General features: G+C 63.0%; 39 protein-coding genes and 3 rRNA genes (1 of these 42 cut by a window edge). 29 read left to right on the top strand and 13 right to left on the bottom strand.

The features are described from left to right. Positions 1–13: 13 nt before the first annotated feature. The 3 genes from E3T39_RS16035 to rrf all read left to right on the top strand — a co-directional run bounded on the left by E3T39_RS16035 (position 14) and on the right by rrf (position 6,064). Positions 14–1,547 (top strand): 16S ribosomal RNA (locus E3T39_RS16035). A 1,003-nt stretch (positions 1,548–2,550) separates the two neighbouring features. Next, positions 2,551–5,678 (top strand): 23S ribosomal RNA (locus tag E3T39_RS16030). A gap of 269 nt (positions 5,679–5,947) precedes the next feature. After that, positions 5,948–6,064, top strand: a 5S ribosomal RNA gene (rrf, locus tag E3T39_RS16025). Together the 16S, 23S and 5S rRNA genes form the textbook arrangement of a ribosomal RNA operon. Before the next feature lie 1,422 nt (positions 6,065–7,486). Here the strand turns inward: rrf and E3T39_RS16020 are convergent. From E3T39_RS16020 to E3T39_RS16010, 3 genes are read right to left on the bottom strand one after another with little or no spacing between them, the layout of a single operon-like run. Beyond that, entirely contained in the window at positions 7,487–8,086 is a 600-nt protein-coding gene (locus E3T39_RS16020; protein WP_134516953.1) for a TetR/AcrR family transcriptional regulator, read from the bottom strand. A gap of 41 nt (positions 8,087–8,127) precedes the next feature. Beyond that, positions 8,128–9,447, bottom strand: coding sequence for a phenylacetate--CoA ligase PaaK (gene paaK / locus E3T39_RS16015; protein ID WP_134516951.1), 1,320 nt, complete (start codon positions 9,445–9,447; stop codon positions 8,128–8,130). A gap of 17 nt (positions 9,448–9,464) precedes the next feature. After that, complete coding sequence (locus tag E3T39_RS16010; protein ID WP_134516949.1) at positions 9,465–9,908, bottom strand: hotdog fold thioesterase; 444 nt, start codon at positions 9,906–9,908, stop codon at positions 9,465–9,467. Between the two features lie 238 nt (positions 9,909–10,146). Between E3T39_RS16010 and paaA the strand changes: the two genes are divergently transcribed. The 14 genes from paaA (at position 10,147) to E3T39_RS15940 (ending at position 24,719) form a co-directional block, all read left to right on the top strand. Then, positions 10,147–11,151 (top strand): 1,2-phenylacetyl-CoA epoxidase subunit PaaA, encoded by a 1,005-nt coding sequence (gene paaA, locus E3T39_RS16005; protein ID WP_134516948.1) that lies wholly within the window; start codon positions 10,147–10,149, stop codon positions 11,149–11,151. Then, positions 11,148–11,453, top strand: coding sequence for a 1,2-phenylacetyl-CoA epoxidase subunit PaaB (gene paaB, locus E3T39_RS16000; protein ID WP_092106867.1), 306 nt, complete (start codon positions 11,148–11,150; stop codon positions 11,451–11,453). The genes paaA and paaB overlap by 4 nt, the downstream gene beginning before the upstream one ends. After that, on the top strand, positions 11,450–12,292 hold the full coding sequence (gene paaC / locus E3T39_RS15995) for a 1,2-phenylacetyl-CoA epoxidase subunit PaaC (RefSeq protein WP_134516946.1): 843 nt from the start codon (positions 11,450–11,452) through the stop codon (positions 12,290–12,292). Before paaB ends, paaC begins: the two co-directional genes overlap by 4 nt. Beyond that, positions 12,286–12,831 (top strand): 1,2-phenylacetyl-CoA epoxidase subunit PaaD, encoded by a 546-nt coding sequence (paaD, locus tag E3T39_RS15990; RefSeq protein WP_134516944.1) that lies wholly within the window; start codon positions 12,286–12,288, stop codon positions 12,829–12,831. The genes paaC and paaD overlap by 7 nt, the downstream gene beginning before the upstream one ends. Next, the gene (gene paaE, locus E3T39_RS15985; protein WP_134516942.1) at positions 12,831–13,991 is read left to right on the top strand and encodes a 1,2-phenylacetyl-CoA epoxidase subunit PaaE; all 1,161 of its coding nucleotides are present in this window, start codon (positions 12,831–12,833) and stop codon (positions 13,989–13,991) included. Before paaD ends, paaE begins: the two co-directional genes overlap by 1 nt. Before the next feature lie 21 nt (positions 13,992–14,012). After that, the gene (locus E3T39_RS15980) at positions 14,013–14,786 is read left to right on the top strand and encodes an enoyl-CoA hydratase/isomerase family protein (RefSeq protein WP_134516940.1); all 774 of its coding nucleotides are present in this window, start codon (positions 14,013–14,015) and stop codon (positions 14,784–14,786) included. A gap of 86 nt (positions 14,787–14,872) precedes the next feature. Further along, complete coding sequence (locus E3T39_RS15975; protein ID WP_134516938.1) at positions 14,873–15,481, top strand: hypothetical protein; 609 nt, start codon at positions 14,873–14,875, stop codon at positions 15,479–15,481. A gap of 291 nt (positions 15,482–15,772) precedes the next feature. Then, positions 15,773–16,354: a copper resistance CopC family protein gene (locus E3T39_RS15970; RefSeq protein ID WP_166784158.1), complete on the top strand. Its 582-nt coding sequence runs from the start codon at positions 15,773–15,775 to the stop codon at positions 16,352–16,354. A gap of 117 nt (positions 16,355–16,471) precedes the next feature. Further along, positions 16,472–18,559, top strand: a complete 2,088-nt coding sequence (recQ, locus tag E3T39_RS15965) for a DNA helicase RecQ (RefSeq protein WP_134516935.1) — start codon at positions 16,472–16,474, stop codon at positions 18,557–18,559. Between the two features lie 183 nt (positions 18,560–18,742). Continuing rightward, positions 18,743–20,839, top strand: a complete 2,097-nt coding sequence (locus E3T39_RS15960; protein WP_134516933.1) for an acyl-CoA dehydrogenase family protein — start codon at positions 18,743–18,745, stop codon at positions 20,837–20,839. Positions 20,840–20,988: 149 nt separating this feature from the next. Next, a complete protein-coding gene (locus E3T39_RS15955; RefSeq protein WP_134516931.1) occupies positions 20,989–21,927 on the top strand; it encodes an ABC transporter ATP-binding protein in 939 nt (312 codons plus the stop codon). Next, on the top strand, positions 21,924–22,772 hold the full coding sequence (locus tag E3T39_RS15950; protein WP_134516929.1) for an ABC-2 transporter permease: 849 nt from the start codon (positions 21,924–21,926) through the stop codon (positions 22,770–22,772). Before E3T39_RS15955 ends, E3T39_RS15950 begins: the two co-directional genes overlap by 4 nt. Positions 22,773–22,788: 16 nt before the next feature. Next, positions 22,789–24,030 carry a sensor histidine kinase gene (locus E3T39_RS15945; RefSeq protein WP_134516928.1) on the top strand — a complete coding sequence of 414 codons (1,242 nt, stop codon included), beginning with the start codon at positions 22,789–22,791 and terminating at the stop codon, positions 24,028–24,030. Next, a complete protein-coding gene (locus E3T39_RS15940; protein ID WP_241979766.1) occupies positions 24,027–24,719 on the top strand; it encodes a response regulator in 693 nt (230 codons plus the stop codon). The genes E3T39_RS15945 and E3T39_RS15940 overlap by 4 nt, the downstream gene beginning before the upstream one ends. A gap of 16 nt (positions 24,720–24,735) precedes the next feature. On the opposite strand, the gene E3T39_RS15935 is transcribed toward E3T39_RS15940, so the two are convergent. Beyond that, entirely contained in the window at positions 24,736–25,122 is a 387-nt protein-coding gene (locus E3T39_RS15935; RefSeq protein ID WP_134516926.1) for a TraR/DksA family transcriptional regulator, read from the bottom strand. Between the two features lie 87 nt (positions 25,123–25,209). Here E3T39_RS15935 and pip point away from each other — a divergent pair, with 87 nt between their 5' ends. Beyond that, positions 25,210–26,166, top strand: coding sequence for a prolyl aminopeptidase (gene pip / locus E3T39_RS15930; RefSeq protein ID WP_134516924.1), 957 nt, complete (start codon positions 25,210–25,212; stop codon positions 26,164–26,166). Between the two features lie 50 nt (positions 26,167–26,216). Beyond that, positions 26,217–27,170 carry a glycosyltransferase family 2 protein gene (locus E3T39_RS15925; RefSeq protein ID WP_134516922.1) on the top strand — a complete coding sequence of 318 codons (954 nt, stop codon included), beginning with the start codon at positions 26,217–26,219 and terminating at the stop codon, positions 27,168–27,170. Here E3T39_RS15925 and E3T39_RS15920 read toward each other — a convergent pair. Then, positions 27,167–28,495 carry an oligosaccharide flippase family protein gene (locus E3T39_RS15920; RefSeq protein WP_166784157.1) on the bottom strand — a complete coding sequence of 443 codons (1,329 nt, stop codon included), beginning with the start codon at positions 28,493–28,495 and terminating at the stop codon, positions 27,167–27,169. The two genes, E3T39_RS15925 and E3T39_RS15920, sit on opposite strands and share 4 nt — an antisense overlap. 40 nt (positions 28,496–28,535) lie before the next feature. Next, the gene (locus E3T39_RS15915) at positions 28,536–29,492 is read right to left on the bottom strand and encodes a hypothetical protein (protein WP_134516919.1); all 957 of its coding nucleotides are present in this window, start codon (positions 29,490–29,492) and stop codon (positions 28,536–28,538) included. Between the two features lie 234 nt (positions 29,493–29,726). On the opposite strand from E3T39_RS15915, the gene E3T39_RS15910 reads away from it, so the two are divergent. The 5 genes from E3T39_RS15910 (at position 29,727) to E3T39_RS15890 (ending at position 35,673) form a co-directional block, all read left to right on the top strand. Further along, a complete protein-coding gene (locus tag E3T39_RS15910; RefSeq protein ID WP_134516917.1) occupies positions 29,727–31,052 on the top strand; it encodes an O-antigen ligase family protein in 1,326 nt (441 codons plus the stop codon). After that, positions 31,049–32,119, top strand: coding sequence for an acyltransferase family protein (locus E3T39_RS15905; RefSeq protein ID WP_134516915.1), 1,071 nt, complete (start codon positions 31,049–31,051; stop codon positions 32,117–32,119). Before E3T39_RS15910 ends, E3T39_RS15905 begins: the two co-directional genes overlap by 4 nt. After that, on the top strand, positions 32,116–33,174 hold the full coding sequence (locus E3T39_RS15900; RefSeq protein WP_134516914.1) for an acyltransferase family protein: 1,059 nt from the start codon (positions 32,116–32,118) through the stop codon (positions 33,172–33,174). The genes E3T39_RS15905 and E3T39_RS15900 overlap by 4 nt, the downstream gene beginning before the upstream one ends. A gap of 302 nt (positions 33,175–33,476) precedes the next feature. Continuing rightward, positions 33,477–34,337, top strand: a complete 861-nt coding sequence (locus E3T39_RS15895) for a right-handed parallel beta-helix repeat-containing protein (RefSeq protein ID WP_134516912.1) — start codon at positions 33,477–33,479, stop codon at positions 34,335–34,337. Between the two features lie 154 nt (positions 34,338–34,491). Continuing rightward, positions 34,492–35,673, top strand: a complete 1,182-nt coding sequence (locus E3T39_RS15890; protein ID WP_134516910.1) for a right-handed parallel beta-helix repeat-containing protein — start codon at positions 34,492–34,494, stop codon at positions 35,671–35,673. A gap of 91 nt (positions 35,674–35,764) precedes the next feature. On the opposite strand, the gene E3T39_RS15885 is transcribed toward E3T39_RS15890, so the two are convergent. Then, positions 35,765–36,283, bottom strand: coding sequence for an FAD synthase family protein (locus tag E3T39_RS15885; protein ID WP_134516909.1), 519 nt, complete (start codon positions 36,281–36,283; stop codon positions 35,765–35,767). A gap of 241 nt (positions 36,284–36,524) precedes the next feature. Here E3T39_RS15885 and E3T39_RS15880 point away from each other — a divergent pair, with 241 nt between their 5' ends. Next, the gene (locus E3T39_RS15880; protein WP_134516907.1) at positions 36,525–38,408 is read left to right on the top strand and encodes a hypothetical protein; all 1,884 of its coding nucleotides are present in this window, start codon (positions 36,525–36,527) and stop codon (positions 38,406–38,408) included. Positions 38,409–38,503: 95 nt separating this feature from the next. On the opposite strand, the gene E3T39_RS15875 is transcribed toward E3T39_RS15880, so the two are convergent. After that, positions 38,504–39,577: a glycosyltransferase family 4 protein gene (locus E3T39_RS15875; RefSeq protein WP_134516905.1), complete on the bottom strand. Its 1,074-nt coding sequence runs from the start codon at positions 39,575–39,577 to the stop codon at positions 38,504–38,506. Positions 39,578–39,797: 220 nt separating this feature from the next. Here E3T39_RS15875 and E3T39_RS15870 point away from each other — a divergent pair, with 220 nt between their 5' ends. From E3T39_RS15870 to E3T39_RS15855, 4 genes are all read left to right on the top strand, one after another. Continuing rightward, positions 39,798–40,523 (top strand): hypothetical protein, encoded by a 726-nt coding sequence (locus tag E3T39_RS15870; protein ID WP_134516903.1) that lies wholly within the window; start codon positions 39,798–39,800, stop codon positions 40,521–40,523. Positions 40,524–40,642: 119 nt separating this feature from the next. Next, on the top strand, positions 40,643–44,221 hold the full coding sequence (locus tag E3T39_RS15865; protein WP_134516901.1) for a PKD domain-containing protein: 3,579 nt from the start codon (positions 40,643–40,645) through the stop codon (positions 44,219–44,221). A 78-nt stretch (positions 44,222–44,299) separates the two neighbouring features. Continuing rightward, entirely contained in the window at positions 44,300–45,271 is a 972-nt protein-coding gene (locus E3T39_RS15860; protein ID WP_134516899.1) for a glycosyltransferase family 2 protein, read from the top strand. Further along, the gene (locus E3T39_RS15855) at positions 45,264–46,343 is read left to right on the top strand and encodes a glycosyltransferase family 4 protein (protein WP_134516897.1); all 1,080 of its coding nucleotides are present in this window, start codon (positions 45,264–45,266) and stop codon (positions 46,341–46,343) included. The genes E3T39_RS15860 and E3T39_RS15855 overlap by 8 nt, the downstream gene beginning before the upstream one ends. Positions 46,344–46,383: 40 nt before the next feature. On the opposite strand, the gene E3T39_RS15850 is transcribed toward E3T39_RS15855, so the two are convergent. The 5 genes from E3T39_RS15850 to E3T39_RS15830 all read right to left on the bottom strand — a co-directional run. After that, a complete protein-coding gene (locus tag E3T39_RS15850) occupies positions 46,384–47,394 on the bottom strand; it encodes a glycosyltransferase (RefSeq protein WP_241979765.1) in 1,011 nt (336 codons plus the stop codon). Further along, complete coding sequence (locus tag E3T39_RS15845; RefSeq protein ID WP_134516893.1) at positions 47,394–48,860, bottom strand: tyrosine-protein kinase domain-containing protein; 1,467 nt, start codon at positions 48,858–48,860, stop codon at positions 47,394–47,396. Before E3T39_RS15845 ends, E3T39_RS15850 begins: the two co-directional genes overlap by 1 nt. A gap of 128 nt (positions 48,861–48,988) precedes the next feature. Further along, entirely contained in the window at positions 48,989–49,762 is a 774-nt protein-coding gene (locus E3T39_RS15840) for a CDP-alcohol phosphatidyltransferase family protein (protein ID WP_134516891.1), read from the bottom strand. After that, complete coding sequence (locus tag E3T39_RS15835; RefSeq protein WP_134516889.1) at positions 49,759–51,012, bottom strand: DUF1972 domain-containing protein; 1,254 nt, start codon at positions 51,010–51,012, stop codon at positions 49,759–49,761. The genes E3T39_RS15840 and E3T39_RS15835 overlap by 4 nt, the downstream gene beginning before the upstream one ends. A 1-nt stretch (position 51,013) precedes the next feature. Next, positions 51,014–52,157 carry the 3' portion of a sugar transferase gene (locus tag E3T39_RS15830; RefSeq protein ID WP_174845149.1) on the bottom strand. It continues 239 nt past the right edge of the window, so 1,144 of the gene's 1,383 nt are visible here — the last part of the coding sequence; its start codon lies off the right edge, out of view; it ends in the stop codon at positions 51,014–51,016.

Below are 52,157 nucleotides of genomic sequence, written 5' to 3'. Positions count from 1 at the left end.
AGCTATTCAAACATTTACGGAGAGTTTGATCCTGGCTCAGGACGAACGCTGGCGGCGTGCTTAACACATGCAAGTCGAACGGTGAAGAGGAGCTTGCTCCTTGGATCAGTGGCGAACGGGTGAGTAACACGTGAGCAATCTGCCCTTGACTCTGGGATAACTGCGGGAAACTGTAGCTAATACCGGATATTACCTTGGAAGGCATCTTCTGGGGTGGAAAGAATTTTGGTCAAGGATGAGCTCGCGGCCTATCAGCTAGTTGGTGAGGTAATGGCTCACCAAGGCGACGACGGGTAGCCGGCCTGAGAGGGTGACCGGCCACACTGGGACTGAGACACGGCCCAGACTCCTACGGGAGGCAGCAGTGGGGAATATTGCACAATGGGCGCAAGCCTGATGCAGCAACGCCGCGTGAGGGACGACGGCCTTCGGGTTGTAAACCTCTTTTAGTAGGGAAGAAGCGACTGGGTTTTCCTGGGAGTGACGGTACCTGCAGAAAAAGCACCGGCTAACTACGTGCCAGCAGCCGCGGTAATACGTAGGGTGCAAGCGTTGTCCGGAATTATTGGGCGTAAAGAGCTCGTAGGCGGTTTGTCGCGTCTGCTGTGAAAACCCGAGGCTCAACCTCGGGCCTGCAGTGGGTACGGGCAGACTAGAGTGCGGTAGGGGAGATTGGAATTCCTGGTGTAGCGGTGGAATGCGCAGATATCAGGAGGAACACCAATGGCGAAGGCAGATCTCTGGGCCGTAACTGACGCTGAGGAGCGAAAGCATGGGGAGCGAACAGGATTAGATACCCTGGTAGTCCATGCCGTAAACGTTGGGAACTAGATGTGGGGACCATTCCACGGTCTCCGTGTCGCAGCTAACGCATTAAGTTCCCCGCCTGGGGAGTACGGCCGCAAGGCTAAAACTCAAAGGAATTGACGGGGGCCCGCACAAGCGGCGGAGCATGCGGATTAATTCGATGCAACGCGAAGAACCTTACCAAGGCTTGACATATACCGGAAACGGCCAGAAATGGTCGCCCCGCAAGGTCGGTATACAGGTGGTGCATGGTTGTCGTCAGCTCGTGTCGTGAGATGTTGGGTTAAGTCCCGCAACGAGCGCAACCCTCGTCCTATGTTGCCAGCACGTAATGGTGGGAACTCATGGGATACTGCCGGGGTCAACTCGGAGGAAGGTGGGGATGACGTCAAATCATCATGCCCCTTATGTCTTGGGCTTCACGCATGCTACAATGGCCGGTACAAAGGGCTGCGATACCGCAAGGTGGAGCGAATCCCAAAAAGCCGGTCTCAGTTCGGATTGAGGTCTGCAACTCGACCTCATGAAGTCGGAGTCGCTAGTAATCGCAGATCAGCAACGCTGCGGTGAATACGTTCCCGGGCCTTGTACACACCGCCCGTCAAGTCATGAAAGTCGGTAACACCCGAAGCCAGTGGCCGAACCCGTAAGGGACGGAGCTGTCGAAGGTGGGATCGGTGATTAGGACTAAGTCGTAACAAGGTAGCCGTACCGGAAGGTGCGGCTGGATCACCTNACAAGGTAGCCGTACCGGAAGGTGCGGCTGGATCACCTCCTTTCTAAGGAGCACGTGTCGTCCCGTCTGTATACAGCGGAATATGGCGACCAGTCACACCAAGGCGAATGTTCTTGGGTGGCGCTCATGGGTGGAACATTGACATTGATGCANTCCTTTCTAAGGAGCACGTGTCGTCCCGTCTGTATACAGCGGAATATGGCGACCAGTCACACCAAGGCGAATGTTCTTGGGTGGCGCTCATGGGTGGAACATTGACATTGGTATGAGGACGGTTGGTTCTCACTCGGTACGCCTGGTTCGCAAGAGTCGGGTTGGAAAAGTGGGTTCTGAAGAGAGTCATATATGCACGCTGTTGGGTCCTGAGGGACCGGAACGATTACGACGTAAGTTGTGGTTGATCTGATTCTTCTGGACTTCTGTGCGTTGGCATCACTTGCCGGCGTGGAGGGGTACCGCCCGTACTTTGAGAACTACACAGTGGACGCGAGCATCTTAAATTTGACTCTCGTAAGAGAGCAAATTACAAAGATCTAAGCAATNTTGGCATCACTTGCCGGCGTGGAGGGGTACCGCCCGTACTTTGAGAACTACACAGTGGACGCGAGCATCTTAAATTTGACTCTCGTAAGAGAGCAAATTACAAAGATCTATTTANAAGAACGGCTGAGATCTACTCGGTACGCCTGGTTCGTAAGGACGGGGTTGGAAAGGTAGGTCGCAGAGAGACTTGTATATGCACGCTGTTGGGTCCTGAGGGACCGGAACATGGGTACTTCGGTACGCATGGACTGTTCCTCTGGACCTTTTCTTGTTCACATCACTCGTGGGCATGAAGGGGTACCGCCCGTACTTTGAGAACTACACAGTGGACGCGAGCATCTTAAATTTGCCGCAGTTATCTTTGGATGCTGCGGTCAATTACAAAGATCTAAGCAATTAGATCATTGGTCAATTTCGATCATCACTTTCGAGTGATGATACTTAATCGATTCAAACTCATGTGATTTCAAATTTTTAAGAGCAAACGGTGAATGCCTTGGCATGTAGAGCCGAAGAAGGACGTAGTAATCTGCGATAAGCCTCGGGGAGTTGATAAACGAACTGTGATCCGAGGATGTCCGAATGGGGAAACCCCGCCAGGCCCGTAAGGTGACCTGGTGACTCCCGCCTGAATATATAGGGCGGGTAGAGGGAACGTGGGGAAGTGAAACATCTCAGTACCCACAGGAAGAGAAAACAACAGTGATTCCGTTAGTAGTGGCGAGCGAACCCGGATGAGGCTAAACCGATCATGTGTGATAGCCGGTAGGCGTTGCATGGTCGGGGTTGCGGGACTTTTCTGCCTATTCTACCGAATGGTAAGGGTTAGAACGTTGTATAGACGAACAGGATTGAAAGCCTGGTCATAGAGGGTGCGAACCCCGTAGTCGAAATGCAGCAATCGCCCGAGAAGTATCCCAAGTAGCACGGGGCCCGAGAAATCCCGTGTGAATCCGTCAGGACCACCTGATAAGCCTAAATACTCCTACATGACCGATAGTGAACAAGTACCGTGAGGGAAAGGTGAAAAGTACCCCGGGAGGGGAGTGAAATAGTACCTGAAACCGTTTGCTTACAAACCGTTGGAGCCAGCTTTGTTCTGGTGACAGCGTGCCTTTTGAAGAATGAGCCTGCGAGTTAGTGATATGTGGCGAGCTTAACCCGAGAGGGGAATGCGTAGCGAAAGCGAGTCTGAATAGGGCGATTCAGTCGCATGTCCTAGACCCGAAGCGAAGTGATCTATCCATGGCCAGGTTGAAGCGACGGTAAGACGTCGTGGAGGACCGAACCCACTTCAGTTGAAAATGGAGGGGATGAGCTGTGGATAGGGGTGAAAGGCCAATCAAACTTCGTGATAGCTGGTTCTCTCCGAAATGCATTTAGGTGCAGCGTTGCGTGTTTCTTGCCGGAGGTAGAGCTACTGGATGGCCGATGGGGCCCAAAAGCTTACTGACGTCAGCCAAACTCCGAATGCCGGTAAGTGAGAGCGCAGCAGTGAGACGGTGGGGGATAAGCTTCATCGTCGAGAGGGAAACAACCCAGACCACCAACTAAGGTCCCAAAGCGCGTGCTAAGTGGGAAAGGATGTGGAGTTGCACAGACAACCAGGAGGTTGGCTTAGAAGCAGCCACCCTTGAAAGAGTGCGTAATAGCTCACTGGTCAAGTGATTCCGCGCCGACAATGTAACGGGGCTCAAGCACGCCACCGAAGTTGTGGCATTGATATTTTTGGTTAGCCGCACCCTTGTGGTGTTGGTTCAGCCGTGTTGATGGGTAGGAGAGCGTCGTGTGGCCAGCGAAGCGGCGGTGTAAACCAGCCGTGGAGGCCACACGAGTGAGAATGCAGGCATGAGTAGCGAAAGACGGGTGAGAAACCCGTCCTCCGAAAGATCAAGGGTTCCAGGGCCAGGCTAATCCGCCCTGGGTAAGTCGGGACCTAAGGCGAGGCCGACAGGCGTAGTCGATGGACAACGGGTTGATATTCCCGTACTGACGAAAAACCGCCCAAACTAATCCAGTAATGCTAAGCATCTGAATCCCCTAGATGGATCCCTTCGGGGTGAAGCGTGGGGCCTAGCGTGCGACCCTATGCTGGTGCGGTTAGCGTATTAACAGGTGTGACGCAGGAAGGTAGCTGAGCCGGGCGATGGTTGACCCGGTCTAAGGATGTAGGGCGAACGATAGGCAAATCCGTCGTTCATGATGCCTGAGACCCGATGGGTAGCCCGTAAGGGTGAAATCAGTGATCCTATGCTGCCAAGAAAAGCATCGACGCGAGGTTTTAGTCACCCGTACCCCAAACCGACTCAGGTGATCAGGTAGAGAATACTAAGGAGATCGAGAGAATCGTGGTTAAGGAACTCGGCAAAATGCCCCCGTAACTTCGGGAGAAGGGGGGCCTGAGGCGTGAACGGACTTGCTCCGGGAGCGTTCGAAGGCCGCAGAGACCAGTGGGAAGCGACTGTTTACTAAAAACACAGGTCCGTGCTAAGTCGCAAGACGATGTATACGGACTGACGCCTGCCCGGTGCTGGAAGGTTAAGAGGAACGGTTAGCCGCAAGGCGAAGCTGAGAATTTAAGCCCCAGTAAACGGCGGTGGTAACTATAACCATCCTAAGGTAGCGAAATTCCTTGTCGGGTAAGTTCCGACCTGCACGAATGGCGTAACGACTTCCCAGCTGTCTCAACCGCGAACTCGGCGAAATTGCATTACGAGTAAAGATGCTCGTTACGCGCAGCAGGACGGAAAGACCCCGTGACCTTTACTACAGCTTGGTATTGGTGTTCGGTGTGGCTTGTGTAGGATAGGTGGGAGACTGTGAAGCTTGGACGCTAGTTCAGGTGGAGTCATTGTTGAAATACCACTCTGGTCATATTGGATACCTAACTTCGAACCGTGATCCGGTTCAGGGACAGTGCCTGGTGGGTAGTTTAACTGGGGCGGTTGCCTCCTAAAAAGTAACGGAGGCGCCCAAAGGTTCCCTCAACCTGGTTGGTAATCAGGTGTCGAGTGTAAGTGCACAAGGGAGCTTGACTGTAAGACTGACAAGTCGAGCAGGGACGAAAGTCGGGACTAGTGATCCGGCAGTGGCTTGTGGAAGCGCTGTCGCTCAACGGATAAAAGGTACCTCGGGGATAACAGGCTGATCTTGCCCAAGAGTCCATATCGACGGCATGGTTTGGCACCTCGATGTCGGCTCGTCGCATCCTGGGGCTGGAGTAGGTCCCAAGGGTTGGGCTGTTCGCCCATTAAAGCGGTACGCGAGCTGGGTTTAGAACGTCGTGAGACAGTTCGGTCCCTATCCGCTGCGCGCGCAGGAAATTTGAGAAGATCTATCCCTAGTACGAGAGGACCGGGATGGACGAACCTCTGGTGTGTCAGTTGTTCCGCCAGGAGCACCGCTGATTAGCTACGTTCGGAACGGATAACCGCTGAAAGCATCTAAGCGGGAAGCCGGCTTCGAGATGAGATTTCCATCCCTTCGGGGGAGAGGCTCGCAGCTAGACTACTGCGTTGATAGGCCGGATGTGGAAGTGGGGACTAAAGACCCATGGAGCTGACCGGTACTAATAAGCCGATAATTTGATAACACTCAGTTTGAAGAAGCTGCTTTAGCGTCCACTATGTGGTTCTCGATGTACGGTCGAGAACAACACCCCGTCACAGGGGTGCTATAACTAAAAAATATAGAANCCATGGAGCTGACCGGTACTAATAAGCCGATAATTTGATAACACTCAGTTTGAAGAAGCTGCTTTAGCGTCCACTATGTGGTTCTCGATGTACGGTCGAGAACAACACCCTGTCACAGGGGTGCTATAACTAAAAAAGTTTATAGATTCGATTCATCGGAAGATGTTTCGGCGGCTATAGCGAGAGGGAAACGCCCGGTCACATTCCGAACCCGGAAGCTAAGACTCTCAGCGCCGATGGTACTGCAGGGGGGACCCTGTGGGAGAGTAGGACACCGCCGGACTTAACTTAGAAACACCAGAAAGGCCACCCTCGGGTGGCCTTTCTGCGTTAACGGCCACCTCGGGTGGCCGTTCCGCGTTAACCACGGTTCAGGATGGCTGTGACCGGGGCTGGACCAGAGACTGGAGCCCTGCGGGGCGGCGGGACACTCGCTCCTCAGCTCAAACATTCGGGGTGTTCCGGCAGACTCCGCGACGAGCGTGCGGAGCCCGCCGGAACACCCCGAAAACTCGACACCCCGCGAATATCCCACCACCCCACCCACGAAACGAACAGATTTACACCGCCAAAGCTGGCGCTATCCACCCCTCGGCCACGTTGCTACGGGTGGGGCCCTCAGCGGCGTTTTGCGTAAAGGCTTAGGCTTGGTACGTCTGTCGAAATGCCGGACTAATTACACAGGAGATACAGTGAGCCCTTCAGGACCCCGCGACGGCGATTCCCGTAACAACGGTCAGGATGACCGTCGTTCGAACCAGAGCGGCCGACCCTCGAACGGGCGACCTTCCGGCGGTCGCGATGGCGCCAAGCCGCCGTACCGCGCCAACTCTGACCGCCCGCAGCGCGACGGCGAACGTCCTCCGTATCGCGGTAACAACGACCGTCCCGCCCAGGGTGGCGAGCGGCCACCGTACCGGGGCAATTCCGACCGGCCGGCCTACGGTGGTAATGACCGCGCTCCGTACCGGGGCAATTCTGATCGTCCGGCTCAGGGTGAGCGTCCTCCGTACCGGGGTAACTCGGATCGTCCTTCCGGCGGTAACGATCGCGCTCCGTACCGTGGCAACTCTGATCGTCCTTCGCAGGGTGAGCGTCCGCCATACCGTGGCAACTCGGATCGTCCTTCGCAGGGTGAGCGTCCTCCGTACCGTGGTAACTCCGATCGTCCTTCCGGCGGTAACGATCGCGCTCCCTACCGTGGTAACTCTGATCGTCCGGCTCAGGGGGAGCGTCCTCCGTACCGGGGTAACTCCGATNGGGGGGACCCTGTGGGAGAGTAGGACACCGCCGGACTTAACTTAGAAACAAACGGAAAGGCCACCCTCGGGTGGCCTTTCTGCGTTAACGGCCACCTGCGGGTGGCCGTTTTGCGTTAACCCGCGAGTCAGGATGGCTGAGATCGGGGCTGGACCAGACACTGGACCCCGGCGGGGCGGCGGGACACTCGCTCCTCAGCTCAAACATTCGGGGTGTTCCGGCAGACTCCGCGAAGAGCGTGCGGAGCCCGCCGGAACACCCCGAAAACTCGACACCCCGCGAATATCCCACCACCCCACCCACCACACGAACAGCAAAGGCCACGCACTGCGTGTGCGTGGCCCTGTGTCGTTAAGACACTCGCGGCCGCTATCCCACCACCCCACCCACCACGTGAACAGCACAGGCCACGCACTGTGTGTGCGTGGCCTGTGTCGCTAAGACACTAGCGGCGGCGGAGGCCGTTCAGAGCTACGGCAAGCACGTCGTCCGCTAGGTGGCTGGCGTCTTCGGTGCCCTCAGGGCGGTACCACTCGGCGATGGAGTTGACCATGCCGAAGAGCAGACGGGTGACGACCCGCGGGTCGATATCGCTGCGCAGCGAGCCCTCATCGCGGGCCTCCATGACCAGGGTCGAGACGGCGCGGTCGAAGGCGCGTCGACGGGTGAGCGCCAAGCGCTCGACCTCCGTGTTGCCGCGCACACGGAGGAGAAGCGTGACGTAGGGCAGGCGCGTCGTGAGTACGTGCACGGCGCCCCGAAGCACGTAGGCCAGGCGGTCGATCGCGCTTCCGGTCAGCGCACCAGACTCGAGCAGCACGCCCTCGAGGCCGTTAAGAGCTTCATCGAGAGCGAGCTGGAGCACTTCGTCCTTGGAAGTGAAGTGGTGGTAGATGGCAGCCTTCGACAAGGCCAAGCGGGTTGCGAGCACTCCCATCGAGGTCGCGTCGTAGCCGAACTCATTGAACGCGGTGACGGCGATCTCAAGAATGGCACGCTGGTCGTAGCCGGGGCGCCCGCGCTTAGGGGTGTGTACGTCAGACATAGGACTTGAGTCTCTCACGCAGGCGTACCGTCTACGACCGGCTAGCGCAGGTCGTAGACGCGCTTGTGCTTGCCGGTACTGCGCTCCAGGGTGCCGGGTTCGACTATGAGCACGTTGACGCTTGATCCGATCCGATCCTTGATCAGGGCAATGAGCAACGCACGGGCTGTGGCCGAGGCCGCATCATTGGCGTGCTCGTGTCGCTCGATGCGCACGGTGAGCTCGTCCATGCGCGACGGTCGGGTCAGCTCAAGCACGAAATGCGGGGAGAGGTGCTCGATGCCGAGCACGATCTCCTCGATCTGGGTTGGAAACAGGTTCACCCCGCGCAGAATGATCATGTCGTCGTTGCGGCCGGTGATCTTCTCCATGCGGCGCATGCCGGGGCGTGCGGTACCGGGAAGTAACCGGGTCAGGTCGCGGGTGCGGTAACGAATGACCGGGAAGGCCTCCTTGGTCAGGGACGTGAAGACGAGTTCGCCGGTTTCTCCGTCGGGAAGGCGGTGTCCGGTATCACCATTGATGATTTCGGGCAGGAAATGGTCTTCCCAGAGGTGCGGGCCGTCCTTGGACTCGATGCACTCGTTACCGACACCCGGTCCCATGACTTCGCTCAGCCCATAAATGTCGAGTGCGTCGAAATCGAGACGGTCTTCCAACTCGAGCCGCATCTGGTTGGTCCACGGTTCGGCCCCGAGCACGCCTGCCTTCAGGCTCGAGCGTCGCGGATCAAGGCCAGCAGCAACCATGGCGTCGGTGATCGTGAGAAGGTAGCTGGGCGTAGACAGAATGACATCGGGCTCAAAGTCGGTGATCATCTGCACCTGTTTGTTGGTCTGGCCGCCCGACATAGGGATGACGCAAGCGCCCAGCGCTTCGATGCCTGCATGGGCACCGAGGCCGCCCGTGAACAGGCCGTAGCCGTAGGCGTTGTGTACCTTCATTCCGGGGCGCACTCCAGAAGCGCGCAGGCTGCGGGCGACCAGTCCAGACCACATGGCGAGGTCGTTCTTGGTATAACCGACCACGGTCGGCAGGCCGGTAGTGCCCGAAGACGTGTGAATGCGCGCGACCTGATCCATCGGAACAGCGAACATTCCGAAGGGGTACGAAACCCGCAGGTCGTCCTTCGTCGTGAACGGCAGCAGCGTGACGTCTTCGAGGGTGCGAATGTCGTCGGGGTGTACTCCGACCGCATCAAATTTGCGCGTATAAAGAGGTACGTTTTCGTAGGCGTGCCGCACGGTCTGCTTCAGACGGATCAGTTGCAGCGCGCGAATCTCGTCCTGAGACATCCGCTCGGCCGCATCGAGCTCTTCGAGTGCCGGTGCGTGCAGACGGGTCTTAGTCAACGTTGACATGGTGCCTTCCGGAAGGGTTAGAGGTGGGTGCGGTCGGGAACAGGCAAGTTGGTGGTGCGACTGCGACCGCGAAACTCGGCGACGGTTACGTCTTCACCGACCGCATCTCCATCGACGCTGACGCGCACATCGTAAATTCCACTCCTACCGCTCTTCACCCGCAGCAGTGCGGTCGCGGTCAGGTTCTGGCCACTCGTGGTCGGCTTCAGAAAAGTGATATCGGCCCCGGCGGCGAGCGTGACGTGGTGCGAATCGTTACAGGCTATGGCGAAGGCGGTGTCGGCGAGGGCAAAGACGAAACCGCCGTGGGTCACATCGAAACCGTTGAGCATGTCGTCGCGTACGACCATGGAGACCACCGAGTGGCCAGGCTCGTTCCGGTGCACGATCATTCCCAGAGAAGCGGAGGCGCGATCACGCCTCATCATGGCCTGGCTGCCGGCGGGCGGTGCTTGGGGCATTCGGTTCTCCTCGTTGAGTTGCCGTACCTGAGCCAAAGCGGTGGTGCTGCTTGGGCATTGGTGATCGGGGGTTGCCCGCCCAATAATGTGACTATATACTAACTGAACGATCGGTTGGTAATAGAATGCCGACGAGCGTTCAAAAATCTCGACGTGCATCACCTTAGCGCCGAGTCGCGCGCTCGTGCATGTTCAAGATCCTTCCACGACCACCGCAGTCAACGCAGACCAGGAGCCGATGATGACAAGCACCATCACGCCCGATACGAGCGCAACCGCCGACATCAGCGTCGAAGAGCAGCAGTTCAACGACTTGATCGAAGCCGACTCGCGCATTGAACCGCGCGACTGGATGCCAGAGGGATACCGCAAGTCGCTCGTGCGCCAGATCTCGCAGCACGCACACTCGGAGATCATCGGCATGCAGCCCGAATCGAACTGGATAACGCGCGCCCCGAGCCTTAAGCGCAAGGCCATCCTCATGGCCAAGGTGCAGGACGAAGCCGGTCACGGTCTCTACCTGTACTCCGCCGCGCAAACCCTCGGCGCCACCCGCGACGATATGACGGATGCCCTCATCGCCGGCAAGGCACGCTACTCGAGCATCTTCAACTATCCGACCCCGAGTTGGGCGGACATGGGCTCGATCGGCTGGCTCGTCGATGGCGCTGCCATCTGCAACCAGGTGCCGCTCTGCCGAGCCTCCTACGGCCCATACGGCCGTGCGATGGTGCGCATCTGCAAAGAAGAGTCCTTCCACCAGCGCCAGGGCTTCGAGATTCTGCTCGAGCTCATGCAGGGCACCGACGAGCAGCGTCAGATGGCTCAGGACTCGGTCAACCGGTGGTACTGGCCCGCACTCATGATGTTCGGACCGCCCGACGATGACTCGCCCAACTCGGCTCAATCGATGGCCTGGAAGATCAAACGTCACTCCAACGACGAACTGCGCCAGCGCTTCGTGAACATGCTCGTTCCCCAGGCCGCGGTGCTCGGCGTCACCCTGCCAGACCCCGATCTGCACTTCAACGAGCAAACCCAGCAGTGGGATCTCGGCGTGATCGACTGGACCGAGTTCCACGAGGTGCTCGCCGGCCGCGGCCCGAACAATGCCCAGCGACTGCAGCGTCGCCGGGACGCCCACGAGGACGGCGCGTGGGTACGCGAAGCTGCCGCAGCCTATGCCATGAAACAGAACGCCCGCACCCAGTCCGCACGAACCGAAGAAATGGCAGCCAAATGACCACTCCCGGCGATTCCGCAGCTGAAATTTGGCCACTCTGGGAGGTCTTCGTGCGCTCCAATCGTGGCCTGAGCCACGTGCACGTTGGCTCCCTGCACGCGCCAGACGAAACCCTCGCCGTGCGCAATGCCCGCGACCTGTACACCCGCCGCAGTGAAGGCGTCTCGGTCTGGGTCGTTCCCGCCGCCGCCATCACCACGAGTGATCCGGACGCCAAAGGCGCCTTCTTCGAATCGCCCGCCGGCAAGAACTACCGCCACGCGAGCTACTACTCCAAAAGCGAAGGAGTCAAGCACCTGTGAGCGAGCAGATTAAAGCGGATGCCCCCGCAGACGATCACGGCCACGTCGCCGTTGATGTCACCACCCTTGACGCCGAACTCATCGAGGGCGCGTCGCACGCGACCCCCGACATCGCGGAGTACGCCCTGTGGCTTGGCGACGACTCGCTTGTCCTAGCCCAGCAGCTCGGCGCCTGGATCTCCCGCGCACCAGAGCTCGAAGAAGACGTGGCCCTCGGCAACGTAGCCCTCGACCTGATCGGCCACGCCCGATCGCTGCTGCACTACGCCGGCACCGCGTCGAACCGCACCGAGGATGACCTCGCTTACTGGCGCACGGAGCCTGATTTTCGCTCGCTGCACATCGTCGAACAGCCCAACGGTGACTTCGCGCACACCATCGCGCGTCAGTTCATCGTCTCCCACTACCTGTTCGAGCTGTACAGCCGGCTGCGGGCATCCGCTGATGAAACGCTCGCCGCCATCGCCGCCAAAGCGGTGAAGGAGGTCGACTACCACCGCGACCATTCCACCCAGTGGGTGCTGCGCCTCGCGCAGGGAACCGACGAGTCGCGTCGCCGTATGATCACCGCGCTTTCTGACCTGTGGCCCTACGTCGAGGAGATCTTTCGCGACGACCCGCTCATCGACCGTCTCGAAGGAATCGCGGTTCGCCCGTCGAGCCTCCTTGCGGCATTCGATGCCGCCATCGCACCGGTGCTCGCTGAAGCCGAACTCGAAGTTCCGCGCGGATTCATCGCCTCCGGCGGCGGCCGCACCGGCAAACACTCCGAGCACCTCGCCTTTCTGCTCGCCGAAATGCAGGTGCTCACCCGCGCCCACCCCGGAGCATCATGGTGACCACCGCCGCGCACGAGGCAATCTCGCGCCCGCGTCCCACCGACGCGGCTTCGCTCGCCGCCTGGACGATCGCCGCGCAGGTCGTCGACCCCGAGATTCCGGTGCTCACCATCGAGGACCTCGGTGTGCTGCGGTCGGTCAGGGTCACGAGCGACGCTGTCGCGGTGACCCTGACGCCGACCTATAGCGGATGCCCCGCCATGGACGCCATGCGCGACGACGTTCTCGCGGTGCTCGCGAGCGCTGGCTACGAGAATGTGTCGGTGCGGCTCGTGCTCAGCCCGGCCTGGACCACCGACTGGATGAGCGAGATCGGTAAGAACAAACTCCGCGAATACGGCATCGCCGCCCCTACCGGGCACGCAACCGTGCGTGGTTCCGGCCCGGCTGGCCCGATTCCTCTGAAAATGGCCGTCAAGTGCCCGCGCTGCTCCTCGCTCAACACACGCGAGCTCGCGCACTTCGGCTCCACCTCCTGCAAGTCCCTCTACGAATGCCGAGACTGCCTCGAGCCGTTCGACTACTTCAAGGTGCTCTAATGGCTGCAACACGTCTCGAATCCACCAACGAGGGTGCCACGACTCTGGCGCCGGTCAAGCACCGCGCCCGCTTCCACACCCTGACAGTGGCCGAAGTGCGCCAGCTCACCGCCGACAGCGTTGAGGTCACCTTCACCGTTCCGCCCAAACTGCAGGGCGCGTTCGACTACCTGCCCGGCCAGCACCTCGCCCTGCGCGCCACGATCGACGGCAAGGAGCTGCGTCGCAGCTACTCGATCTGCCGGCCGGCCGGTGTCAAAACCAGCGCATCCGGTCAGATCAGTGTCGCGATCAAACGCGACCTCGGCGGCGCCTTCTCCACCTGGGCCAACAGCGAGCTGCACACCGGCGACACACTCGACGTGATGAGCCCGCAGGGCAGCTTCACGTCGACGCTGCGGGACCTCGACCAGAAGCATGTCGTTGGAGTGGCCGCCGGATCGGGAATCACCCCGCTCATGGCGCTCGCGCACACCGTGCTCGCGGCCTCGACGACGTCGACGTTCACCCTCGTCTACACCAACCGCACCGCGCTCGACGTGATGTTCCTCGACGAACTCGCCGAGCTCAAGGATCGTTACCCGGCCCGCCTCGCGCTCTACCACGTGCTCTCGCGCGAGCAGCGCTCATCCTCGTTGCTCTCCGGCCGCATCGACGAGGAGAAGTTTCGGCGCATGCTCGACACGATCCTGCGCCCGGCTACGGTCGATGAGTGGTTTCTGTGTGGTCCGTTCGAATTGGTGCAGCTCTGCCGCGACACGCTCGAGAGTACCGGCGTGGACCGGTCGCACGTGCGCTTCGAGCTGTTCACCACCGGTGAACCGTCGGCGGCCAACGGCGACCGCGGTCGACCGGTCATTATCGGCACGGGCGACAAGACCTTCCAGATCGAGTTCACCCTCGACGGCCAGAGCAACACGGTCACCACCCCGGTCAACGCTAACGAGAGCATTTTGAATGCGGCCCTTCGGGTGCGCCCCGACGTTCCGTTCGCCTGCGCCGGAGGTGTTTGCGGAACCTGCCGCGCCAAACTGGTCAGCGGCGATGTCACCATGACCGAGAACTACGCGCTCGAGCCCGAAGAACTCGCTCGCGGTTACGTGCTGACCTGCCAGTCGCACCCGACCACCGACACCGTCGTCGTCGACTACGACGTCTAACCCATTAGAAAAGCGGATGCCGTGATTGAGCTCTCGATAGACAACGACGTCGCCCACGTGGTGCTGAACGCGCCCGACAAACTCAACGCCCTCGATGAGGCCGCGATTGTCGAACTCGACGCGGCGTACCAGGAGGCCGAGCGGGCCGGCGTGCGCGCGCTCGTGCTGAGCGGTGAGGGCCGGGCCTTCTGCGCCGGCCGCGACATTTCGGCGGTCGACCCGCGCACCGACGACGTACTCGGCTACCTCGGCGACCTCGTCACCCCGCTGCTGCAGCGCATGAGCCGGTTTCCGGCACCGACCTTCGCGGCCGCCCACGGCGCGTGCCTCGGGGTGGGCCTCGGCCTGCTCATCGCCACCGACGTCGTCTACGTCGCCGATACCGCCAAGATCGGTTCACCCTTTGCGAACCTCGGCGCCACCCTCGATTCTGGCGGACACGCCCTGTTCGTGGAACGTCTCGGCGCGCACCGCACGCTTGACCTCATCTACAGCGGACGCCTGATGTCTGGAGCCGAAGCCGTCGCCAGTGGACTGTTCAGCCAGGTCTTTGCAGCTGCAGAGCTGACCGAGGCCACCGTGCAGGCAGCCGCGCGCGCGGCATTCGGTGCCACCCAGGCTTTTCTCGCGAGCAAGGCGCTCGTGCAGTCACTGCGGGACGAACGGCTTGGACTCTGGCAGAGCATGAGCGACGAGACCGCAGCCCAGGCCACGCTCTGTGCTACCGGCGACTACCGTGAAGGCTTCGCCGCCTTTCAACAGAAGCGCAAACCCACCTTCACCGGCCGCGCCTAGGCCAGTCTTCTTGCAGGGTCGGTCAGCTATTCTGGAGGAAGTTGCTCTGGAAAAAGTCACCCTGGACGATATCGGAGAGGGGCCGCATGCATACACGCTGGGCCCGCTTTGCCCGCGGCTGGATCGTCGCCGCATTCTCGACCTTCGTCGCCGCACTGTCGCACACTCTCGGCGGCGGTTTTGCACCTGGCCTTTTGGCCGTCGTCGTTTCGCTTGCCTTCGCCGGAATGGTTTGTATCGCGTTGGCCGGCCGCACTCTGTCACTCTGGCGCGGTGCCGCATCCGTGCTGATCAGTCAGCTCATCTTTCATGGACTGTTTTCACTCGGCGCACCCGGTGGTGCGCTCGGAACGGAGGCCCTCGCCGCGTCGGGTACCCACCAGCATGCGGCGCTGCCCGGTCTGATTGGCCCGCTCGCTATTACGCATGACGGTGCGACCATGTGGGGCGCCCACCTCGGAGCCGCCATCATCACTATTCTGGCGCTGCGTTTTGGGGAGCGCGCGTTCTGGAGCCTTGTCGAAAGCGTTCGCCTGGGCGTGCGTAGCCTGTACGTCCCCGCACCGTTGGTCGTGCCGGTCGCGGTACCGCTTCGCATCGGGCATGAGGCGCCGGTGTTCACGCCGCGCGACCTGGTTCTCGTGTTGTCGGCCATGCGGCATCGTGGCCCGCCGTCCGGCGCGTTCTTTGCCTGACACAGCCACGAACCAGACCATTTTCCCCGCCGCACCGAACGAAAAGCAGAGGCCGCTCCGGCCCCGTTCGGTTAGCGCCGGGCACCCCACGTTAAAGGACACTCATGAAGTTCACGACCCCTCGCGGTGCCGCCACTACGCTGGCCGGCTCCGCCCGCCGCAAGCAGTCGGCCTAGCACCGTGCGCGCTAACACGACGCCCCACGGAGCGACAGCCCCCCTCGTTCGAACTGCGAATCAGCGGCCGACCCGCCGGCAGCCTGCTTCGGCCACTCGCCGCACGGCCCGAGCCGTGTTCGCGGTCGTCGTCGCTGCAGCAGCCCTGGGCTGGGGCGCGGCACCGGCATCCGCTCACAACAACGTCGTCGGCTCCTCGCCGGCGGCCGACGCGGTGGTGACCGAGCAGCCCGGTCTGTTCTCGGTTACCACGAGTGACCTGTTGCTCAATCTCGATGGATCCGGCTCCGGCACCGCGATGGTCGTCACCGGGCCGGCCAGTGCGCCGCTGTTCTACGGCGATGGGTGCGCAACGGTCTCCGGTGCCACGATCGAAACCGCGGCGCAGCTCGGCGCGGCCGGCGAATACACGGTGATCTGGCAGACGGTCTCCACCGACGGCCACTCGATCTCGGACGAGTTCACTTTCGACTGGAAGCCGGCCACGGGCCAGTCGCTCGCCGACGGTGCGGCCACGGCTCCGACCTGCGGGACCGAAACGGATGCCGCCACCGCGGAGGCCACCGCGGACGCCGGAGCGAGCGCCGCCAGTGACAGCCCCCTCTCGACTGGCGCCTGGATCGGCGGAGCCATCGGCGCGATACTGCTCGCTGTCGCAGTGGCCCTGTTCGTTTTGCGCCGCAAGCGCCGCCGCTGACTCACCCGACAGCGGGTAAATTTTTGCTTCAGGTACCGCGAAGCAACCAGTTACCCGCTGTCGCGGATCGGATCGACGCGGGGGAACGTGTCAGGGGGCCCGGGTAAAGTTGTGCACGTGAGTTGGAACGCTGAGCTGCCCTGGAACCCCGACGACGTTGAACCACCCCGCGATTTCGACAGCCCGAGCGATTTCGATGGCCCGAGCGACTTCGATGCCCCAGACGACTACGACGCTCCACCGCCGGAGTCGGACCGAGATTATGCTGACCGCCAGTTTTTCGGGCGGCAGCCGGCCAACCCGGTCACGGCACCGGCGTCGAGCCAACGCAGCGGTGCAGCAGCCACCCGGTCAGCCACACCGATTCGCGCGGCGACCCGCAAATTCGCCACCGCGGCCGAAGCGCTGCACACCGTGTTCGGCTACGACTCGTTCCGCGGCGATCAGGCCGAGATCATCGCACAGGTTGTTGACGGCAAGGACGCCGTCGTGCTCATGCCCACTGGCGGCGGCAAGAGCCTGTGTTACCAAATTCCCGCGCTTGTGCGACCCGGCACCGGCATCGTCGTCTCACCCCTCATCGCCCTGATGCAAGACCAGGTGGATGCCCTGACTGCAGTCGGCGTGCGCGCCGAGTTTCTCAACTCCAGCCAGGACGCCCAGACCCGCAGCCAGGTCGAACGCGACTATCTCAACGGCGACCTCGATCTGCTCTACGTCGCCCCGGAGCGCCTCTCCAACGAAGCCACCAAACGGCTGCTCGAGCGCGGAACCATCGCCCTGTTCGCCATCGACGAAGCGCACTGCGTATCGCAGTGGGGTCACGATTTTCGACCGGACTACCTCGCGCTCGGCGAACTCGCCGACCGCTGGCCCGACGTGCCGCGCATCGCCCTCACCGCCACCGCGACGGATGCCACGCACCAGGAGATCACGACCCGCCTGCAGATGGGCGACGCCAAGCATTTCGTGGCGAGCTTCGACCGGCCCAATATTCAGTACCGCATCGTTGGCAAGGCCGAGGTGCGCAAGCAACTGCTCTCTTTCCTCAAGACGGAGCACCCCGGCGACGCCGGAATCGTCTACGCGCTCAGCCGCAAGACGGTCGACCAGACCGCCGAGTTTCTGCGGCAGAACGGCGTCAATGCACTGCCGTATCACGCCGGGCTTGACGCGGGGCTGCGCGCTCGCACCCAGTCCCGGTTCCTTCGCGAAGAGGGCGTCGTCATCGTCGCCACCATTGCGTTCGGCATGGGGATCGACAAGCCCGACGTGCGCTTTGTCGCCCACATCGACCTGCCTAAATCGGTCGAGGGCTACTACCAGGAGACCGGTCGCGCCGGCCGCGACGGGGCCCCGGCCACCGCCTGGCTCGCCTACGGCCTGCAGGACGTCGTGCAACAACGCCGCATGATCGACGAATCGCCCGGTGACCTCGGCCATCGGCGCAAACTCTCCGCCCACCTCGACGCCATGCTCGCCCTCTGCGAAACGGTGCACTGCCGCCGGGTCAACCTGCTGCGCTACTTCGGCCAGACCAGCGAACCCTGCGGCAACTGCGACACCTGCCTCGAACCCCCCGAAGCCTGGGACGGCACCATTCCCGCCCAAAAACTACTCTCCACCATCGTTCGGCTGCACCGCGAACGCAACCAGAAGTTCGGCGCCGGCCACCTCATCGACATTCTCCGCGGCAAGGAAACCCCCCGTGCCACCCAATACCGGCACACCGAACTGAGCACCTGGGGCCTCGGCGCCGACCTCAGCGACCAGGCCTGGCGCGGCGTAGTGCGCCAAATGCTGGCCCAGGGGCTGCTCGCTACCTCCGGAGAATACGGAACCCTCGTGCTGACGGATGCCGCCGCCGGGGTTCTCGGCGGCAGTCGCGGGGTGCAACTGCGGCGCGAACCCGACCGCCCCGCACGTTCCAGCGCAGCCCGCCGCCCGAGCGCAGCGAAAGTCGCAGCCGCCGACCTCAGCACGTCTCAGGAATCCCTGTTCGAGGCGCTGCGGGTGTGGCGTTCGGCCGAGTCCAAGGAGCAGGGCGTTCCCGCCTACATCGTCTTCGGCGACGCGACCCTCATCGCTGTGGCCGCAGCCGGCCCCACCACCCTCGACGCACTCGACGGCATCACCGGTATCGGGGCTAAGAAGCTCGAAGCCTACGGTGCGGCCCTCCTCGAGGTTGTCGCGGCCTCCGCCTGATCGCAACGGTGCGCTATTTGTGTGGGAGCGCAGGTGTCCACGGCCCGAAGTTGTAGTGAACCTACAAAGCGGACGCCGGGGGCGGCATCTGCGTTGTCGTCCCCGCACGGCACGTTTCACGACCGCGACCACGCAGCCCTAACGTTGCGAAGACCACTTTCGCGCGAACAGTTAGGACCACCCATGGTTGACACAGCCCAGCGCTCCGGCACCCGATCGACGACGATCGACCCCAGCGTCGACACCGGTCCCATTAAGTCCATCGGTGATCCGACCGCCCCCGCGGTCAACGTCGAACAACTCGGGCGCCAGTTGCTCGGCACCTGGGCCGACGTGCGCCTTGCCGCCCGGGAAGTCACCGCGCGCCCCGACATGCAGCGCATTGAAGGTCTCTCCATGGCCGACCACCGGGTGCGCGTGCTCGAGCAGCTCAAGGTGCTCGCCGCCAACGGCCACGTGCTGCGTGCCTTTCCCAAACACCTGGGCGGGCAAGACGACCACGGCGGAAACATCGCCGGCTTCGAAGAGCTCGTCATCGCTGACCCGAGCCTGCAGATCAAGGGCGGCGTGCAGTGGGGCCTGTTCGGCGCCGCTGTGCTTCACCTCGGTACCAAGCCCCACCACGACAAGTACCTTCCCGGCATCATGGACCTCTCCGTTCCCGGCGCGTTCGCCATGACCGAAATCGGTCACGGATCAGACGTGGCGAGCATCGCGACCACCGCGACCTTCGACGCCGCGACCGGCGAGTTCATTATCAACACTCCCTTCCGCGCCGCCTGGAAGGACTACCTCGGCAACGCCGCGAAAGACGGCATAGCCGCAGTGCTGTTCGCGCAGCTCATCACCCGGGGAACGAACCACGGTGTGCACGCCTTCTACCTGCCCATTCGGGACGCCGATGGCGATTTCCTCCCCGGTGTCGGCGGCGAGGACGACGGCCTCAAGGGCGGCCTCAATGGCATCGACAACGGCCGACTGCACTTCACCGACGTGCGTATTCCGCGCGAGAACCTGCTCAACCGGTACGGCGACGTCGCCGAGGACGGCACGTACTCCAGCCCGATATCAAGCCCGGGTCGGCGCTTCTTCACCATGCTCGGCACGCTGGTGCAGGGTCGCGTCTCGCTCGACGGGGCCGCCACCGCGGCATCCGCTCTCGCCCTGACCATCGCAATCACTTATGGAAGCCAGCGTCGCCAGTTCACCGCTGGCAGTGACACCGACGAAGAGGTTATCCTCGACTACCAGCGGCACCAGCGCCGCCTGTTTCCGCGCCTCGCCACGACCTACGCGCAGACCTTCGCGCACGACGAGTTTCTGGTGAAGTTCGACGACGTGTTCAGCGGCAAAACCGACACTGACGACGACCGGCAAGACCTCGAGACCCTCGCCGCCGCGCTCAAGCCGCTCTCGACCTGGCACGCACTCGACACCCTTCAGGAGGCGCGTGAAGCCTGCGGCGGCGCCGGCTTCATGGCCGAGAACCGCCTCGTGGGGCTGCGCGCCGACCTCGACGTCTACGCGACCTTCGAGGGCGACAACAACGTGCTGTTGCAGCTCGTTGCTAAACGCCTGCTCACCGATTACAGCCGCAAATTCGCCACAGCGGATGCCGGCGCCCTCGCCCGCTACGTCGTGCAGCACGCGGCCGGTCGCGCCTACCACGGCACCGGCCTGCGCACCCTGGGCCAGTCCGTTGCCGACCGTGGATCAACGGCCCGCTCGGTCGGCGCCCTCCGCGAGTCTGATGTTCAGCGCGAGCTGCTCACTGACCGGGTCGAGAGCATGATCGGCGAGGTCGCCGGCAAACTGCGCGGCGCCACCAAACTGCCCAAAAAGCAGGCTGCCGACCTGTTCAATGCACACCAGAACGAACTCATCGAGGCGGCCAGGGCCCACGGCGAGCTGCTGCAGTGGGAATCGTTCACCCGGGCACTCGACGCTACGACGGACGCCGGCACCAAGCAGGTGCTCACGTGGCTGCGCGACCTGTTCGGGCTCGGCCTGGTGGAGAAAAACCTCGCCTGGTACCTCATCCATGGTCGGCTCTCCGCCCAGCGGGCCCAGGCCGTCACGGCCTACATCGACCGGCTGATCGCGCGCATCCGTCCGCACGCCCTCGATCTGGTCGATGCGTTCGGCTACTCGCAGGATCACCTGCGGGCCACGATCGCGAGCGGCATCGAACGTGAACGCCAGGTCGAAGCCCGCGACTACTATGCCGCCCAGCGGGCGTCCGGGACCGGTCCTTCACCCGAAAAACCGGTCAAGCGGTAAGGCAGCACGCGTCGTACCCAGGTATGACGGCAGTGGCGCACAACCATCCCCTCGGTTGATGCGCCACAGGGGGGTCAAACCATACCGTTTGGTATGGGGGCTTCAACGCAATAAAACGGGGCCTCACCCACTAACGGAATGAGGCAGTCGTGATCCAGGCACAGTCCCTGACCAAGCACTACGGAAGTAAGACCGCGGTCGACTCGGTCGACTTCACGGTGCAGCCCGGCAAGGTCACCGGTTTTCTCGGGCCGAACGGCGCGGGCAAGTCCACCACCATGCGCATGATCGTGGGCCTTGACCGGCCAAGCGCCGGCTCGGTCATCGTCAACGGCAAGCCGTACCACGAGCACAAGGCACCGCTGCGCGAGGTTGGCGTCTTGCTCGACGCCAAGGCCGTGCATACCGGTCGCAGCGCGTACAACCACCTGCGCGCCATGGCGGCAACCCACAACATCCCCACCAGCCGGGTTCACGAGGTGATCAACCTCACCGGCCTCGAGTCCGTCGCCCGCAAGCGCGTCGGCGGATTCTCCCTCGGCATGGGCCAACGCCTCGGCATCGCCGCGGCGTTGCTCGGCGACCCAGCCACCCTCATTCTCGACGAGCCGGTGAACGGCCTTGATCCAGAGGGCGTGCAGTGGGTACGCAAGCTCACCAAGCAGCTCGCGGCCGAGGGCCGCACCGTGCTGCTCTCCTCACACCTGATGAGTGAGATGGCGCTCACCGCCGACCACATCATCGTCCTCGGTCGCGGTCGGGTGATAGCGGATGCCTCGGTCTCCGACATCATCGCCTCGGCCGCCCAGAACACGGTTCGCGTACGCACCCCGCACACCGCGGCCCTGGCTGCTCTGCTCGCTCAGGCTGATGTGACCATCACCAACGTCGAGCAGGACGTGCTCGAAATCAGCGGACTGACCGTGAACGAGATCGGCGATCGCGCCGCCGCCGCCCAGATCTCCCTGCACGAACTCTCAGCGGTGAGTGCCTCACTCGAGGACGCCTACATGAAACTCACCCAAAACGAAGTGGAGTATCGCACCGGCGATACCTCCTCCCGCACTGAAACGGAGGCGGCTCGATGAGTACCGTAACCCCCACCCAGCCATCCACTTCGCGTGCCTCGTTCGTGCCGACCGGCTCCGGGCTCAGCTTCACCGGCCTGCTCCGCTCCGAAACGATCAAGCTGTGGAGCCTACGCTCCACCTACTGGACCTACTCCCTCGTCATCGTGGCCGCGCTCGGCTTCGGAGTGCTGATGTCGTTTGCGCTGTCAGCCACGGCCGGACTCGACCCGGCCACCGGCGCGCCCATGCCGATGGAGAGCGCTCAAATCTTCGTGATCGCCTCCACCTCCGGCTTGGCGCTCGGTCAACTCATCGTCGCCGTTCTCGGCGTTCTCTCGATCAGTGGTGAGTATTCGAGCGGCATGATCAAGTCCACCCTCACAGCGGTTCCCAACCGCCTGCCGGCTCTCTGGGCCAAGGTCATCGTGTTGTTCGTTTTCACCTTCCTGATCGGCCTGGTCAGCGTTGTGGGGGCCTTCCTGGCGGCCGTTCCCAGACTGGGCGTCGAGAACATCACCGCGAGCCTGTTCGACGTCGACGTGCTGCTGCCGCTGCTTGGTAACGTGCTCTTCCTCGCGCTGATCGCGGTGTTCGCTGTCGGAATCGGCACGATCGTGCGTAGCAGTGCCGGTGGTATCGCCACGGTGCTGGGAATCCTGCTTCTCCTGCCCACGGTGGTAGCGCTGTTCTCGATGCTCGTCGAGTGGGTTAACGACATTGTGCCGTTCCTGTTCACAGTGGCGGGCTCGGAAATGGTCTACCCGAACACGATGGAATCCTGGCAGGCATTCCTGGTTGTCATCGCCTGGGTCGCCGTCAGCCTCGGTACGGCTGCGCTGCTGCTCAAGCGCCGCGACGCCTAACCCGTACCATCGAAGAATGAGTACCACCACGTCTCCCCCCGGGCGCGCCCTCGCGCCGGGGGGAGATGTGCCTCTGCCCACTCCGCCCGGAGTGGTGCGGCGGTTCTGGAGCCGGCATCCGCACCTGGCCGATGCGCTCATCGTCTTGATCTATGTCGTGCCCATGGTGCTCGTTCTGGTGCTCAACCTGTTCGACAACGACCCCGCACCGGTCGGCGATGTCCTCCTCAATGCTGTCATCATGCTCGTTCTGGCGGTCACACTGTTCTTTCGGCGGCGGATGCCACGGCTCGTCCTGGCCCTCACCTGGATCGGCCTGCTCACTTTCTCTGACTATGGCGAGGTGCACCTCATCGCCCAGCTGCTCGCGCTCTACGCGGTCGCGGTATATTCCGACATTCGCAGCGCGTGGGTCGGGTTCGGCGCAGCCGTTGGGCTGGCGAGTCTGGCCGCGTGGCTCACGGAAGACCTCGACGAGATCGCCTGGATTCCGGTGGCCATCCAGATCGCTATCATGATGCTCGCCGCCACCCTGGTCGGCGTCAATATGGGCAACAGTAAACGCTACGTGACCGCACTACTCGACCTGGCCGCGCAGCTGACCCGCGAACGCGACCAGCAGGCGCAGCTCTCGCGCATCTCCGAGCGCACCCGCATCGCCGGTGAAATGCACGATGTGGTTGCCCACAGCCTCTCGGTCATGGTCGCGCTCGCCGACGGTGCCCATGCGATCGCGCCCAAGGACCTCGAGCGTTCCCGCGCGGCCATGCTCGACGTCGCTGCCACCGGTCGCCGGTCGATGACGGAGATGCGCCGCCTCCTTGGGGTGCTCGATGTCGGTTCCGACCCGGCGCCCCGGGCTCCGCAGCCGGGGATCGACCAACTTGCCGACCTCGTCGAATCCTTTCGGTCGACGGGGTTGCCGGTCGTATTGGAGCGCAGCGGCCGCGAGCCCGCCAATCCCAGTGTGCAGCTGACCATTTTCAGATTGGTGCAGGAGTCGCTCACCAACGTGCTGCGATACGCCGATACGCCGACGCGGGTCGTCGTGCGGCTGGGCTCTGTCCCTGGCGCCGCCGAGGTCACGATCAGTGACAACGGTCGGCACCGCAGCCCGCCGAGCCCGCGTGGATTCGGCCGCGGACTGATCGGCATGCAGGAACGCGTCGCCATCTACGACGGAACCTTCGAAGCGGGAGCAGGCCTCCACGACGGCTGGCGTGTGCACGCCTCGATGACGTTTGAGGATGAGACATGACAGCTCCCGAGGCGCAGCCCGCCGACATGATTCGCATCATGCTCGTCGACGACCAGGCGCTCCTGCGCGTGGGCTTTCGCATGGTGCTCGAGGCCGAAGACGACTTCAGCGTCGTCGCCGAAGCCGGCACTGGTGCCCAGGCGATTGCGCTCGCCGCGAGTGTGCGCCCGCAGGTCATCCTGATGGATGTGCGCATGCCGGGGCTCGACGGCATCGAGGCGACGCGGCAGATTATGGCGACCCACCCGGACACCCGCATCATTATCCTCACCACCTTCGACCTCGACGAGTACGCCTTCGGCGGCCTGCGCGCCGGCGCGAGCGGCTTCCTGCTCAAAAACTCCGAACCGGGGGAGCTGATCAGTGCCATTCGCACGGTCGTTTCGGGGGAGGCATCCGTCTCACCGCGGGTGACCCGGCGCCTGCTCGACCTGTTCGGCACCCAGCTTCCACAGGCCGACACCGAAAACGGATGCGCAGCCACGGCCCTCGCAGCCCTCACCGAGCGGGAAACCGAAGTTTTCCTCGCCATCGCCGAAGGGCTTTCCAACCCCGAACTGGCCGAGCGTTTCTCTCTCTCCGAATCGACGGTGAAGAGCCACGTCGGCCGAATCCTGCACAAACTCGGCCTCCGTGACCGGGTGCAAGCGGTCATTCTGGCCTACGAACAGGGCCTCGTCGGTCAGTGACCGTCGACCGGGTCCGTCACCGGCCGCGGCCTTCGGCCTTTCGGGCGCAATCGATGCACAGCTCGGCCGTCATCAGGGCGGACAAGCGGGCGGCCCCGATGGGTTTACCGCATCGGAGGCAGGTGCCATAGCTCCCGTCAGCAATTCGGGCAAGCGAACGATCAATTGCGGCGACTTTCTCGTTGAACTCGCCGTGGACGCCGACAATTCGTGACCACTCACCCGAGAGGGTTGGACCTTCTGGATCGTGCTCATCGTCGGCCGATCCGTCGCTCCGCGCCTCACGCACGCTCGTGAGCGATTCCGCTAGCCGGTTGAGTTCGGTCGCTATTATGGCGCGCTGATCCCTGAGGGCCGTGTCGAAGCGCCGGAGCTCGGCATCCGTAAGAGAGGTGCTCGCCATGATCTATCGTCGCACTCCGCGATCGCTTCGGCCAACGGTAGGTGGGTGAAATTCATCAACCTCCGATCCGGGGAATAGGCTCAACGCATGCGTACCTTCTACCCCGAGCTCGAACCCTACGAAACCGGCATGCTCGATGTCGGTGACAACCAGACCATCTACTGGGAAGCCTCTGGCAACCCAGACGGCAAGTCGGCGGTCTATCTGCACGGCGGCCCGGGCGGCGCCTCCAGCCCGGACCAGCGACGGGTTTTTGACCCGGCGAAGTACCGCATCATCCTGTTTGACCAGCGCGGTTGCGGTCTCAGTACACCGCACGCGAGCGAGCCCGACGTTGATCTAAGCGTCAACACCACCTGGACCCTCGTGGCCGACCTGGAGAAACTGCGCGAGCACCTCGGCATTGAACGTTGGCTGGTTTGCGGCGGATCATGGGGCAGCACGTTAGCCCTCGCCTACGCTGAGACGCACCCAGAGAAGGTCACCGAACTCGTCGTACGCGGCATCTTCACTCTGCGTCCGGTCGAGCTCGACTGGTTCTATGAAGGCGGCGCTGCCGCGATCTACCCCGACCTGTGGGAGTCCTTCCTCGCGCCCGTTCCCGAAAACGAACGCGGCCACCTGATCGAGGCCTACGGCAGGCTGCTGCACGACCCCGACCAGTTCGTGCGTGAACGTGCTGGCGTGGCGTGGGCCACCTGGGAATCCTCGACGATCACCCTGTTACAGGAACCCGACAAGATCGCCCACTTCTCCGATCCGTCCTTCGCGGTGGCCTTTGCCCGCATTGAGAACCATTTCTTCGCCAACAAGGGCTGGTTCACGCCCAACCAGCTCATCGAGAACGCCTCCCGCCTCGCCGACATCCCCGGCGTCATCGTGCAGGGCCGCTATGACATGTGCACCCCGGCGTTCACCGCGTGGGACCTGCACAAGAACTGGCCAGAAGCCGAATTCCTCCTCATTCCCGACGCCGGCCACGCCTTCGACCAGCCCGGCATTCTCGACGCCATTATTGTGGCGACCGACCGCTTCGCAACCTAAACCACTGAGAATTTGTCAGAAGATCTGCGCGGATCTGCAATACTGACCGCATGACCGACTCGAACTTCGCTTCCCTTGCCGTGGTGGTGGTGAACTTCGGGTCGGCAGTGCTGCTCGAAGAGAACCTGCAACCGCTGTCCCGATCGGCACCGGGCCTGCAAATCGTCGTCGTCGACAATTTCACCGACGCCGCAGAGCAGGCCAGGGTGAGCGCGCTCGCCGAGCGCGAGGGCTGGCAGTACGTGTTGTCGCCGACCAACCTCGGCTTCGGGGGCGGTATGAACCTCGGCGTCGCGCGGGCGCAGCAGAATGGGCGCATCCACTTTCTCCTCTTGAATCCGGATGCCGCCATCCCCGCCGACCAGGTCGCCCGCCTGCTTGAGGCGGTCGCCCTGCATCCGCTCACCCTGGTCTCGCCCCGCATCCTGCGGCCGGACGGCACGGTGTGGTTTGACGGCAGCGACCTGTACCTCGAGGACGGTCGGGTGCGTGCGACCCGCAAGCGCGCGGACCGCTCGGGCGGACGCACCACGCCGTGGTTGAGTGGCGCGTGTCTGATGATCAGTGATGATCTTTGGCGCCGGGTCGGCGGGTTCAGCGACGACTATTTTCTGTACTGGGAAGACGTCGAACTTTCGCACCGGGTGCTGTTGGCCGGGGGAGAGGTCAGGGTCTGCGCCGACGCGTACGCCACTCACGCGCAGGGCGGCACCCAGGGCGTCGGCCAGCACAGCGCCGGCCAGGCCAAGTCTTACTCCTACTATTACTACAACGTGCGCAACCGCCTGGTTTACGCGGCCCGCAACCTCACCGACGATGACCGCCGGAGATGGCGTCGACGCAGCGTGCCGGCGGCTTGGGAAGTCATCTCCCGCGGCGGCCGACGCCAGCTGTTGACCTCAGTGCAGCCACTCGTCGCTGCAGCGAGGGGGTTGCGCGACGGCCTCGCCTATCGGCCCGCGTCCGATGCGCTGCCTACAACTGCCGGCACCAGCACGGTCTAGCGTTTGCGCCGCCGGGCGAACCGCTTGGCGTACTCGCGCAGGGTCACGAAGTCTGCGCGCCGCACGCCGTAGAACTGCAGCGGGTTGATGCCGAATTTGCGATACATGAACAACAAATTCAGGTTGCTCGAGATGAGGTTGCCGGCCAGGGTCGCCAGCGCGGCTCCCATCGCGCCGAATTGCGGTGCCAAGACGATCAGCATGGCGATGTTCACCAGGCAGGCGATCAGCAGTGACACGCTGCGCAGGCCGGGGCGTCCACGGGCGCTCAAGCCGGAACCGCCGATCGACCCAGGAGTGCCGAGCACAACGGCGGCGAGCAGCACGCCGGCCACCGGGAGTGCCGGACGAAAATCCTCGCCGAACAGAAAAGGCAGCCACCACAGCATGGTGATGCCGAGGAACGCGGCAGCCAGGCCGCACAGCATGGTGCTGATGCGAGCCGAGGAGGCGAGACGCGCGTCGACGGAATCAGCAGCATCCGTCACAAAGGTCACGTCCCGCACCGCCTGGTTGATGATCAGCGGCAGTTCACTCACGCTCACCGCGACCACGTACAACCCGAGCTGATAGGTACCGGCGAACGGCGTCATGAGCACCTGGTCGAGTCGAGACAGCAGAATTCCCGACAGCGAGCCGACCCAGATGCGCAGTCCATAACTCAGCAGTCCGGCCGCGCGCGCCTCGCGCGGAACGTCGAAGGCTCGTGGGTCGAGGCTGCGCATGCGCCCGATATAGACGAACAGCCCGGTCACCGGCATCGCGGCCACGGCGATCGTCGCCACGAGCGGTGTCAGGGTGCCGGTGAGCCAGAATGGAATGAGCACGGCGAGCCGCAACGACGAGGTTACTATGCGTTCTAAGGCGACCAGCCGCCAGCTTTGGGTGGCGGATGCTACCCCCCGGAACACGCCGACCAGCAAATTGGGCACAATGGCCAGGCAGGCCACCAGAATGAGTTGCTGCACCGTTGGGTCGCCACCGCTGAGCCAGGCCGCTGACAAAGCGACGGCACCCATGGCGAGGAGCCCGGCGACAACCAGAATGAGCATGCCCCGGTTCGAGGCGTTGCGGGCCAGGGTGGGGTTGCGGGCGATCGCCCAGGTGACGGCTTCGGGCACGCCGAAGGTTGCTACGGTGACCACGAGGGCGAGCGGCGCGGTCGCGGCGGCCACAGCGCCACGACCGTCGACGCCGAGTGCCTGGGCCAGGATCGGACCGGAAAACAGCGCGACGAGCGGGGGAAAAGCGTTTCCGATCAGGGCAATCGTCATGTTGCGCGATACCGAATTCGCAGCGGACCCCTGGGTGCCTGCCGTGGTCACGGTCGGCGGGGCTGGCCGTGGCGCCGGTCCGCGTGGCCGCCTAAGCGCCATTGCTGCTCGCGACCTGGCCCAGTGGAACCCCCGGCAGCGCGCCCAAATCGTGGCGGTCGTCGCGCAGCATCCGCTCTCGTTCCCGTTCGCCCACGCACGCCGCGAACTGCGCGTCGTTACCGCCCTCTGTCACGTTCTGCCGATACAAGGTGCCGCGTTGCGAACCCGGAATCGCCGGATATTCCGCCTGCCGGTCACCAACTTGGCGGGCGCGAATTCCGTGCCGCACGGCGACCGAATAGACCCAGAGGTCGTCCGCTCGTGGGGCAACCCGGAGAAAGGCCTCACCTTCGGCCCGCAGGGCAGCAAGCAGTTCGAGCGGGTAGTAGATGCCGGAGACGCCGGTGCAGAGTGTTCGAAAACTAGCCGCGGTGCCGCGGGCAGCGACCCAGCGGGAATAGGGCGCTACCCGGTCGCCGTCGAAGGTGATCGTGTGGGCGCGCTGCCCGGTGATCTCCAGTGGATGCCGGGCGGCCGCCTCGAGTAGTTCGGCCAGCCAGGTGCGCGGGTACAGCACGTCGTCGTCGGCTGCGACCAGGGGGAGGGTCGGGGCGGAAGAGGCATACGGGAACTGTTTTTTGTGCGGTCCGAAGTCGGGGCAGGAACGAATTTCCAGGCCTCGCCGCTGCAAACGACGCAGCGTGGCCGGTGGGTGCGCGAGCGCCGCGTCGTCATCGAGCCAGAGAATGAGGCGCCGTGGGCGGATTCGCCCTGCGGCGATGGTCTCGAGGGCATAGTGCACAAGGTTGATCCGATGGCCGAATGAGGTGAGGTTTACCACCACGGTGCCCGATCCCGTCACTGACCGGCGGCTGAGCCGGTTGGTCAAGCGTAGGCGCGCGAGGCGCAGCTTGATGCCGGCCCGCTGCGCCAGACCGGCCGGGTCTCGGCGCAGATCGGTGACAAGCCGATGGACGGTGTTGATGACCACGTTATTGATGACCACGAGCTACTTCCGGTTGCACGATGAATATCTCTCACGAAATCGCCACTATACAGGCCGCGCCACCCACCCCCGCGCCCCCTCCTCGGGGGGTGATTTTCCCTCAGTTTGGCGGGTGTTGCCCTTGTTCCTTCGTTACTGTGCCGTCTATTGTTATGCACGATGCGGCTGCGCAACAGGGCTGGTACCCGAATCGTCCCTGTGTGGCCCGGGTGGTGGTAGCTATTGTTCTCTCAGGTGCGCTCCAATGTCGCCGCGGTGCGTCCTGCTCCGATTTCGCCTCCGCGCACGCGCGCGGGCCGTTTCGTGTACCAGACCCCGCCCCTCGTCAATAAATTCATTGCCGTTATCGTTCTGGTCGTTGTCGCGTTGCGCATCGACGTCGACCGAGGCGTCACCGTGGGCGCCGTGGTCTGTGTGGCCCTGTTCCCGGTCTGGTTCCCGATTCTGCGCCAATACTGGGGCGCTCGGCTGTTCCTGATCGGCGGCCTGGTCGCCATCGGCTCGGGTATCTGGCTCGCCGTACTGTCCGCGCCCACGCACGATGCGAGTCTGGGTCAGGCGTTCGGTGCGATCGCCGGTCTCGTTGGGTTGCTCGCCGGCGTCGGATTCGTGCTCTGGGCGCGAACCGTCCTGCCCGACTCCCAGATCGCCATCTGGTACGGCGCCGGAATCCTGCTCGGTGTTTCGCCGTCGAGCGAGCTCTACGCGGAAAATCCGTGGCGCTTCGGCTATTCGGTGGCCCTGACGATATTGCTGCTCGGGATCACGCTACAGCTGCGCCGCCGCTGGCTGGAGCTGGCCGTCGCGCTGGCACTCACTGTCGTGGCTACCGTGACGGATGCCCGTTCCGCGTTCGCGTTCATGCTACTGACCGTGCTGTTGGTCGCCTGGCAAATGCGCCCGACCCGACCCACGCGCGGCAAGTCGACGCTGCGTGCCCTTCTCGGACTGGGCGTGCTCGGTCTCATCGTCTATAACGTGATTCAGGCGCTCATTCTCGACGGCGCGCTCGGTGAAGCAACCCAGCAGCGTACCCTCGCCCAGCTCAACGAGGCCGGTTCGCTCATTCTCGGCGGGCGCCCCGAACTCGCGGCGACGATCGCGCTCATGCAGCATCAGCCGTGGGGATTCGGCGTGGGCATCGCACCGAATCCGCAGGACATACTGGCAGCCAAGACCGGCATGGCTGCGATTAACTACGACCCGAACAACGGCTACGTCGACAACTACATGTTCGGCGGTCACATCGAACTGCACTCGGTCATCGGCGACTTCTGGGCGGCCTTCGGCATTCCCGGGCTTGTGCTCGCCCTTTTCATTCTCGTGCTCATCGTGCGCAGTATTGGCATACACGTGGCAGCCAACACCGCCAGTGCCGTGCTGCTGTACCTCGGCATAAAAGCGATCTGGTTCATGTTCTTCGGCCCGTTTTTCAGCTCCTCGGTGCTGCTCGTGCTCGTTCTCGGACTCCTCATCACCCGTAGAGTGCCGACCGAAAAGGATGCCGCGCTGCAGCGCCCCAGACCCCTTCGGCCCACGATGGTTCGGCGCCGACAATGAGCGCCACCAACCCCGCGGCCGAACGCGTTGGCTGGGTCGATACCGGCCGGGGCATCGCTATCCTGCTCGTTGCCCTGTTCCACTCAGCGAATTGGCTGCTCGGCGCCGGTTTTGATATTCCGTATTGGCGGGAGATCAACGACTCACTGTCGTCGATGCGCATGCCCTTGTTCTTTGTCCTGTCGGGCCTGTTCGCCCCCAAATGGCTCCTCAAACCGTGGCGCGACCTGTGGACGGTCAAGGTGCGCCTTTACCTCTGGGTCTTCCTGCTCTGGGAGGTGGTCGGTTCGATCGTCTTCTTGCTCGGTCAGACCATGAAGGGCGAGGGCTTCGGCCTCCGCCAAGCTGTGCTGGGCCTTGTCGTGTCCCCGGTGCTGCCCCGGTTCGAACTCTGGTTCATCTGGGCTTTGTCGATCTTCTTCGTCGTGGCCAAGCTCAGTCGTAAAGTAGATCCCCGACTGCAACTCGTCATCGCGGGCGCCGTATCAATCGTGGCCCTGAGTGGGCTGGAGACGGCCAACGTGGGCTGGTCCGGGTCGCTCAAGTACTACTTCTTCTTTCTGGCCGGCATCTACCTGCGTAGCTGGATCATTCGCATCGGCACGGTGGATAACCGGCTGCTCGTGGGTGCAGCCATGTTCGTCTGGGCAGCCGTCACCGCCGCCATCGCGCTGCTCGGGCTGCGCGACGTCTTTGGTTTGTACTTTCTGAACTGTTTGGTCGGTGTCGTCGGTGGGATTGCGTTCAGCCGCACCCTGCGCGGCGTGCGCTGGTTCGGCATGATCGGGCGCATCACCCTGCCCATTTACCTGGCGCACACGCCCATCGTCATCCTGATCTCCTTCCTACTCTCCCTGCCGATCTCCTTCCCTGCAGCCGCCGTCATCGCGCCCGTTCTGCCGCCCATTCTCGCGGTCACGGCCGTACTGCTCGCCCTTTACCTCAATCGGTTCGCATCCCGAAGCGCCCTGCGCTATGCCTACGAGCCGCCGCCGGTTGTCACCGAGTTCGACCAGCGTCTCTATCGCTCGATTCACCCGTCCAGATCGAACGAGGAGTCGACATGACCGGGGCGCGGGCACTTGCACCAGTGGCGCCACGGGAGGCCTGGATCGACGTCGCGAAGGGGATCGCCATCGCCCTGGTCGTGCTCTATCACTCGATCATGTACCTCGATGAGGTCGGGCTGGCCGGGGCGCTGGCCCCGCTCAACCCGCTGTTCGACACGTTTCGCATGCCCCTGTTCTTTTTCATGTCGGGAGTTCTGGCCGCGTCGGCCATCCGCTTGCCCTACTGGCAGCTATTTCGCAAGCGGATGTCGCTGCTCCTGTATCTCTACGTAGCCTGGGTAACCCTACAGACGCTGTTCTTGCTCGCTCTGCCGCCGATCAGCCCGTCGGGAGCGCCCAACGCCACCTGGGCCAGCCTCGTCACCCTATTCGTTCGGCCCAGCTCCAACCTATGGTTTATCTACGCCTTGCCGCTGTTTTTCACGCTGGCCTGGCTAATGCGGCGATGGGCTCCAGCCCTGCAGATAGCTCTGACCGCTGTCATCGCGGTTCTGTTCGGTACGGGGGTGCTGCACACCGGCTCACCGTGGGACAAAATGGGCAAGTACGTCGTGTTCTTCATCGCCGCTATTTATCTTGGACCGCTGGTGCGTCGTCTCGTTCCCCTCGTGCGCTGGTGGCACGTTGCCTTGTTGTGCCTCGGCTATGCCGCGCTGGTCGTGATCACCACAAAATTGACGCTCACCAAGGTTCCACTCGTATTGCTGGTCTTAAGTGCGCTCGCCGTCGTCGTCGGCATCACCGTCGCCGTATTGCTTGCCAAGCTACCCACCTTCGATTTCGTGCGCTCCCTGGGCTCCCGCACGCTGCCGATCTACCTCGTGCACACCTTTCCCATGACGGCGCTCGCGGCCATTCTGGTTGCCTTCGACGTACACGTTCCGGTCTTGGTCGCGACGCTGTTCCCGCCGCTGCTGTGCGCCGGTTCGATTGCGGTCGCCCTGGCGCTCCACTGGCGGTTTCACACCATTCCAGGCATCTTCACCGTGCCGGTCAAAGACTGGGTCATCGTTTCGCAGCGGACAGTGACCTCAACGAACGCGCAATGCTGATTTGACGTAATTTCACTTTTGGGTAACACTCTAATATCTATCGGCGACTCCCTGCAGTTGTCTCACCCGCATACCCGAACGTGCACCACCGAAATGAATTCATGACCGACCATATCTCACGTTCTCATCGCCGACCGCTCACCCTGACCCCACAGCATTCTCGCGGCCCACACCAGCACCACCCCACCGACCATCGTTTTGACCCACCTCGCCCAGACCTCACCCGTCCCGATCTGCCGAGTGCAGTCCGTCTGGACCGCACTCGGACGCGACGCAATTCCAGCACACGAACCCGAGCTTTGGTGACCGCAGCTACCCTCGCCGTTCTGATTCCGCTCGCCGGTCTGGCGGCGCCGGCCCGGGCCCAGGCCGGAGGCGTCGTTCGCATTGCTACCGCGAGTGCCAGCACGACGGGCGTCCCCTCCGGTACTACCCTGAGGGTGCACTACGGCGATCTCAATATCACCACGGCCGGCACGGTCATCAGCGGGCTCGATATTCGCGGCCTGGTCAAGATCAACGCGATCAACGTAACGATCAAGAACTCCATCATTCGCGGACGAAGCGTCAGTGCTCCCGCTGCGCTGGTCAATAATCTCGGCGGGCGCTCGGGTCTGAAGATCATAGATTCAGAGTTGTATCCGTCGAAGCCGTCCCCCGATATCAATGGAATCTACGGCTACAACTTTACGCTGACCCGCGTAGACGTCCACGGTGTCATTGATGGTGTTCACGTGACCGGCAGCAATGTCACCATCGCTAATTCCTGGTTGCACGGCAACCTGCACTACGCCAGTGACCCGAATCAGGGTGGAAAGCCCAGCCATGATGACTCCATCCAGATTCAAAAGGGCAGCAACATCAAGGTGTACGGAAGCACACTGAGCGGTTCCCACAACGCCGGGGTGCAGATCACGCAGGACACCGGTGACGTCTCGAACTTCTCCTTCACGAACAACTTCGCCGACGGCGGCGCCTGCACCATCAACGTGGCTCAAAAATCGTATGGTCCGATCTACGGCATCGTCGTCACCGACAACAAGTTCGGACGCAATACCAGGGTGGCCAACTGCGCCATAATCTCGCCCAGTACGACCAAGATCAGCACGGCGCGCAACTACTACACGCCCGATAGCACCACAGTCTCGGTGCATGCGGGCTAACCCGGAACGCCACACCCCGGCGCCTCAAGGTATTCACAACTTCTCGTTTGACCGAACCGCACCGATACGGAATGCTGTACCAACGACAGGCGGCTCCCTTCAGCTGCCCCGCCCAACACGCCCCGAAGCGTGTGCAGGACACGAAATTACCTTTATGAAACCCAACCCGAATGTGATCCTCGGCTTACCCGCCCCGCAGCGAACTCGTTCCTCGTTTCGTCGCGCACGAACGACGGCGGTCGCCGCTGTGATACTCGGATTGACCGGCGCCCTTGTGGGAATCGCCCCCGCCCAGGCTGCGGAAGAGATAGAACCCAGCTACACAATCACTCCAGGGGTGACCGAGCCTGCAGCGCCCCCCGCGGCCGACACCATGTACGGGACGGGCCTGACCCCGGCGCAGCTGCGTTGGCTGCTGGCGCAATTGTTTCCGACCACTCCCGAACCGATTGTGGCCCCGGCACCGCGGCCTGCTCCGGCACCGGTACCTGCACCTGCCCCGGTGCCGGTGCCGTTGCCGTTACCTGTTCCCATTCCGACGCCGACACCGCCCTCCACGGAAGGCACGCCGAACGGCAGTAACACCGGCGTGCCAGCCGGCACCGCGTTGACGGTGCACAACGGCGACCTCACTATCACCCAGGCCGGTACCGTTATTGACGGACTGGACGTTCGTGGCATGGTCAAGATCCAAGCCCCCAACGTCACAATCAAAAATTCGATCGTGCGCGGGCGTGACCTGAATGGTCCGATGGCCCTTATCGGTAATCTCGGCGGCTACGAAAATCTGCGCATCATCGACACGGAGCTGTTTCCTTCCACGCCGTCACCCGACGTTCAGGGAATCTACGGCTACAACTTTGAGGCAACCCGCCTCAACATTCATGGTGTTATCGACGGCATCCACCTCACGGGCGGAAACGTTGCGATCACGGACTCATGGGTGCACGACAACCTGCACTACGACAAAGACCCAAATCAGGGTGGCACGCCGAGCCACGACGATTCCATACAAATTCAAGAAGGATCAAATATTCGCATCGACGGCAACCGGTTGACCGGTGCATGGAATGCTTCAGTGCAGGTCACTCAGGACCGCGGCGACGTGTCCAACCTCACGATCACTAACAATTTGGCCGATGGCGGCGGATGCTCGATCAACCTCGCCGAGAAAACCCACGGCCCTATCCATGGCGTGGTCATCACTGACAACACTTTTGGTCGCAATACTCGGGTCGACGATTGCGCGGTGATTGCGCATCCGTCCACGAAGGTGCAGATGGCGCACAACTATTACACGCCCGATGACACCCTGGTCGTGATTCACCCCGGGTAACCGGCGTGACCAGGAATCACAAAAGAGGGCGGGTTCCTCGTCTACTGCAGGAGGAACCCGCCCTCCCGCCGTTCCGGGGAGCCAGTCGGCTCTAGGACGTGCTTTCAATCGCTCGGGTCTGCCAGCGGGAAGCGGCATCCGGTCGCGTCAGCGCGTCCAGGGCCCGACGCAGCATCGTGCTCGACGTGTTCACTGTGTAGGGAAAATAGACCACATCAACGCCGACAGCAGCGAACTCGCGCTCCAGGTGCATGCCACGGGGGGTTCCTCGCCAGTCGTCGCCCTTAAAAAAGACGTCAAAACGCAGCTGGCGCCACGTCTCCATTTTGTCGTGTACGACTTCGGCGACGGCCTCATCGACGAATGAAATATGCCGCACAATCTCGAGGCGCTCAAACAGTGGAACAACCGGGGTGACGCCCTTGGTCAGCTCCAGCATTTCATCGGACACGACGCCAGCGATCAGGTAGTCGCACTGGCTTTTGGCGTGTTTAAGAATGTTGAGGTGGCCCACGTGAAAAAGGTCGAAAGCACCTGCGGCATAGCCGATGCGGAGGGGCCTCGTTGAATTGGTGTTTGAATCCGGGGAAAAAGATTGTCCTGCGGGCATAAAGTGCTCAGATTTCTCTCAGGCTACCCCGCGAGCGCGGCAGAATTCGGATAGAGGGGTCAGGGGAGGTAATGAGGAATCCTAACGTCTATTGGCTGGTCTGACTAGGGCGTTGTGTGGCTCGTTCATGCTCGGGCTGCAACTTATATTTCGGGGGTAGGAGGAAACGGCAACCTGAGTATAATTCGGGAATTACGGGGGTCGGCTTGAGCCTCCGAAAACGAGAAGATGAGGGTCCTTTATGTCGTGGCATTTCCGTTCCCCCGTGACAGCCGTTGTCGCCCTCTCAGTACTCGCCAGTGCGATATTTACCGGGGCGGGGGCGGCCCAGGCCGACACATCGCCGCCCAGCGCCTCCACTCCTAAAACCGTCGCAGCGGATGCCCTGCCCACAGCGCAAATCAACGGCGTCGTGTGGTCGCAGGTGATCGTAGGAAACACGGTCTATGTTGGCGGTGAATTCACCAAGGCGCGTCCCTCGGGAGCCTCAGCTGGAACGAGCGAGGTATCCCGCAACAATCTCATGGCCTACAACTTGTCGACCGGCGTGATGACATCCTTTAATCCCAGCGTGAATGGTGTCGTGCGGGCGATTACCGCTTCTCCTGACGGATCCCGCATCTACGTTGGTGGTGGATTCAGCACCGCCGGCGGCGTCTCCCGCACGCGGCTCGCGGCATTCAGCACAGCCACCGGGGCGCTCCTGTCCGACTGGAAGCCGACGGCGAACGGCACCGTCCGCGCCCTCGGTGCCTTCGGTAGCACGGTGTACGCCGGCGGTAGCTTCACGTCGATCAGCGGCCAAAGCCGCCAGAGGGCCGCATCGTTTGATGGGCTGACCGGTGCCGTGGGGGCGTGGAAAGGCACCATTCCCAATGGTGCGGTCAACGCGCTGACAGTCTCACCCAACGGCGACCGGGTCGTCATTGGCGGGTCGTTCACCTCGTACAACGGGGCAACCACTCCCGGCTACGGAATGGCTGCCACCGACTCGAGCACGGGTGCCGGCGTGACCTGGAACATCGGCAAGCTGATCAAGAATGCCGGCCCCAACGGGGCCATCCTCTCCCTTACCTCTGACGCTGACGGCGTCTACGGTACCGGCTACGATTTCGGTGCCGGCGCTATGTTCGAGGGAACTTTTCGGGCCAGTTGGAGCAACGGGAACACCGTGTGGATTGAAGACTGCCACGGCGACACCTACTCGGCTGTACCCGTCGGTGACGTTGTTTACACCACCGCCCACGCCCATTTCTGCGGCAATATCGGTGGCCCCCCCGAGACGAATCCGCGCAGCTATCACCGCACCCTGACATTTACCAAGGCGGCCGGCTGCACGATTGCGCGCAATCAAACGGGCGGTAGTTACTTCAACTTCGAGGGTCGGCCGTGCCCCACCCTGCTGGCGTTCTTTCCCGACATCAACACCGGTACCTTTACCGGGCAAAGCCAGGGTCCGTGGAACCTCGCGGCAAACTCCCAGTACGTTCTCTACGGTGGCGAATTCACCATCGTGAACAACAAGCGCCAGCAGGGCCTCGTGCGCTTCGCGGTGTCGTCGATCGCACCAAACAAGGAGGGTCCAAAGGCCACGGGTTCCAACTTTCAGCCCACGCTCAGCACCCCCAGCGCGAACTCGGTGAAGGTGACCTGGAAATCCAACTACGACCGAGACAATGCACAGCTCACCTATCAGGTGCTCCGAAACGGTGTCGTGGTGCGCACGCAAACCGGACTGTCAGCGGACTGGCATCGACCCACCCTGAGCTGGACCGACACTGGACGATCGGGTGGCACGACCTACACCTATCAAGTGCGGGCGATCGATCCGTTCGGTAATACTGTGACCGGATCGTCGGCAAGCATTCAGGCGACCGGTGCGGCCATCAAGACGGCTCCCGACCAGACCATCACACCGGATGCGCCGGCGAATGCCCCCGACGCAACGCTGACGCCGGATGTCGCTCCGGTGCCCGACGTAGCTCCACTGCGGGATGTCGCTCCGGTGCCCGACGTAGCTCCACTGCCGGATGTCGTGCCGGAACCGGGGATGCAGCCGGAACCAGGAACCAAACCGGTGCCGGATGACGTGCCCGCGCCCCTGCCCGAGGTGCCAGCCACCTAGAGCGGCGGTTCGTCGTCCATCACCCCTGAAGGGGCCGCCCGCTAATCGGGTGGTCCCTTCAGTTTTGCCCTGTAGAAGTCCGTGCCGTGCTGTTTTTAGCTTCTGGCGATGACCCGGGCAATGAGGTCGCGGCGACGCTCCTGCGAAAAAAGCGTATTGACCACGGCCGGTTCTGGCAAAGCAGGGTGTGCTTTCAATGTCGTGGCCAAGTCAAGGAGTGCGACGGTGATGTCCCGCTCCGGGGAATCTGTGCGCGGCACCCCAATGCCGCCGACTACCGGAAGGACTTCTCCTGCGCCGCCGTCTGCGAAGCCCACCGATCGCAGGCCGACCCGCCAGGCTTCGATCGGGACCAACCCGAACGGCTCGGGTGTTGACGGAAAACAGGCCACGGCATCGATCTCATCTGCGATGGCCGCAACCGAGATCGCTTCTCCGCGGTACTCGATGCGCGGGTCACGATTGACCAGCGCCAGCACGTCCTGAAGAGCATCATCCTGTCCGGGATACGGCGCACCGAAGAGCAGGAGCCGCCAGTCCCGGCCGGACAACGCCGTCGATTGAAATGCCTTGGCCATCTCGAGATGCCCCTTGTGCCCGTTGACGCGTCCGACGACGGCGAGCGTCAGCGGGTCGTGTACGGCACGCACCGGTACCGCCTCGACGGCGCTGAACACCGGAGACGTGACAGTCAGGCGGCCCCAACCGACGCCTTGGGAGTGCAGCCACTCGGCAGTGGCCCTACTGCACGCGCACACCGGAAAGGTGCCGGGCGCCAGCAGCGTGCGCACGAGCAGGCCGCCGACTCGCCCCAGGAGCAGTTCGTGCACCGAGACGTAGAAGCGTCTGCGACGCAGGCGCAGCAGTGGAATGTAGGCGCTCAGGGCCAGGGTCCACAGAACCACGACGTCGGCGAGTGCCACGTCGTGTCGCAAAGTGAGCGGGTGAAGCAGGTCGGTCAATTTGCTTCGACGAAGCACTACCAGTGACGGATCAATTACGACCGAAACTGATGCGCCGAACCGGGCCAGGTCCGTGGACAAGGGACCGGTCTGCGGAACAACGATGAGCACCTCGTGCCCGAGGCTGACCAGGCACTCGACTTCCTGGCAGAGCACCTTGCTGGCACCGTAAGCATCATTGCTGCCGTGCAAAATGGCAAATTTCATGTCTGTCGCCTCGGTCGAGTGTTCGGGGTGTTGCCGGGTGGGTTCCGGAGTTCCACACTGTACAGCCTGAGTGGGTGCCCCCGTATGGGGTCCACCCGCCCCCTAGGAATGCGGGCGCGTCCCGTGTATTAATGGCTGCACCGTATTAATAGCTGCACGGTATTAATAGCTGCACCAAGAATTCAACCCGATCGTGTGACCAGCAACCTGGAGTTTCACCATGGCAGTGCGCCACCCCGCCGGTAGCAACACAGGCCCCACCACGGGGGGGAGTTCGATTCCTCGGCGGCGTTTCTGGTGGATCGTTGCCTTCGCTGCGCTGGCAGTCCTCATCGTCGTACTCGTGGTCGCCGGTGTCGCCGCATCGAACAGTGGCGGCCCGAACACGGCCGCACACAACAACGGCCCTGCGCCGAGCTCGCGGACGACCGCTACGCCAACAGCGGTGCCATCGCCCGACCCATCACCCACAGCGGTTCCGACTGCCGCGACGCCGACACCGCCCGAGCCGACCGAGGCTGCCGCGATCGTTCCTGCACCGCCGGCCGAGCAGGCGCCGGTTCCGCTGACCGACTCCGCCGCGGCCGTTCCGGGTGTGGTGTTCAGCATCGGCACACTCGAAGCCGTCGACGGGGTCGCGCGCGGTCCGGGCGAGGTGGGTGGGCCGTCCCTGCGTTTCGCCGTGACCGTGCGCAATGACACGGCCGATGCCGTGTCATTGACTTCAACGGTAGTCAACCTGTTTTTCGGCGCTGAGCAGAGTCCGGCGACTGAATTGACGGCGTCGGGTGGGGCGCCGTTGCCGGAATCGGTCGCTGCGGGGGCGACCCAGCAGGGGGTCTTCGTTTTCGCGATACCGAGTGACCAACGTGACCAGGTTCGCATCGCCGTGGATTACTCCACAGGCGTGCCGATTGTGCTGTTCGAGGGCGGCGCCCCGCGCTGAGCGGCTCTGTGACTGTGCCCCGGAAAGGGGGCAGCCATCCATGAAAGATTCTCACTATACTCCGAAGAATGCGGTGGCTACCCGACGGCCCGGCACCTCGTCCCGAGTAAGGAATCATCGTGCGACTTCTCCCTGTGTCTCGCCCGCAAGCCAACGCGACCATGGCCGCGTCCAGTGGCGCGAGCCGACCGCGTGCCGCTCGGTCGCTGAAAACCGGCTGGGTCAGTCTGGTAACCATCGTCACGGTGCTCGCGGGCGTCCTAACGGTACCCCTGACGGCGCAGGCGGACACCAGCCCGGTGGACGCGGCCACACCGCTCACCGTTGCTGCCGATTCCCTGCCCACGACCCAGATCAACGGTGTCGTCTGGTCGCAGGTGATTGTGGGTAACACGGTCTACGCGGGAGGCGAATTTACAAGGGCTCGGCCGGCCGGCTCGGCAGCCGGTGTCAACGAGGTGGTACGCAACAATCTGCTGGCCTACAACCTGACTACCGGCGTGCTGGTGGCGAGCTTCAATCCAGACCTGAACGGAGCCGTTCGGTCTCTCGTGGCATCGGCCGACGGTACCCGAGTGTACGCCGGAGGGCACTTCACGACAGTCGGCGGGGTAGCCAGATACCGTCTGGCCGCGTTCGACACTGCCAGCGGCGCCCTCGTGTCGTCCTGGACGCCGGCGGTGAACGCCTCGGTGAAGAGCCTCGCTACCTACGGTGACACCGTGTACGTGGGCGGCGTGTTCACTACGGCCGGCGGCGTCGCTCGTAATCAAATCGCAGCCTTTGCCGCCTCAAATGGCGCGCTGCGGAACTGGAGCGGAGAACCGGTCGGCGGGTCGGTCAACACCATGACAGTCTCCCCGGACGGCAGCAAAGTTCTCATCGGGGGGTCGTTTACCTCCTACAACGGCAGCAATGCCCCCGGCTATGGAATGGCTGCGACGGACGCCGTCACCGGCGCCTCCCTTCCTTGGGCCGTCAACGCTCTCATTCGCAATGGCGGCGTCAACGGGGCCATTACCAGCCTGACCTCCTCGGCCGACGGCGCCTTCGGCACCGGCTACGATTTCGGAAGCGGGGCAAACTTCGAGGGCACCTTCCGGGTTAGCTGGAGCGACGGATCCCTCATCTGGATGGAAGACTGCCACGGTGATACGTACTCGGCGGTGCCACTCGGCAACGTCGTATACACCACCAGCCACGCGCACTACTGCGGCAACATGGGCGGCCCGGTCGAGACCGCACCGCGCTCCTACCACCGCACTCTCGCCTTCTCCATGGCTGCGACCGGCACGCTCACGCCCAATGCCGTCGGTAGCTATTTCAGCTTCACCGGCAAGCCGAGTCCGAGCATCCTGACGTTCTACCCCGAGATCAACTCGGGCACCTTCACCGGTCAGGGCCAGGGTCCGTGGACCATCACCGCCAATAATGAGTATTTGCTCTACGGTGGTGAGTTCACCAACGTCAACAATAAGGGCCAGCAGGGCCTGGTGCGCTTCGCGAACAAGGCGATTGCGCCCAATAAGGAAGGACCGCGGGTAGCGAACGCGGCGTTCGCCGCATCCGCTTTCGTGCCGACCGTCGACTCGCTGTCGAATGGCACCGCCCGAATCGGCTGGAAATCGGCCTTCGACCGGGACAATGAACAGCTCAGCTACGAGGTGCTGCGTGACGGCGTCTCCGTCGGCACGGTGAAGGGCCTCTCGACCGACTGGTCCAGGCCGGCCATGGGCTTCACCGACACCGGACTCACGCCTGGCCAGACCTACGCCTACCGCGTGCGGGTGCAGGACCCCCTCGGCAATGTGAAAACCGGCAACCCCACGAGCGTCACCGTCTCTGGAACCGGCGAGTACAGCGCCTACGCCAAGACCGTGCAGAGCGACACACCGGTTTCGTACTGGCCGCTCGGTGAAGCCACTGGCACGGCTGCCTTCGACTGGGCCGCCGCGTCCAACGAAACCACGGGGACCGGCGTCACTCGAGACGTCGCGGGCGCGCTCACCGCCGATTCGGGAGCCGCCTCGCGATTCAGCGGCACGTCCGCCGGAACCGCTGCGTCATCAGCCTTTGAAACCCCGCGGGGAGCCTTCACCGTCGAAGCCTGGGTCAAAACCACCACGACCCGTGGTGGAAAAATCATCGGGCTCGGAAGCGCTGCGAGTGGTGCATCCACGGCCTATGACCGTCACGTTTACATGGACAACGCCGGCCGCCTCTGGTTCGGAGTGAAGCCCGGAATCCTGCGCACGGTGAACACGACCGCGTCGTACAACGATGGCCAGTGGCACCACATCGTGGCGTCGGTCGGGGCCGCAGGCATGTCGCTGTACGTAGACGGTACTCTGGTGGCAAAGCGCACCGACACGACATCGGCGGCACCGATCCAGGGCTACTGGCGCATCGGAGGGGACAACCTCAGCGGGTGGACCAGCCGGCCGGCGAGTGATTACATTGCCGCGGACATCGACGAGGTAGCCGTTTACAACACAGCCCTCAGCGCCAGCGCGATTGCCCGACACAATTTGATCGGCCGATCGGGACCAACCGCCAACGTGGAACCGACGGCATCATTCAGCAGCGCGATCACCTATCGCGATCTGAGCGTTGACGCCACCGGGTCGACCGACTCCGACGGCACCATCACGAGCTATGCCTGGAACTTCGGCGACGACAACACCGCAACGGGAGCCACTGCAACGCATTCCTATGCGGCGTCCGGCAGCTACCCGGTCACCCTCACCGTCACCGACAACTCCGGAGCAAGCACGGTTACCACCCGTACGGTTATTGCCACCGACCCGCCGGCCAACGCGCTGCCGACAGCAGCATTCAGCTATCAGGCCACTCCACTCACCGTGGCGATGGATGCCTCCACCTCCGCCGACAGCGACGGCACCATCACCGGCTACAGCTGGGACTTCGGCGACGGGAGCACCGGCAGCGGTGTGACCTCCTCACACAGCTACGCCGTCGAGGGCGCCTACGACGTGACCCTTACCGTGACCGACAATTCCTCCGCCACCGCGCAAACCAAGCAGACGGTTGTCGTTCCGGCAGCCGACCCGAACACACCGCTGGCCACCGATGCGTTCTCCCGCACCCTGGCAACCGGCCTGGGCACCGCCGACACCGGGGGAGCCTGGACGACGACCGGTACGGCATCGAACTACTCGGTCAGTGGTGGAGTCGGTCGACTCAAGGCCGCCGCCGGAGCCACCGTCAATGCCTACCTGTCCGGCGTGTCCCTGCTCGACACCGACATGCTCGTCACAACGACCCTCCAGCAGGATGCGACCGGTTCCGGCGCGTACACCTCGCTGATCGGTCGCCGGGTCGGCACGGACGACTATCGGGTGCGCATGAAGAATCTGTCGACCGGAGTTGTGCAACTGCAGCTCATGCGCGGTGCTACCACCCTGAAGGCCCAGAACATCTCCGGCCTCACCTACACAACCGGAACCGCGGTGCAACTGCGTGTTCAGGTCATCGGCTCGGCTCCGACGACAATTCGTGCCAAAGTTTGGCTACTCGGCACGCCGGAACCGTCGGCCTGGCAGACCACGGCTACGGATTCGACCGCTGCGATGCAGACGTCCGGTGCCGTTGGCCTGGCCTTCTATCTGGGTTCGACCGCCACAGTGACGCCCGTCACCGCGACCTTCGATGATCTGATCGTGAAGCGAGCCAATTGAACCGCGCCCCGCTCCCGAGCTCCTCGTTTTCGCACGGAACAACCAGCACCGTTCGCACCGCTACAGAAAGGGTTGGGTATGTCAGCCGTCAATCGATCCGCACGTGACCCGCGCGTAGTGATTGCGGTGCTGACCTATCGACGCCCGGCCGATCTCGAGGAGCTCCTGCCGGAACTGCTCGACCAGGCCGGCATGGTGCTAGCGCCGGTGGAGATCATCGTCATAGACAATGATCCTGACGCCGGAGCTCGCACCCTCGTGACCGATACCCGGTGGGTGGAAGGGGAGCCTGCATCGACCGGAACGACTCCCATCCGATACGTGCACGAACCCACCCCGGGTATCGCCTCGGCGCGCAATCGAGCGCTGCACGAAGGTCAGGGTGCCGACCTGCTCATCTTCATCGACGATGACGAACGACCCAGCAGCCACTGGCTCGTGCAACTGCTCGATACCTATTCGACCTATCGGCCCGCCGCCGTCGTCGGCCCGGTACTGTCGCAGTACGACATCGAACCGGACCAGTGGATTCGGGCCGGTGGCTTCTTCGAGCGCCGCCGGTTCACTACGGGCACGCCGGTATCGCTCGCGGCAACGAATAATCTGCTTCTGGATCTAGCTCAGGTGCGTCGGTTGGAGCTCAGCTTCGACGAACGGTTCGGGCTGTCGGGCGGGTCGGACTCGTTGTTTACCCGGCAGCTGCACCAGCGCGGCGGGCAGATGATCTGGTGCGATGAAGCCATCGTCATCGATATCGTGCCGGCGGATCGCCTCACCCGGGAGTGGGTGCTGCAACGCGCGTTTCGCATGGGAAACACCTGGAGTCGCATCAACCTCGACGACACTGAACATGCCAAACGGGTGCTGGTCCGTATGAACCTGCAAGCGCGCGGCGCCGCGCGGGTTTGCGGCGGGATCGTGCGATACCTCGCCGGATCCCTCGTCGGGCAGGTCCCGTTGCGCGCCCGAGGCCTGCGCACAGCCGCCCGCGGTGCCGGGATGCTGGCCGGTTCGGTGGGCTCGGTCTACCACGAGTACAAGCGTGGCTAGCGTTCGAATTCTGACCGACCGGGCACGGCTGTACCGCACGCTGCGCAGCGCCCACCTCGAGCGGGCACATGAGTTGCCACCGGCCGCCATTCTGTTCCGTATTAAGAGGTACGACTTTCACGAGGAACTGGCCACGGGCCTCGTGCTCGTGCAGGCGCACCCCGTGCGCGCGGCGTGGTTGCTGGCTCGCTCCACGGTCACGACGCTGGAAATCGGCGAACCGCTCATGCTTTCGAGTGTCTGGGCCAGCACGCTTGCGATCAGCGCCCTCCGCCTGCGGGCGCTGATCGATGGTAGCCGAGCGAACATCGTGTGTTACGCCCTGGAAAACGCCGACCCGTTCGAACGCCCACTCGACATCCGGGCGCGACTGCGTCGCGGTCTCAACGGTATCGCCGCCCGCTTTGTCTGGCGTCAGACCGACCGTATCGTTTTCGGAACGGATGCGGCCCGCGTCACGTACCGCACAGCCCTGCCGGAACCCCCTCGGGATGCCGTCTCGGTCGTTATTCCGGCGTTGCCGGCCGCATGCGCCTGCAACGCTGACGGCGACCCTGAGATGAACCGGGTGGTTTTCCTTGGAGCGTTCGCCCAGCGCAAAGGGTTGCCAAGCCTTCTCGCGGCCTGGCCCCTGGTGACCAAAGTGCTGCCCGAGGCCCGCCTCACCCTGATCGGCAAGGGTGCAATGGAGAATCAGGCGCGCCAAGCCGTCGCCAACGACCCAACGATCGAGCTTGTCATCGACCCGCCACGCAGCGAGATCCATCGACAGTTGCGCCGCGCCAGCGTGCTGGCCCTGCCCAGCCAACCGACCGCCACTTGGCGGGAACAGGTCGGCCTGCCGATCGTCGAGGGCCTCGCCCACGGCTGTTCGATTGTAACCACGACCGAAACCGGGCTCGCGTCCTGGCTCAACGAGCACGGCCACGAGGTGGTCGCGCCGGGCTGCACCCCACAGCTGCTCGCGGATGCCGTGGCGCGCGCCCTGCAGGCACCTCGCCCCGCAGTCGAGGATCTGCCGGGCGTCGATGGCCGGCTCGCCGCCGACGCCTGGCTATTCGTTGGCGCCTGAGCGCTATGCCGCCGATCGTGTGCCAGACGATCCGCTCGGTCTAGCGCGAGCGGACTGACTGCACGGCCCTGCCATAGGCCTCGACGTGAGCGGCCGCTCCGACCGACCACCGGCGGTGCGAGAGATCGGGCGAGGGGGCGCTCCGCGGCCGCCGCGCCCGCACAAGGGCATCGGCCAGAACCGCAGCGCACAGCGGCCCAGTGTAGGTGAGCACCCAATCAGTACCGACCTCGTTGGCGAGCGCGGTGGTTACCGCGTTCTCTGGAACCAACACTGCCCGATCGAGAGAGAGGGCAAGCAGCGCTGCGCCGGAGTTATGCATCTCGGCGTATGGCAACACGACCAGTTCGGCTGAGTGGATGGCGTCGGCCAGCTCGGCATCACTCGCGTGGCGCAGGACTAACTCGATGCGCGGGTCACCGGCCGCCGTGAGCTGCAGCCGCTCTGCCAGGTCGCTGGATTGGGGAGCGCCGACGATACGCAGCGTTGGCAGCGGATCGGCCAGGGCCCCGGTGTCCAGCTGCCGAAAGGCGTGGACCAGGGTGTCCACACCCTTATAGGGGCGAATGAGTCCGAAGTAAAGCAGCCGACCAGGCGCGGCCACGCCCGACGTGACGTCGTAGAACCAGTCTCGGTAATCGCCGTGTGGGATGGTGTGTTCTAGCGCGTCAGCGGGCACCGGTGTGAATGGGTTGAGCCTGATCCACAGGGTGGTGCGCTGGTCGAACCGCTTAAGTAAGCGTTGGTCATGCCGCGGTGAGAGCTCATGGCTGCGCACGTTGTGGAGCGTTCTCACCACCGCGGTGCGATGCAGGCGCAGCCGCATCAGGAACAGCCGGAACAACATCCGTCTGGCAAGCGCCCGCACCGGTGTTCGACCCTGCAAGAGAATTTCCGGCCAGTGTACGTGGAACACGTCGTAACGGCTGGTGAGCGCTCGGCGCCAAGTGAAGCCGAGCACCTCGACGTGCGGGCTGAGCGACCGGCTCAGTTGCAGCAGATAGGGATTCGTCGTAGTGCGACCCTCCGGAAATGACTGGAGGACCCGCACTATGACGACCGAGTAGATTCCGACGTGCGGGAGCTACGACGGCCCGTCTCATCAAAGGTGGTGCGAGGTTCTCGGGTGGCCGTGACCCGGTTGGTCGTTCCCGGAGTCGGCGCGGCAGTACGAGTCGTTGGGGTGAGCGGCCCGTAGTACACCTCAGCGCGACGTTCCCGCACTTGGTTCAGCACGATGCCGAGAATGCGCGCGTTGACGGCTTCGAGCGACTCCAAGGTGGTAGCCAGTTGTTGGCGGGTGGTCGCCTTGTAACGAGCGACGACGATGGCGCCATCGGTGAGATGCGACAGGCCGAGGGCGTCGGTGGCCGGCAGCAGTGGCGGGGAATCGACGACGATGAAGTCGTACTCAAGCAGTAGGCCCTGCATCAGGGTTTTCATCGCGGCGGAACCGAGCAGTTGTCCGGGGTTGGGCGGCACAGCGCCGGAGGGCAACACGTCGATGCCATTCGACCAGCGCACTATGGCGTCGTCGGGTCCGACATCGCCGAGCAAAATGGTCGTCAGTCCCACGTCGCCTTCGAGGTCACACAGCTCGGCGATCGACGGGCGACGTAGGTCGGCATCAATCAGGAGTACTCGCGACGACCGTTCCGCCATGGCGAGTGCAAGGTTGATCGCGGTCGTGGATTTACCATCGCGCGTCACTGCGGACGTAACCACGGCGCTGCGTGGCGGGCTGTCCACGTCGATGAATTCCAGATTGGCCCGCACTCGCCGGTACGCCTCAGCCAGGGCGCTGTGTGGCATCACCCGCATGACCAGGCCCGCTGGGTCGGTGCGCTTCTTGCGACCGACCATTCCGAGCAAGGGATCAGAGGAGACCCGATCGAGGTCCTTCTCCGTGCTCACCCGGGTATCGAATATCTCGCGGGAAAGGGCGTAGAGCACACCCAGAACGAGCCCGAGCAGCAAGCCGGTGATGACGATCAGCTGCGTATTCGGTGCAAACGGGCTGCCCGGCAGTTGCGCAGGAGAAACCGTCTCGACCGTGATCGATGGCAAATTGTCGGGCCCTTTCGGCGCCAGGTTCCCGACCGCGGTGGCGAGGGAATCGGAGACAGCATCAGCGATGGCCACGGCCTGCGTCGACGACCGGCTGGTAACGGTGATGTCAATGAAAACGGTGTTGAGGGGAATCTCCGCGGTGACGCGGGAGGCCAGTGCTTGCGTGGAAATATTCAATCCGAGCTTGCTGATCACCGGCCCAAGAACGGTCGGTGTTGTGGCGAGTTGCGCGTAGGACTGCACAAGGTTTTGAGTGAAGGTTGATGATTGCAACAGCTCGCCGGTGGTCTCACCCCGGTCGCTCGTCACGAAGACGCTGTTGGTTGCCTGGTACTGCGCCGGGAGGGTGGCCGCATAACCCCACGCCACCGCGCCGCCCAGGACGCCCACAATAGCGATGGGCAGCCACCGTTTCGTGATGGTCCTCAGATAGTCGATTGGTTCCACAGCTTTCTCCGTCCGGTTGCGCCCACACTACAATCTAGGTGATCAAAACTCACGTCCGAACGTGGGAAGAAGCCGCCCCAGAAAGGGGCACACGGCAGAGTCGCTTCGTTGTTACAGCGGATGTCGTACTACGGTCGGGCGACTTCCACGCGTCCCAGCGCGGTCATATCGCGAAACCATTTGCCGAGCGCCAAGGCGAGATAAAGCGCATTGGCCACGAAAAGCAGGCTGTACAGGCCGAAAAAAGCTAACGGAGCGCCCAGTAACACGAAGGAGAGGCAGAGTATGCCGTAGTCGGTCGGCAGACCAAGAAATGACCGCAAGGCGGAACGGGGAGCTGTGGAAAGCGGCGCCGTCGGTGCGTGCTTGGCCTTGAGCAGATCGTTCAGAATCATTGCAAAGAACGACACGGCTGCCACAGCCGCAAACCCGATGGGCACGAGCAGCCAGGTCGAACTTGACAATGGAAAGTGTGTGAACATCGTGATGAGCACCGCTAGATGCAGGGTTGAGATCTTGATGGAGTCAACGACGTGGTCGAGCCATTCCCCCGAGGGGGAACCACCACCGCGCAACCGGGCGACCTGGCCGTCGGCCGAGTCGAAGGCGTACCCGATGGCGAGCAGCAGCCACACCACGAGTCCGAGCCACCAGCTCGGCTCACCGATCGCCAGCAGTCCGATCGCGCAGAACGTGAAGCCCGCACTGACGGCGGTGACGTTGTTGGGGGTCAGGCCTAAACGAAACGCGCCCGCCGCGAGGTAGCGCCCGACGCGACGGTTCACGTAGACCGAATAGGCCGGAGCGCCGCGGGACGCCGTCTTCTGGGCGGACGACAGACGGCGAACGGTGTCAACGTACGATTCGGTCGAACGAGCGATTTGGGCTGAGGTGCTGGTCATAAGATGATCCCTCTGGAAGGCGCGGTTGACGGTTGCTTGCTCAGGCTGTCGGAAAGGCTCCACATCGACACTCCGGCCCTGCCGCTGCTTTGGCGGTGGGTGCTGTAACCAACGGCCACCCGCCTGGCGAGTTTTTCGTAGCTGGTCGTGACGCTGTCCCAGTTATAGAGATGCTCGGCGCGGGCTTGCAGTGCCGCCGCGACCTCTGCGACTCGCTCGGGACTCACTTCCGCGTCTTCGATCAGGGCCCTGAGGGAATCCGCCCCAGAGAAGTAGGCGCCATCTCTGCCGAGGACCTCACGATTGAAGACGACGTCCCAGGCGATGACCTTGGTGCCGGCACCCATCGCCCGCAGCAACGACGGGTTTGTGCCGCCGACCGAGTGGCCATGCAGGTAGGTGCTGGCGTGTTTGTAGAGCTGGTCGAGCTGATTCTGGTCCCACACACTGCCAAGCATGCGAATGCGGGAATCGGAGGCGGCGAGGTCACTGATGCGGTTGGTGTGTTCGGCCGCATAGGGCGCAGAGCCGACGACCACGAGCGGGAGGCGCGCTTCGCTGGCGCGGTATCCCTCGACGATGATGTCGACATGGTTTTCTGGTTCGAACCGGGCGACGACCAGGTGGTAGCCGCCCGGGCGAAGGCCGAGTTCAGCGAGCCGATCTGCCGGGGTGTCGTGCAGAATTCGGGTGCCGTAGGAGATCAGCTCTGTCGGGATGGAGAACTCGTCCCGGTAGTAGTCGACGATTCCCTGCGCGTCAGCGATGAGGGCATCAGCTTCACGCACCGATACTTCCTCGGCCCAGCGGTAGTAGCGTCGACCGGCGCCGCCCCACTTGGCGCGCTTCCATTCCAGGCCGTCGACGTGCACGACGCTGGGGATTCCGCGTAGGCGCAACAGTGGCACGAACGGGGCGTTGGCGGCATTGAATACGAAGGCCACATCGGCCGGACGGTGCAGGGTGGCGTGCAGGACCGACAGCCCAGTGTGGCTCAGGGTCTCGAGAATTTTGTGGCGCACTGCCGGCAGCTCGACGAGTTTCATGCCGAGGTACTCTTTTGGCACCGGCTGGGTGGTGCGGCGACAATACACGGTCACGTCGTGACCACGGTCGACGAGCCGGCGGCCAATTTCCTCGACGGCGGTTTCAAAGCCGCCGTAGGCTGCGGGGACTCCACGGGTGCCGATCATTGCGATGTTCAGACGCCGGTGGGTGGTGGGCGCAGTGTGTTCGATGCCCGCGGTCATGTCAATATGCCCCTACTGGTTGAATGACGGTCTTAAAGGTGCGCCAAATGATCATCAGGTCGCCCGCGAGCGACCAGTTCTCGACGTAATACAGGTCGAGACGAACGCTGTCTTCCCAACTGAGATTGGACCGCCCGTTGACCTGCCACATACCGGTTAGACCTGGTTTGATGTATAGGCGGCGGTGCACATGGGTTTCGTAGACCTGGACTTCTTCGGGCAGTGGCGGACGCGGGCCAACAAGGCTCATCTCTCCGACAAAAATGTTCCACAGCTGCGGCAGTTCGTCGAGCGAATATTTGCGCAGCACGCGACCGATCTTGGTGATTCGAGGGTCGTTACGAATCTTGAACAGCACCCCAGAAGCTTCGTTCTGGTCGAGAAGGCCGGCCAGGTCGTCTTCTGCGGTCTGAACCATCGAGCGGAACTTGACTATGCGGAACGTCTGCCCATTGCGGCCGCATCGCTCCTGCCGAAACAGCACCGGACCTGGGCTGTCCAGTTTGATGAGCACGGCGATCACTGCGAGCACGGGCAGTAAGAACAGCATGGCGAAAGCCGTTGTGACGATGTCCAGGGTGCGCTTGAGGGCATGTCGGCCCCCTTCGAACCGGGGAATTTCCACGTGGATCAGCGGAAGGCCGTCAACCGGACGGAAGTGGATGCGGGGACCAGCGACATCCGTCAGGCGGCTGGAAAGAACAAGCTCCGCGGAAGTGCCCTCGAGGTCCCAGCCCAGGTTGCGAATGTAAGAACTGCCGCCGCTGGGTTGCCCGGCCACGATGACCGTGTCGACGCCCATGGAAGCCGCCGCCGCGGCGACATGTTCGAAATCGGACACGATCGGTACCAGGCGCTCGCCGGCCGAGATCTCGTCACCGACACCGTCCTCCAAGGCCGCGCCGACGATGTAGTAAGCGGCCCCGGACTTGGTGTCGATCTGGCTGACCACGTATTCCACGTCGTCGCGATTTCCGACGACGATCACGCGAGAGAGATAGTGGCCGAACTTGCGTTGGTGCAGCAGCCATTTGCGCCACAGCCACCGTTCGAGAACGAGCGCGACAATTCCAAGCGGAAGCGCCAGAACAAAAAAGAGCCGGGCGATGTCGATCTGAAAGATTAGAAAGGCGATGGCGAGCATG

It is taken from the genome of Cryobacterium suzukii (assembly GCF_004403185.1).
Lineage (GTDB): Bacteria > Actinomycetota > Actinomycetes > Actinomycetales > Microbacteriaceae > Cryobacterium > Cryobacterium suzukii.
The sequence above is the reverse complement of the archived record's forward strand: the minus strand, read 5'-3'. Positions and strand labels throughout refer to the sequence as shown.

What these genes read in the sequence shown, in the direction of transcription:
- E3T39_RS15840 (WP_134516891.1), bottom strand. Translation starts at nt 49,762, where the DNA reads ATGACCAGCACCTCAGCCCAAATCGCTCGTTCGACCGAATCGTACGTT.
- E3T39_RS15835 (WP_134516889.1), bottom strand. Translation starts at nt 51,012, where the DNA reads ATGACCGCGGGCATCGAACACACTGCGCCCACCACCCACCGGCGTCTG.
- E3T39_RS15900 (WP_134516914.1), top strand. Translation starts at nt 32,116, where the DNA reads ATGACCGGGGCGCGGGCACTTGCACCAGTGGCGCCACGGGAGGCCTGG.
- paaA (WP_134516948.1), top strand. Translation starts at nt 10,147, where the DNA reads ATGATGACAAGCACCATCACGCCCGATACGAGCGCAACCGCCGACATC.
- E3T39_RS15935 (WP_134516926.1), bottom strand. Translation starts at nt 25,122, where the DNA reads ATGGCGAGCACCTCTCTTACGGATGCCGAGCTCCGGCGCTTCGACACG.
- E3T39_RS16010 (WP_134516949.1), bottom strand. Translation starts at nt 9,908, where the DNA reads ATGCCCCAAGCACCGCCCGCCGGCAGCCAGGCCATGATGAGGCGTGAT.
- pip (WP_134516924.1), top strand. Translation starts at nt 25,210, where the DNA reads ATGCGTACCTTCTACCCCGAGCTCGAACCCTACGAAACCGGCATGCTC.
- E3T39_RS15905 (WP_134516915.1), top strand. Translation starts at nt 31,049, where the DNA reads ATGAGCGCCACCAACCCCGCGGCCGAACGCGTTGGCTGGGTCGATACC.
- paaB (WP_092106867.1), top strand. Translation starts at nt 11,148, where the DNA reads ATGACCACTCCCGGCGATTCCGCAGCTGAAATTTGGCCACTCTGGGAG.
- paaD (WP_134516944.1), top strand. Translation starts at nt 12,286, where the DNA reads ATGGTGACCACCGCCGCGCACGAGGCAATCTCGCGCCCGCGTCCCACC.
- E3T39_RS15960 (WP_134516933.1), top strand. Translation starts at nt 18,743, where the DNA reads ATGGTTGACACAGCCCAGCGCTCCGGCACCCGATCGACGACGATCGAC.
- E3T39_RS15880 (WP_134516907.1), top strand. Translation starts at nt 36,525, where the DNA reads ATGTCGTGGCATTTCCGTTCCCCCGTGACAGCCGTTGTCGCCCTCTCA.
- E3T39_RS15860 (WP_134516899.1), top strand. Translation starts at nt 44,300, where the DNA reads ATGTCAGCCGTCAATCGATCCGCACGTGACCCGCGCGTAGTGATTGCG.
- E3T39_RS15940 (WP_241979766.1), top strand. Translation starts at nt 24,027, where the DNA reads ATGACAGCTCCCGAGGCGCAGCCCGCCGACATGATTCGCATCATGCTC.
- E3T39_RS15925 (WP_134516922.1), top strand. Translation starts at nt 26,217, where the DNA reads ATGACCGACTCGAACTTCGCTTCCCTTGCCGTGGTGGTGGTGAACTTC.
- E3T39_RS15875 (WP_134516905.1), bottom strand. Translation starts at nt 39,577, where the DNA reads ATGAAATTTGCCATTTTGCACGGCAGCAATGATGCTTACGGTGCCAGC.
- E3T39_RS15890 (WP_134516910.1), top strand. Translation starts at nt 34,492, where the DNA reads ATGAAACCCAACCCGAATGTGATCCTCGGCTTACCCGCCCCGCAGCGA.
- E3T39_RS15945 (WP_134516928.1), top strand. Translation starts at nt 22,789, where the DNA reads ATGAGTACCACCACGTCTCCCCCCGGGCGCGCCCTCGCGCCGGGGGGA.
- E3T39_RS15950 (WP_134516929.1), top strand. Translation starts at nt 21,924, where the DNA reads ATGAGTACCGTAACCCCCACCCAGCCATCCACTTCGCGTGCCTCGTTC.
- E3T39_RS15870 (WP_134516903.1), top strand. Translation starts at nt 39,798, where the DNA reads ATGGCAGTGCGCCACCCCGCCGGTAGCAACACAGGCCCCACCACGGGG.
- E3T39_RS15885 (WP_134516909.1), bottom strand. Translation starts at nt 36,283, where the DNA reads ATGCCCGCAGGACAATCTTTTTCCCCGGATTCAAACACCAATTCAACG.
- E3T39_RS16020 (WP_134516953.1), bottom strand. Translation starts at nt 8,086, where the DNA reads ATGTCTGACGTACACACCCCTAAGCGCGGGCGCCCCGGCTACGACCAG.
- paaK (WP_134516951.1), bottom strand. Translation starts at nt 9,447, where the DNA reads ATGTCAACGTTGACTAAGACCCGTCTGCACGCACCGGCACTCGAAGAG.
- E3T39_RS15975 (WP_134516938.1), top strand. Translation starts at nt 14,873, where the DNA reads ATGCATACACGCTGGGCCCGCTTTGCCCGCGGCTGGATCGTCGCCGCA.
- paaE (WP_134516942.1), top strand. Translation starts at nt 12,831, where the DNA reads ATGGCTGCAACACGTCTCGAATCCACCAACGAGGGTGCCACGACTCTG.